This is a genomic window from Antrihabitans stalactiti, from assembly GCF_012932915.1.
GTDB lineage: Bacteria > Actinomycetota > Actinomycetes > Mycobacteriales > Mycobacteriaceae > Antrihabitans > Antrihabitans stalactiti.
In genome coordinates, this window is the sequence record NZ_VCQU01000015.1 from 1 (window position 1) to 56,594 (window position 56,594).

Below are 56,594 nucleotides of genomic sequence, written 5' to 3' on the forward strand. Positions count from 1 at the left end.
GCCGATCTGAGCATGGACTAATCCAAGCCCGGTCTCAGGTGCCATCACCTACCCATCCAACAACCTGTCCCACATGTGGGTAGACATCAGATGTCCCACATGTGTCGAGACTGGACAGAGTCCATAGACTCCGAAAAGACTCACAGGGGTCAGGGTCGCGCTGCGGTTTCGAGATCGGTGCGGTCTACCAGTTTTACGCGGCGCCGGCCGGCCATTCGGCCAGCGGCCTTCTCATGAGCGTCGATGCGGTCCCAGCCATCGCCGTCGATCGGGGTGCCGCCGCGTGCGACGACCAGTTCGACAATGTCGTCGCGGGAACGGATCGGGGATTCGAGTAGACCCGCCGCGTGGTCGGCGAGTATGCGACCCGCGGTCTCCTGCCCGCATAAGCGATTCATGCCGATGCCGCCGCTGGGTCCTCGTTTGATCCAACCGGCGACGTAGACCCCGGGCTCATCGGTGACCGCGCCGCGATCGTTGGGAACGACGGCGCATTCGGCATCGAACGGGAGCGGTGGGATGGGTCTGCCGCGATAACCAATCGCACGAATGACGATTCCGGTCGTGACGGTGCTGCGCACTGGCGTGGCGACGACACCGCCGGTGTGGGTGAATTCATTGCGTACACAGGTGATAGACGTGACCGCCGAACCTCCGGTGATCTCCGCAGGCGAGACCAAGTAGCGGAACGCAATTCGCCGGCTGCCTGCCGTCGGTGTGCGGTCGGCGAAGTCTCGTGCGATGCGGATCTTAGCGGCGATCGTGCTGTCCAAGGTTCCTGCGGCGAGGGCGGCGGCGGTGCTTGGGTCGAGCACCAACCCGTCCGGATCGATGATCACGTCCACACACGGGATCTGTCCCATGGCAACGAATTCGGCATTCGTGTAGGCGGCTTGGGCGACGCCACGACGGCCCAGCACAACGACCTCGGTGACGTTCGAGCGCTTCAGCGCATCGAGCGCATGGTCGGCAATGTCGGTGCGGGCGAGCCGGTCCGGACCGCTAACGAGGATGCGGGCCACATCGAGTGCCACGTTGCCGTTTCCGACGATGACCGCAGTCGGCGTGGACAGGTCGAATTCGAGGCCGGCGTAGTCGGGATGCCCGTTGTACCAGGCGACGAAATCGGTGGCTGCGATCGAACCGGGCACGTCTTCGCCCGGCACGTCGAGACGTCTGTCTGTGGATGCGCCCGACGCATAGAGCACGGCGTGATAGCGCTCGCGCAGTTCGTCGTGCGTGACGTGCACGCCGACCTCGGTGTTGAGGAAGTACCGAAAGCCTGACCTGGCTGCCGTTGCGGCGAAGGCATTTTCGACTCGCTTGGTCGATTGGTGGTCGGGTGCGACACCGGCGCGGACCAGTCCGTATGGCGTTGGAAGGCGTTCGAACATGTCGACACGTACGCCGGGATTTCGTAGCAAATCGTCGGCTGCGTAGAACGCAGCAGGCCCGCCCCCGACAATCGCGACGTGAAGTTCGGTGGCCAGCGCCGGGTGCATCGCTCTAACAGGCTTGCTCCGAACCGGGGTGTGGTCTGTGTAGTAGGCGGCGTTGAGCTGCAGGAAGATTCGGTTGTTTGCATCCAGTCGGTCGTCGGGCTGGATCGCTGAGACCGGGCACTCATCGACGCACGCCCCGCAGTCGATGCAGGTTGCCGGGTCGATATAGAGCATCTCCGCCGTCGCGAAGTCCGGTTCGTCCGGCGTTGGGTGAATGCAATTGACCGGGCAGACGCTGAGACAGCTGGCGTCGTTGCAGCACGACTGGGTGATGACATGTGCCATCGTGACTCCTTCGTCAGGTGAAGCGAGCTGTGAACGACGCGAAGCCCTGAAGGCAGTTGTTGGTCAACGGCTTTGGATCTGACACCGTGATGGTGTCGACGCGGGGGATCATTGCGTGTAGCAGGGTCTGCATTTCGAGCTTCGCCAGTTGCATTCCGACGCAGGTGTGGATGCCGTGGCCCCAGCCGAGATTACTGCCACGCCGGTACAGAGCGAAGCGTTCCGGCTGGTCGAAGTGGCGCTCGTCCATGTTGGCCGCCGCGTACAGCAATACGACCCGATCGCCTTTGCGCAGCGGGACACCGTGCAGAGTGGTGTCGTCCGCGACAGTCCGCGTGAATCCGCGGATAGGCGAGGCGATTCGGACCGCTTCGACGACGGCGGTGGGCACCAGCGACGGATCGTCCTTGAGCTGCTGCCAGACGTCGGGGTTGGTGCCCAAGCTCCAAAGCATTTGCGCGGTCGCGAGAATGGTGGTGTCGAGGCTCGGGGCGACGAAATCGACAACCATGTTCTTGGCTTCGAGCCAGCCGACGTCGCCGCGGTCGGCAGCATCGAATACTGACGCTGCCCAGCCTCCGGGGGTGACGCTGTTTCTGTTGAGCCGGAGCGTGTAGGCGAGCAAACCCAGCGAGCTGCGTGCGGTCGTAATCGTTCGCTGGTTCGCGGGTCCGAGTCCGTCGAACGTGGCGGCGGCCCAAGTCAGCATCTGAGTCGGCGGCACAGTCAGGCCGACCAGTTCGGCGACCGCCTGGACCGGAAGCCGCGACGAAAAGTCTGCGACGGCTTCGAACGACTCTAATTCCAGCAGCCGCTCGACAGTCGCTACGGCTTCGTGCTCGAAGGTCTCGACTGAAGGAGCGAGCGCGCGAGAGGTCAACGAATGCATAAGGATCCGGCGGCGAGTCAGATGTGTCTGGTCGTCGCTCGACAACGTTGTGTAGCGGCCGAGCATATTGGCGATCGGGTTGGCGGCGACGCCGCGGCCGCTGCGGAAGGTGGTGTCGTCGCGCAATGCCTCACGTACATCGTCGAACCGACCCATCGCCCACAGCCGCTGTTTCGGCAACCACACCAGCGGTCCGGCGTCGCGAATGGTCCGGTAGATCGGCTGCGGATCGCGAATGACGTTGCCGCTGTACAGGTCGAGGTCGACGACCGGCGCGCCGCGCGACTTCATCGCCGCGATCCCTTTGCGGTGTAGATGGATTCGATGAGGTCGGCGTGATTGCGGGCGACGACTGCGCGTTTGATTTTGAGACTGGGCGTGAGCTCACCGGATTCGATGCTCAGTTCGCGCGGCAGGATGCGGAACTGCTTGATCGTTTCCCAGCGGTTGAGGCGAGTGTTGACCTGATCGATCGCGCGCTGGACCACATCGGTGACGGGATGGCCCGCTGCCGCGTCCGGGTCGAGGGTGAGCAGCACGCTCGCGAAGTTACGGCCGTCGGCGATGACGATCGCATGAGAGACGAGTGGGCATGCCGCTTTGATGGCCGACTCGATCGCCGTGGGGGCAATGTATTTGCCGCCACTGGTTTTGACGAGGTCCTTCTTGCGATCGGTGATGTTCAGGAAGCCATCGCTGTCCAGGGTGCCGATGTCGCCCGTCGCGAACCAGCCGCCGGCGTCGATCACCTCGGCGGTCTGCGTGGGGAGACCGTGGTACCCGCGCATGATCCCCGGCCCACGGAGCAGGATCTCGCCGTCGTCGGCGATCTTGACCTCCGTGCCGGGGAAGGCGCGGCCGACGGTGCCGATTCTGATGTCGTCGGGTCGGTTGACGAAGGATGCGCCTGTGGTTTCGGTCAGGCCGTAGCCCTCCAGGATCGGCAGTCCAGCGGCGGCAAACCATTCCGCGATCTGCGGGGACAGTGCGGCGCTCCCGGAGACGAGGTATTCGATATTGCCGCCGAGGCGGGCGCGGATTCGTGCGAAGACGAGGCGATCGGCAACTGCGAGTTGTGCTGTGCGCCAACGTGATATCGGCTGTCCCGCGGAGCGGCTGCGGACCGCGTCGACGCCGATGTCGAACGCCCACCCGAACAGCGCTCTCTGCGCGCCGCCACCCGATTCAGCCGTGGTGACGACACGGCTGTAGATCTTTTCGAAGATGCGTGGAGCGGCGGCCATGAAGCTGGGTTGGGTGATCGCGAGGTTGTCGACGATGCGGTCGATGCGTCCGTCGATGGCGGTGACAAAACCGATTTCGTACTGCGCGGCGAGGAGCAGTTTGCCGAACACGTGCGAGAGCGGCAGCCAGAGAAACTGCAGGTGGTCGGGGCGGATCACGCCTTCGGAGGCGATCGCGGCACCGAGGTAGAGCCAGTTGCCATGGGTGAGTTCCACGCCTTTGGGTCGCCCCGTCGTTCCAGAGGTGTAGACGATGGTGGCCAGGTGGTCCGTCGTCAGCGCGGCGAGCGCAACCTCGACGGCGGCGGGATTCGCACTCGTATGCGATCGGCCGATGTCGGTGAGTTGCTCGAGCGTCAGCACACCGTCGTCACCGCGTTCGCCGTCGAACATCACGACATATCGCACGCTGCCGACGAAACCGTCCGCGGTGCGCAGTTTGTCGAGTTGGTCCTCGTTTTCGGCGAAGACGACGGTGGCGCCGCAATCGGTGAGGATGTAGGCGACATAGTCGGCGTTGGTGCTGGGGTAGACAGTGGTGGTGGCGCCACCGGCCAGGGCGATCGCGAGATCGGCAAGCACCCATTCCAGGCGCGTGGAGCTGGCGATTGCGACGCGACTTTCTGCGGTGATCCCGAGCGCAATCAAGCCTGCGGCGAGTTCGCGGGAGCGCGACGCGGTATCGGACCAGGTCAGCGATTGCCAGCCACCGTCGACCGTCGGGGCGCGAAAGGCTTCGGCTGAAGCGGACTGCTCGCACTGGGCAAGGAAGCGGGCTCCGACAGAAGAGTAGGCGGTCATCGGGTCGTCTTTCGCTGCGGGTGAGTAAGTGTCAGGTGGGGGAGCAGTGCGACCGCGGTGAGGTCGCGTCCGGCGTGCATGACTGTGCGGTCCGGTCGCACGATCGCGACCGTGGCGCGCCGACCGTGCAGCCAACGACCGAGTTCGGAATCGGCGGGGGTGGTGATGACCACCGCTCCGCGCGCTTCGATGGTGCGGACCTGGGAAGCGCTCGGCGTATTCGTCGTGACGACTGTGAACCCGCCGCCGACGATGTCGTCGAACCGCTCACCGTCGAGCACGGGGTTCGGGCACAGTGTCCCGGTCAACTGGCGTGGTCGCAGCGATTTCAGGACGAGTTCGCTGCGGGACAACGGGGGAGTTGCACCATGCGAGATGGTGGCGCGAAGACCCGGAATATGGTGCAGGCGTGGGGCGATGGTACGACGCAACACATCGCCGAACCTGCCGCCTTCGGTCATGGCTTTCCCCATGCCGAGAGCCAGCAGAATCATGGTGCGGGCGTGGGGTCTGCGCTCCTGTTCGTAGGTGTCGAGGATCGACTCCGGCAGCGCGCCGTCGATGACGCCTGCGAGTTTCCAGGCGAGGTTCATCGCGTCGCGCAGCCCGGCGCCCATGCCCTGCCCGATGAACGGCGGCGTGAGGTGCGCTGCGTCGCCGAGTAGAAAGACATTGCCGACCCGCCATCGGTCTGCGAGCTTGGCGCGGAAGGTGTATTCGGCGACGCGGACCAGCTCGAGCTGTGCGGCGTCGGTATTGCCGATCCACGGTTCGAGGAGTGGCTGCACTGCGCTCAGGTCGTTGAAATCGGCAGCTGATTCGCCTGGTAGCAACCGGAATTCCCAGCGGTAGCGGGTCGGACCGATGCGCATGTAGGTGGCGGCGCGCACCGGATCGCATACCTGGTGCACCCCGTCCCACTGGGCCAGGTCGGCCGCGGTGGCGACATCGATGACGAGCCAACGCTGCTCGAGCTTCAGGTCCTTCATGGTGGAGCCGATCGCGGCGCGGACCATGCTGTTGGCCCCGTCGCAGCCGAGCAAGTAGCGCGCTGTGACGGTGTGCTGCTCGCCGGTTGGCCGGTCGGTGTAGGAGATCAGCACCGTGTCGTCGTCCTGGTGAATCTCGGTGACCTCGGAGTTGGGGCGCAACGTGACCGTCGGATAGTGGGAAAGGTTCTCCCGCAGTACAGCTTCCAGGTCAGGTTGGTCGAACATGTTGGCTTTCGGATAGCCGTGTATGCCGTCGGTCGTCTCCCGGCGAAATTCGGCGAGGACCCGCATGGTGTTGTCGCGCAGCTGAAGTCCCAGTGACGGGCGCGATATTGCAGCGAACTCGTCCGCTACTCCGAGGTGCCCGAGGATGCGATAGATCTCGTCGTCGAGATGGACGGCGCGCGGTTGCGGGTAGACGCCGGACCAGCGGTCCAGGACCAGGCACTCGATTGCGTACTGACCGAGCAGGGTCGCGGCGGTCACTCCGGCCGGTCCAGCGCCGACGATGACGACGGGAAAAGTGTTGGTGGTCATACTCTCTCACTGACCATCTGGTCGAGCCTCGACTGCATCGCACCGGCAACGCGGTCGGCGAAAGACGCTGCGCTTTCGCCGGACTCGGGCGTCATGGCCGGAAGGATCGCGGTGTCGAGTTTGGTGGGCAATGGGACGTAGGGGAGCATGCCAGCGACGCCGATGGACAGACCCCAGGGAATCGAGATGCTGATCGGAAGTGTCTTGACTCGCAGTAACTTCGGCAGTCGCAGCGCAGTAGCAAGCCCGCGGCCGTCGTGCAGGGCGAACAACGATTCTCCGGCGCCGGCCGTCACGATGGGAACGATCGGCACACCGTGTTCGATGGCGATCCGGGCGAAACCGGTTCGCCCGTCGAAACATATCGTGTTTCGTTCGCGCCAAGACTTTCCGGCGTCCACATCGCCACCCGGGAAGACGAGGATGTTGCGGTCGGCGGCGAATGCGTCGCCTACCGCGTGAGCGCTGGCCTTGGTGCCGCCGAATGCTTCGACGATTCTGCCGACCCCCATCGTCCAGGCGAGTTGGTGGACGAGCGCTGTTGTCGGGCGCGTCACCCCGGCGACGTCGAGCGAAACGAATGCGGCGGCGACGTTGAGGTCCACAAGTCCGCCGAACCCGTGGTTCGACACGAACAAAACCTTTGTGTCCGAAACGGTTTCGTCGACGACGACGCTGTGGCGGTGATAGCGCCGCAAGTAGCTGCCAACCGCCGCGCGGGTGAGCGCAACGACGTCGGTCATCGGGCGTACCGAACGACCGTGCGCTGGGTGCCGAGATCGATAGCGCCGTCGTCGGTAGCAACGGACAGTTCGACAACATCGCCGTCGTGCAGGTACTTCGGATTGTTGGCCTGGCGCTTGAAGAAGAGCTTCCACTTGGTCGCAGGCGGGAGCAGTGAGCCGATGATTTCCACGGGCTTCGCCGGTGCGCTGAGCGCGGTTCCGACCGGAGTTCCCGTCAGCAGTAGGTCGCCGGCGTCCAACCGCTGGAATCCGGTGAGAGCGGAAAGTGCCTCGGTGGGACGGTAGATCATGTCGGTGCCGACCAGCATGTCCTGGCGCAGCTCACCGTTGACGCGCAACTGTAGGCGGAGATCGGTGAATCGCTTCAGCTCGTCGCCATCGAGCAGCACGAGTGCCGGGCCGACCGGGGTGAAGGTCGGGTACGACTTCGCCTCGTAGAATTGGGTTTTCGGAAGCTGCAGATCGCGTGCAGAGACGTCGTTGGTGACGACGAGCCCGGCGACGTAGTCGGCGATGTTGGCGTCGGTAATCTTCGTGCCGACGGGAACCGCGCGCCCGAAGACGAGCCCGATCTCGACCTCGTAGTCGAGGAACTGAACGTGGCCGGGCTTGACGATGTCGTCGAACGGGCCGCTGATCGAGCCCGATGTCTTGCGAAAGAACGTCAACGGGATGGACTCGGGGTCCATTCCCGAATCCTTCACGTGGGAGCGAAAATTCGTCATCTGCGCGACGACACGGCATGGAGCGGAGACAGGGGAGACGAGGTCCAAGCTTTCGATCGGGACGGTCCCTGCACCGGCGCGGTCGATTGCGGGGCGGTCGGCGAGTAGTTGAGCGGTAGTTGTTGCAGCCGTGTCGATTTTGGCAGCGCCGGTCGGGGTGGCGACCCACCAGGCGTCGGTGGTACGGAGGATGGAGATGGACATGCAAGTGACCTTTCGAGAGGAGAGTTAGGAAGTAGCGACTTTCAGCAGACCGCGCAGCCTCGCGAGGTCGAATTCGTTGTCGTCACGGAGAGCGGAGACCACTGAAACGGCCTCGTGTCGAGCGGATCTCGGGTTCGTGCCGAGGAAGTCCTTGGTGACCGGCGGTCCCCATTGGGCAAGCCCAGAGGCGGTCATCTGGGCCCACCCTGGTTCGAGCGTGTTGTCGAACATGTCGCCGTCGCTGAAGTGTTCGACCAGGAAGCCGTCCGGATCACGCCAGTAATCGAAAATCTGGCTGCCCTGAATATGGCGACCGATTCCCCAAGAACGTTGGTAGCCCCGCTCGCGTAGATACTCGCCGCCAGCGGCCATGGCGTCGAGGTCGGCGACCTGAAAAGCGGAGTGCACATACCGATTCGACGGACCGAGCGTGAGGGCAAGGGTGTGGTGGTCGGTGGGCGTGGTGCCCCGATCGCAACGGATGAAGCTCATCACCGGGCCGCGTTCGCGCTGGCCGGCGTAGTAGAGGAAGTCGCTGACGATCAGACCGAGGTGCTCGAGGTACCAGTCCAGCGTTTCGCGGTATTTCGTCGATTGCAGCACGACGTGCCCGAGCCGCTGCACCAATGCCGGCTCGCGTGATGGTCGCTGGGTGGCGTTCACCCGGTTCAGGTCGTGTCCGAAGTTGAAGGTGTGCGGGCGCTGTGAGGGCAACGTTGCGAGTTGATGTTGGTCGGCGACGACGCGCACGGTAGCGCCGCTGGGATCGGTGAGGTCGACCGAGACGCCGCCGAGTGGGTCCGGGAGCGCGCGTACGGTCCGGCCGGTCGCCTCGGCGAGCCGCAGCACGTCCGCTGTCTCGGCAGCCTGAAACGCTGCGCCCACGTACCGCGTTCGTTCACCTTTCCGGACCACCACGCATGGCGCGCCGACATCGGTGCCACGCAGGTGCAGTTCGTCGGGAGTGCGCAGTGTTGGCGTGAATCCGAAAGCACGACCGAAGATTTCGGCACGATTGAGGTTGGGCTTCTCGAACTCCAGCCACGCGATGTCATGCACCTTCACGATCGGGTTGCGCGCCCGTCCGAGGTGTTCGCCGGCCAATGCACCCAGTTCGCTGTGCAGGTTGTGATGGTCTGACATGAACCGCTCCTTGTGTTTGTTGACGATATCGTCACATGCGACGGATGCGTCAGTCAAGAGTTTCTGACGATATCGTCAAAAATGAGGATTCCTGCTAAAGTGCGATCTGTGACAGTCGACGCCAGCCCGCCGGAAAACCGCCTCGATCGACGCAAGACGCGCACTCGTGCGGCACTTGTCAAAGCAGCCCAAACGCTCATCGCCGCAGGTCAGACCAATGTGCCGGTGCTCGAGATAACCCAAGCGGCCGACGTGGGGATGGGGTCGTTCTACAACCATTTCCAGAGCAAAGAGGACCTGTTCCAGGCCGCCGTGGACGAGGCGCTCGACGCGCACGGTGCCATGCTCGACGCGCTGACTGCACCGCTGACCGATCCGGCGGAAGTGTTCGCCGAGGCCTTCAGATTGACGGGGCGACTTCATCGGCTGGTGCCCGAGCTGAGCTTGGTCTTGATCAAGTCCGGGACCGCACTCGTCTCGTCCGACCGCGGTCTCGCTCCGCGCGCGTTACGTGACATCGAAGCGGGGATCGAGGCTGGCAGATTCACCATCCGTGACCCACAACTGGCGCTCGTTGCCGCAGCCGGCGCGATCCTGTGTCTTGGCCAGTTTCTGCACGACAATCCGGACCGCGACGACGCCGCCGCTAGCGATCAGCTCGCCGAAGACTTGTTGCGTATGTTCGGAATTCCCGCCGACGAAGCACATGAAATCTGCTCTCGGCCACTGCCGGACGCGAACCCGAAATAGGGAGTTCGCCCGATGATCGCCTGGCTCGCGTCGGACTAATTTCGACATGCACGCCAGGACATCATCGAAGGAGCACTTCCAATGGATACAGCACTTGATTCCGACACCCGCGTCGTGATCGAAGATTTCTGCCAGGCATGGAATCGCGGCGATGCAGCGGCTGTCGCACAGACCTACGCTGCTGACGGCCGTCTCATCAACCCACTCGGCGACAGCTACGACGGGCGAGAAGCAGTGCGCGATGGGTACGCCGAATACTTCAGTGGCATGCTCGCCGGATCGACCACCGAAATCTCGATCGACGAAATTCGTCGTCTCGCCGACGGACTGTTCGTCGTCGACGGTACGCAATTGGTCAGCGGTGCACCCTTACCGCCACTGCACATCACCGTGGTCGTTCGTGAGTCGAACGGCAAGGCCGAAATTGTCGAGTTCCGCCCGTATGCATTCCTCGTCGTGCCTTGAAATCTCGTGCGATTTCACATTCCCGATCCTGCTCGCATGGGAGGCTGATAGGCACCGACGCTATTCCCTGTCGCCCGTGCGTGGAGGAGTGCGATATGAAGCAAGTCATCCGTGGTGCGGCCGTGCAGGCTGCGTCGATCACCCTTGATACGGCGGCGACCACCGACAAAGCGTGTGAGCTGATTCGGGAAGCGGGGCGCAATTCCGCGGACGTTGTCGTTTTTCCCGAGTGCTTCATTTCCGCTTATCCAGCTTGGTTCGAATTCTTGCCTGCGATGTCTCCGGCGTTGAGCGACCTCAATGTGCGGTTGTTGAAGAGCGCCGTCGACGTGCCCGGGCCGGAGACGGCAAAACTCGGCGAGGCGTGTCGAGAGGCAGGCTGCTACGCGGTGGTCGGCGTGGTCGAGCGTTGGCAGGCGAATTCCGGTTCGATGTTCAATACCCAGTTGTTCTTCGGGCCCGACGGCCAGCTTCTTGGTAAGCACCAAAAGCTGACGCCCACCGGTTACGAACGGATGGTCCACTGGGGTGGTTCAGGTGAAACGTTGACCGTGGTCGATACGCCATGGGGCCCCCTCAGTGCACTGGCTTGCTCGGAAAACTCCAACCCACTCGCGGGTTTCGACGTGGTGTCTCGTGGTCCACGTGTGCATGCGATGAGTTGGCCCCCGCAATTCATCATGTCTGGCAGCGGACCCGACTTGCCTGACGTTTCGTCACTCACCGCACGCCATTTCTCGATCTTGTCGAAAGCGTTCGTCATAAGCGCCCCTGGTGTGATCGATCGGGCGTTCTACAAGGAGATGGCGGAAATGGCCGGCACTCCGGACGTCGACCTGGCAGCCGGCATCAGGGACGGCGGAGCGGTGATTGTTTCGCCGGGATCGGAAATAATCGCGGGCCCGGTCGCGCCGGGCGTCGAGCAAATCATCTACGCGGATATGGACCTCGACATCTGGGTCAAAATGAAGCTGTTGCAAGATTTCGCCGGCCACTACAACCGTCCCGATGTGTTCACACTCGAAGTCAATCGCACCCCGAGTCACTACGAGACGGCCAAATAAGCGCTCCTAATTTTCGTAGGTATAGGACCGACCGGTCGGGTAGGGCGCTGAGATGTCTTCCTTTGTGTAGGCATCGAGCACCGCGCGCTGCAATTCTCGCTGCACCGCCCATTGCCGACCTGGTTTGACCTTCACCGTCAATCGGATATCGACGGCGTCGGGTCGCACCGCTTGCACGCCCCACAACTCCGGGGGCTCCAGTACGTCTTGGGCCAGGTCGTCGGCACCCGCACGCTCGACGACGACGCGGTTGGCGACCTCGCAGGCGTGGTCGACATCGGCGGTGCGTGCGATCGGTAGGTCCAGCACGGCGACCGCGTGTCCCTGCGACATGTTGCCGACTCGGACGATTTCACCGTTGCGGCAGTACCACAAAGTGCCACTGACATCGCGCAGGGTGGTTACGCGCAACCCGACCGATTCGATGGTGCCCGTCGCTTCGCCGAGGTCGACGACGTCACCGACGCCGTATTGGTCTTCGAGCAACATGAAGATGCCGGAGAGGAAGTCGCGCACCAGATTTTGCGCGCCGAATCCGATCGCGAGTCCGATGATTCCGGCACTCGCGAGGAAGGGTCTCACGTCGAGGCCGACGGTCGCCAGGATCGCGAGCACGCACCACACCAGAACGATGAAGGAAACGGCCGATTTCAGGACCGAACCGATCGTGTTGGCGCGCTGCGCCCGGCGCTGGTTCTGCAAGACGCTGCGCCCTCGCGTTGGAGCGTGCGCTCGCAGCGGCCGCAACAGCGCGGCACCCGGGCCACCGGCGCGCGGCGTCGTGAGGCGGTCGATCGCGCGATGGCCGACAAAGCGGAAGGCGACCGCCAAAGCCACGTACACCCCGATTTCGATCGGCCGGTTGATCAGCCACTCGCTATGGTTCGCGGTCAGGTCGAAGGCGAGTTGGTCAAACATGACCTCGACTGTAGGGACGATCCGCGGAATGTCGAGCCCCTGTCGACCTGCGGTTTTCTGCTGTTTGTGCAGGTGAGGGTCTCCCGTTTGCGCTGACGAACTGTGCGTCGATTCACCATCTCAGGGTGATGTCGCTCTCGGCCGACGTGAGCTGATCGAGCAGGAGCCTGAGCGGTGACCAAGTCGACCGTCCGCGCCTGGTCACCGCGTACGCGCGGAGGACGAGGGTCCGTCCGGCGAGCGGGACCACCTTGACGCCCTCGCGCGTCGGGCGCTGTGCGGGTAGCAGTCCGACGCCGTAGCCCGCTGTGATCAGGTCCTCGACGAGGTCCAGGCTGTCGATCGCGTGTGCGATTCGCGGCGTGAAGCCAGCGAGCGAGGCCAGGGTGCGCACCGCGATCTCGTCGGCGGTGTTGCGGGAGTTCACGATCCACGGCGTCTCGGCATACATCGCGATGTCTATCGGACCGTCCGGTGCGTCGTCCGGTACGCCGAGTGCCCACGGTGTCGACCACAGCGGGACAGTTTCGAGGAGTGCGCCCGGGGCTGCCGGCACGAGGTCGTAATCGTAGGTGAGCGCGAGGTCGAGTTCGTCGTCGTTCAGCAGCGCGAAGGCCTCGGACGGCTCGTACTCGCTGAGCACGACATCGATCCCTGGATGGGTGCGATTCAGATCGGCCAATAATGGCAATAGTGAGGTCCGGATTCCTGTGGCGAAACCGCCGACGCGCAGCGTGCCGCTCGGCTCGGCATCCGGGTCGAGATCGAGCCGGGCGCCGTCGACGGCAGCAAGGATCGTGACGGCATGGTCGGCGAGTCGGCGACCCGCAGGTGTCAGTCGCACGCGGCGGCCATCGGGTTCGATCAGTTGTGCGCCTGTTTCTTTCGACAGCGCGGCGATTTGCTGCGACACGGTCGACGTCGTCAAACCATGGGTGTCGGCGACCGCGCCCATCGAGCCCAGACGGGACAGTTCCAGCAGCAAATGCAGGCGTCGGGTCTCCACTCGTCAATTGTTCGCAGAACATGAACGGTTTGTCCAGGAAAGTCACGTGGACGCGAACGGTTACGGCCACGTTCAATGGTCTTCATGACCAGGAACACCGCCAACACCGGCGCAATGATGGCGTTGACCGCCATGCTCTGCGTCCAATTGGGGCTCGGCATCTCCGTCGGCCTGATCGACCGGCTAGGGCCCGACGGCGTTGCCTGCCTTCGACTCGTGTGGGCCGGCGTGCTCCTGCTGATAATCGTCCGTCCTCGTCCGAGCGCTTTCACCCGCTCGACGTTCATCGCCTGCATCGGTCTCGGCGTCGTCACCGCGGCCGTGACGTTGCTGTTCATGGCCGCCGTCGATCGGATCCCGCTGGGCACAGCCAGCGCAATCGAGTTTCTCGGTCCGCTCGGTGTCGCGGTCGTACACGGCAGGGGCCGGGGGCGACTTGCCTGGCCGGGTCTGGCCGCGGTCGGTGTAGTGCTGCTGACCCAGCCGTGGGCCGGAGCTGTCGATCCGCTCGGGGTTGCGTTCGCGCTCGCCGCCGCCGGTTGCTGGGCGGCCTACATTCTGCTGACGCAACGCGTCGGCGACGCCGTCACAGGGATTACCGGACTCGCTGTATCGATGCCGGTGGCCGGTCTGACCGCGGCCCTCGTCGCCGGTCCGTCGATATTCGGGCGATTGACGCCTGAGGTGCTGATCATCGGAGTGGGTCTGGCACTGCTACTACCGGTCGTGCCGTTCGCGCTGGAAATGCTCGCGCTACGCCGCCTCACGACAGCCGCGTTCGGCACCTTGATGAGCCTCGAGCCCGCTTTCGCCCTTCTCATCGGACTAGTGATCCTGCATCAGGTGCCGGGTCCGGCCGCGGTTGTCGGCATCGGTCTCGTCGTGGCCGCCGGAATCGGAGCCGCCCGGACGGGCGCTCGAGCAATCACGCCGATCGCAACTCGGGTGGAACAACCGGACTACGCATAGTCTCTGGTGATGCTCCGCTCATTTTCCGTTAGAGTGCGCACGCTGTTCCTCGTTGCACTGACTGCCCTGCTAGCGATGACGCTCGCAGCGTGCGGGGGCGGTGGCGACTCCGGTTCATCGACGACGGACCTGTGCGCGCCGCCCGGCGTCGGCGCATCGTCCGCAGTACCGACGAACCTCGATTCTGCTGCAGCGCAAGCGGGGGAGGATCGCTACACGACGCCGACTACCAAACCCCTCGATCAGATCGACGTGACGAAGCTCGGCTTGATCACTCCCGGAAAGATCAGTGTCGGAACCCTTTCCGATGCGCCGCCGAGCATTTGCGTCAACTCGTCGGGGACGTTCACCGGGTATGACAACGAGCTGTTGAAGGCCATGGCCGCAAAGCTGGGACTCCAAATCGAGTTCTCCGGAACAGAATTCGCCGGTTTGCTGTCCCAGGTTGCGACGCGTCGATTCGACGTCGGCTCGTCGTCGATCACCACCACCGACGAGCGGCGCAAGACCGTCGGCTTCACCAACGGATACGATTTCGGCTACTTCTCACTGGTGGCGCCCACCGGTAGCCCGATCAAGGGGTTCGCAGATCTGAAGGCGGGCACCAGAATCGGCGTCGTTCAGGGGACGGTGCAGGACGATTACGTCGTCAACACGCTCAAGCTGGATCCAGTGAAATTCCCGGACTACAACACGGCTTACGCGAACTTGAAGACCGGCCAGATCGACGCGTGGGTTGCGCCCTCACAGCAAGCCGAAGGGGCTATCCAGGCCGGCGATCCCGCGTCGATCGTGCAGAACACGTTCAGCCTGAACAACTTTGTCGGATGGGCGGTCGCGAAAGACAATCCGGCGCTCGTCGATGCGTTGAACTCCGCGCTCGACGCCGTCATCGCGGACGGTACTTGGGCGAAGTTGTACGCAGATTGGGTCCCGCGCGAGCTGCCCGAAGGCTGGAAGCCCGGCAGCAAGGCAACCAAGCTTCCCGAGCTGCCCGATTTCGCGGCGCTTGCTGCCGAGAAGCAAAACGGTGCCGAGTCCGCAGCGCCCGCCGCGCGGAAGGGCACGTTCGAGCAGTTGGGCGACACGTTCTTCGATTGGGAGCTCTATCGCAAGGCGATTCCCGACCTGTTCAAGACTGGACTTCCGAACACGCTGATTCTGGCCTTGGTGTCTGGCGTCTTGGGAACAGTGCTCGGGTTGGCCCTTGCGGTGGCGGGGATTTCGCGGACGCGCTGGCTGCGCTGGCCGGCGCGGATCTACACCGACATCTTCCGAGGACTGCCTGCTGTGGTGATCATCTTGATCATCGGGCTCGGCTTCGGCCCTGTCGTCGGTGGGCTCACGAACAACAATCCCTACTGGCTCGGGGCGGTAGCCCTGGCGCTACTTGCCGCCGCGTACATCGGCGAGATCTTCCGGTCGGGCATTCAAAGCGTCGAGCCCGGCCAACAGGAAGCGGCGCGCGCACTCGGCTTCAGTTACCGGCAGTCGATGAGTCTGGTCGTCATCCCGCAAGGTATCCGGCGCGTATTGCCAGCGTTGATGAACCAGTTCATCTCGCTGATCAAGGATTCCTCGCTCATCTACTTCCTCGGACTTCTTGCGTCGCAACGCGAACTGTTCGCGGTCGGCCGTGACCTCAACGCCCAGACAGGCAACCTCTCGCCACTCGTTGCGGCGGGGCTGTTCTATCTAGCGCTGACGATCCCGTTGACGCACCTGGTGAACTACATCGACAAGCGGTTGCGAACCGGGAAGAAGGACACCTCGGGAACGCTCGATCCGCTCGACCAGGCCATCGTCGTGGAGAGGGGATAAGCCATGACCACTCAAAATACTCCGGTGTCGTTGACCGGTGAGAACATTCACCTCTCGTTCGGCACGAACAAGGTGTTGCGAGGCGTCGACATTCACGTCGACGCGGGCAAAACGACGACGGTGATCGGTCCGTCGGGGTCGGGCAAGTCGACACTGCTGCGAGCGCTCAATCGGCTACACGAGCCAGAGCAAGGCGACATCCTGATCGATGGAAAGTCCGTGCTGAAGGACAACCCCGACAAGCTTCGGCAACGGATCGGAATGGTGTTCCAGCACTTCAATCTTTTCCCGCACAAGACAGTCGCCGACAACGTCGCACTCGGTCCGCGCAAGTTGCAGGGCCTCAGCAAAGACGCCGCGCGCGCACTTGCCGTCGAGCAGCTCGAAGCCGTCGGGCTCGGGGCGAAAGCAGATTCGCGGCCCGGAAATCTGTCCGGCGGCCAGCAGCAGCGCGTTGCCATTGCGCGCGCCCTCGCGATGAAGCCCGAGATCATGTTCTTCGACGAGGCAACCTCTGCGCTCGACCCCGAACTTGTGAAGGGCGTGCTGTCGTTGATGGCGGACCTCGCATCAGGCGGTATGTCGATGATCGTCGTGACCCATGAGATGGGCTTCGCACGCTCGGTATCGGACACTGTGGTTTTCATGGACCACGGCCAGGTCGTCGAAACCGGTCCGCCGTCAGCGCTTTTCGAGAACGCCGAGACGGACCGCTTACGCCAGTTCCTTGCACAGGTGCTCTGATACGGCGAGCGACGTACACACGAACCCGTCGACGTACGGATGCGACGAGCACCCCGATATTGCGAAGGTTGAAGGCACAACCAACCACGCGATCGGAAGGCTCGGCCCGCCATGAACGTCTTGATCGAAATGACCGCCCTGTCGCTCAGCCGTTCCGCCAGCTGCGCCGACTCCGCCCACCTTGCCGCATGGTTCGAGGCGAAGGCGCGGCTGCACGGACACTTGGCTGTCGAAAACGGCGCCGACCGCGCCCGCGAGCGCGCACTGGCCGTCCAAGCACGCGAACACTCGTTGCGCCTGCTTCGCGCTGTCGCCTGAGGTCCCGCATCCCGTCTCGGAGTCAGCGCCCGAACCTGAGAAGAGCCTTGGAATGTTGTGTTCTCCCAGCGCCGTGCGGACCGCAGCGCTATCGTTCCGGGTGGACTTGGATCGCAAGGAAAGAAGCCCCGCACCTACTGGTGTGGGGTTTCTTGTTTTGTGGCGCACCCACTTGCATTGTCGACAGTTGTAGTTTAACAATAGTTGTATGAATACAACCATTGATGATCTGACGCCTAGGCGCAAGGCGATCATCCTGGTGTCCTGTTGCCTGAGCCTGCTGATCGTGTCGATGGACGCGACGATCGTCAATGTGGCAATTCCGAGCATTCGCTCCGACCTGCATGCGACTCCGTCACAGCTGCAGTGGGTCGTGGACGTCTACACGTTGGTGTTGGCGTCGCTGCTGATGCTCTCGGGTGCGACGGGGGACCGGTTCGGCCGTCGCCGGGTCTTCCAGATCGGGCTCGTCGTGTTCGCGTTCGGCTCGTTGTTGTGCAGTCTCGCGCCCAATATCGAGACGCTGATCGCCGCGCGCCTGCTGCAGGCCATCGGCGGGTCGATGCTGAATCCTGTTGCACTGTCGATTATCTCGCAAGTGTTCACCGGTCGGGTGGAACGCGCACGGGCGTTGGGCTTCTGGGGCGCCGTCGTCGGCATCTCGATGGCGCTCGGTCCGGTCGTGGGTGGCTTTCTGATCGAACTCGTCAGCTGGCGGGCCGTGTTCTGGATCAACCTGCCGATCTGCGCGGCTGCCATTGCGTTGACGGCGATCTTCGTCCCGGAGACCAAGTCGAAGACGATGCGCAACATCGATCCGATCGGCCAGGGGCTGGCGGTGGTCTTCCTGTTCGGTGTCGTCTTCACACTCATCGAGGGCCCGGGCTACGGCTGGAGCAACCCCCAAGTGGTTGCCGTAGCGATCGTCGCGGCGGTCGCGTTCGTGGCCTTCGTGCGCTACGAGCTCCGACGCCACGACCCGTTCATCGATCTGCGCTTCTTCCGCAGCATTCCGTTCGCCGGCGCGACCTTGACCGCAATCACCGCGTTCTCGGCATGGGGTGCGTTCTTGTTCATGATGTCGCTCTACCTGCAATCCGAACGCGGGTACTCCGCCATGCACACCGGCCTGATCTACGCACCGATTGCCATTGGCGCACTGGTGTTCTCGCCGATCTCGGGACGCCTGGTCGGGCGCTTCGGTGCTCGCCCGTCGCTGCTGGCAGCAGGTGTGCTGATCACCGCCGCCTCCGGCCTGCTGACCTTCCTGACCACGTCCACTCCGGTCTGGGGACTGCTGGTGATCTTCGCCGTGTTCGGGATCGGCTTCTCGATGGTCAACGCCCCGATCACCAACGCGGCTGTCTCTGGAATGCCGCTCGATCGGGCGGGCGCCGCGTCCGCGGTCACGTCGACCAGCCGTCAGATCGGGGTGAGCATCGGTGTCGCGCTGTGTGGTTCGGTCGCCGGATCGGCGCTCGCACACAGCGGCGCGGACTTCGCCGCGTCAGCGCGACCGCTGTGGTTCGTGTGCGTCGGAGCCGGAGTCGTCATCACGGTCCTGGGATACTTCACGACGACGCCGCGCGCCTTCCAGTCGGCGGAGCGCCTCGCTCCGTTGATCGCCGGCACTCCCACACCCAAGGAGGCTGTCCATGTCGGCTGACTCGAGCGCCGACGAGGTATGGCGTGCGATGGCGGCGGTGGTCTTCGACAACCGGGACGCCTGGCGGCGTGGCGTCGTCGAGCACACCGGGCTGCCGTTCAGCAGGATTCGGGTGCTCCGCAGACTGGCGAAGCGGGACATGACGGCCAAGGAGATCGCCGATGCTGCGACGATGGACGCGCCCGCCACGAGCGTCGCCATCAACGATCTCGAGGAGCGCGGACTCGTCGTGCGGGAAGCGCATCCGACCAATCGCAGGTTCAAAGTGGTCTCACTGACCGACGAAGGGCGGCGAATTGTCGCGAGTATCGACGGCCTCGACGATCCCGCCCCTGCGGTGTTCGCCGCGTTGAATCACAGCGAACTGAACACGCTGCAGTCGATTCTCGCCAAGCTCGCCTCTGATTGAGGCAATCGAGCCATCGGCCGGTTACCTGCGCTGACGTTCACGTTTGCGCTCGTACATCGCGGCGTCGGCGCACGTCCATGCACCGGGTAAGCCTCCCGCCATCATCGAGTACTGCGCATGGCCGATCGATGCGGCGACTCCGGCTTCGTCGAGTGCAGTCGACAGGCGATCGACCAGCTGCTCAGCGCCTCCTGGATCCGTATGTGGCGCAATGACTCCGAACTCGTCACCACCTACCCGCGCGAGAATGTCGGTGTCTCGCAATTGCTCACCGAGCACCTTGGCTGCCAGACGCAGATAGTCGTCCCCGGCGGGGTGCCCATGGGTGTCGTTCACCGACTTGAGGCCGTCCAGATCGATGCAGATCACGGCACAGGAATCGCCGAACCGGTGGTAGCGCGCCTCTTCCTTCTCGAGGAGTAGATCCCACGCGGTGCGGTTCATCAGCCCGGTCAAGCCGTCCGTTGCTGCCCGGCGCTCGGCCTGTTCGAGTTCGCGCTGCAAAGCGGTGCGCTCGAGGTCGGCGTCGAGAATCGTCGACAACAACCGGGCCAACAGTTCGACGAGCGGTCCATGCCTGTGGAACTCCTCAGGCATCACAGTGGGTGCGAAGGCGCACAGGGTGCCGAACAGTCGTCCGTCCGAGGTGACCACTGGATACCCGATGTAGCCCGCGACCCGGCCACCATCGGCCTCGGTGATGGCGAAATAGTCTGGAACCTGGCGAACGTCCAGAGCAATATGTGGCTGACCTTCGATCATGTATTTGCACAACGCCCCCGACCAGGGCACCGACACACCCGCGGGGATTCCGCCGAATGCGTTATCCACCACGGACAGATAGATCTGCTGATCATCGACAACGCGAGTGACCGTCCACAGTCCCATCGGGACGGCCTCACGCAGGAATGCCAGGATCGCCTCGCTCGCGAGGTCGAACCGAGCCGGGAGCGGCGGCGGATGGCCCACCAGTGCGGCGTCCACTGCAGATCCTCTCGAATTAGGCGACTTGAACGTCCACGCTAGCTGGGATCGGCCGAATTGACGATTGAGCATTCAACAGTTGTACCTCCGCTGTGCATTGTTTATGCATCGATTGGGTGGGTATCTCTCATGTGTTGTGGGCGCGCCAACGCGACCCACGCGTTCTCGAATGGAGCCCAAATGTCCAGTCAGCATCGCAGGATGTCAGCGTTGATCTTCTCCGGCGTCGTTGCGGGTATCGGTGGTGCGATCGTGGTCGCGGCGCCGATTGCCACCGCGACGCCAGTCGAGTGCCGCGCGCCCGGTGCGAGTACGGCCGGGAACGTCACCGACACCAGTGAATGTTCGGCGACCAGCACGAACGGCAGCGCGGCAGCCGCGTTCGGCGTCGATGGATCGGCAACCTCGGCTGCCGGGCCGCAAGCGTTGGCGCTCGCGATCGCCATGTCGGGCGGCACTGCGATGTCACAGGCTCAAAATCTCTCCGGACCGGCTGCAATCGCGATAGGCCCCGGCGCCACAGTCGACCTCACCGGGGTTCGCCCCGGACTCACTTTGGGCATCGCCACGAATGGCGCCACGGTGACGGTCGACGGAGTCGGCACGCCGACCTGCACAGGCGGACCGGCCTTCGCCGGTGACTTCCAAACTTTGCAGGGTTGCTTGTCGCTTCGGTGATCGCGGATTAGTTGCGCGCAGTGTCCCCGTCGCGAGCCCGCGTCAACAGCAGTTCGACGGCCTTTTCGACGGTCGCGTCGACGATCTCGCCCGGATCGCCGTCGAACTGATGTCGTTCGGTCGTGACGACGCCGCGGTCGCAGATGGCGAACCATACCGTCCCGACCGGCGCGTCTTCTTGCGGATCGGGTCCGGCCTCGCCGGTCACCGCGACCGTGAGGGTGGCACCCATCATCGTCGCCACGGCGTTGACCATCGACCTGGCGGCCTCTTCGCACACGACTGGCCCTGGCGGCACCTGCAGGACCGATTGCTTGACGGACTTGCTGTATGCGACGACACCGCCGCAAAACCATTGGCCAGAATTGGAGGCACTCCCGAGCCGCGACGCGATGCTTCCCGCTGTCAGCGATTCCGCTGTCGCGATCGTCAGACCTTTTTTCCGCGCAGTGTGTGACAGCTCCTCGCACGGGTCGACGCCGGCGGGATCAGCCAGCGCTGCCTCCGCGCCGACGATGAGGCCCAGGCTGGTAGTCATCGAGCACCCACCGCAGTAGCGAGGACGAATTCGACTGCCCCGTCGGACTTCTCTTGAAACTTCTTGCACGCCTTCGGTGCGGACACCATTGTGTCACCGAGCACGTCGATCACCTCCGTGTGTGACGAGTGCCCGTCCGTCGCACGTTCGAAACACCCCACGTCGGCACGGCTGGTTCACCTGTGTTCGATCGACGCTTGCGCCGAACTCGTCGTCGGGTCCTACTGCGCCTCCTCGTTTCGTCGCGCGAGCACTGGAATCCGCCCGCCCGCGAGCACTGCTTCGACCTGCCGTTCGGAAAGTCGATGCGAGACGGCGTATCTCTCGTCCTTCGTGGTGTTGCCGATTTCGAGGCGGGGGCCGCCGGGGAGCAGGTCCCGGATGCCATCGAGCAGGAGTGTGTCGTTCTCGTCGATCCGGTCGTAGTCTTCGGGGTCGTCGAACTCCAACGCTAGGACCCCGAAGTTGGCGAGATTCTGCCAATGAATGCGAGCGAACGACTTCGCGATCACCGCATGCAGCCCGAGGTAGCGCGGAGTGATCGCAGCGTGCTCACGAGACGACCCTTGCCCATAATTGTCGCCGGCAACGATCATGTGCCCGGTCGAATCCGCGATCTTGCGAGCATCGTCGGGGTAGGAATCGCGGACCTGAGTGAACGTGAAATCTGCGAGCTTCTGAATGTTCGAGCGGAACGGCAGCGCACGCGCACCCGCCGGTGAGATTTCGTCCGTGGAGATGTCGTCGCCCACCTTCAGTAGCACCGGCGCCTCGATCTTCTCGGGCAGCGGCGGAAAGTCTGGCAGCGCCGAGATATTCGAGCCCCTGATCAGCTCGACAGTGCTTGCTTCGTCAGGCTCCAGTGGCGGGACGAGCATGTCGGTGTTGATCGTGGATTTCTCAGGTAGGTCGACAACGGGGTAGTCCACACCGAGTCTGTTGGGAAGGTCGCGGGGGTCGGTGATCTCGCCTGTAAGTGCTGCTGCGGCGGCAGTTTCCGGCGAGCATAGCCACACCGAATCCTCTTTTGTGCCAGACCGGCCTGGGAAGTTGCGTGGAAATGTGCGCAACGAATTGGTGCCGGAGGCTGGCGCCTGTCCCATTCCGATGCAACCCATGCATCCGGCCTGGTGGATGCGCGCACCGGCTTGGATGAGATCGAGTGTCGCGCCCATCTTCGTGAGGTCGGCGAGTATTTCACGGGAGGTCGGGTTGACGTCAAAGCTGACGGCGTCGTCGGTTTGTCTGCCTGCGACGATTGCCGCGGCGATCGCAAAATCACGTAATCCAGGATTGGCCGACGAACCGATGACGACTTGGTTGACCTCTGTGCCCGCGACCTCCCGCACCGGCACGACGTTGCCTGGCGACGATGGCTTCGCGATGAGCGGCTCCAATTCCGACAGATCTATGTCGTCTTCGACGTCGTAGTCCGCGTCCTCGACCACGTTTTCGCAGAAGTCGTCATCGCGCCCTTCTGCGCGGAGGAAGTCGCGGACCGCGTCGTCGGCCGGAAAGACCGTCGCCGTTGCTCCGAGTTCGGCTCCCATATTGGCGATCACATGTCGGTCCATCGCAGTCAGCCCAGCTAACCCCGGGCCGTGATATTCGATGATCCGGTTCAGGCCACCTTTGACGCCGTGCCTGCGCAACATCTCGAGGATGACATCCTTGGCTGAAAGCCATTGTGGCAGTTCGCCATGCAACCGTATGCCCCAGATCTCGGGCATTCGAAGGTAGAGCGGCTCGCCGGCGATCCCAGAGGCGACTTCCAGCCCGCCCACGCCGATTGCGAGCATCCCTAGCGACCCTGCTGCGCACGTGTGCGAATCGGATCCGATCAGGGTCTTACCCGGCTTCCCGAACCGCTTCATGTGCGTCGGGTGGGAGACGCCATTGCCGGGCTTGGAGAACCAGAGCCCATAGCGACGGCATGCCGATCGCAGGAAGGCATGGTCTTCCGCGTTCTTTTCGTCGGCTTGCAACAGATTGTGATCGATGTATTGGACGCTGACCTCGGTCCGCGCCCGATCGAGGTTCATCGCCTCCAATTCCTGCATGACCAGCGTCCCTGTCGCGTCCTGCGTCAGGGTCTGATCGACCTTGATGGCGATCTCTTCGCCGGCGACCATTTCACCCGAAACCAGATGTTCGGATATGAGCTTCTTGGCCACTGCGTCTTTCATACATCGGGCATGCCCGCCAGCGTGTGGTCCTAATCGTGCAGTCCCACCGGGGCCGTGTTTAGGGTCGCGGGAGACGCGGTAACCGACGCAAGAGAGCGTGTCTGGACGGAAGGATCGCAGCGATGGCACCGCCTACTCGAACAACCACGACAGACCACGAAGCCATCAGGCGATGGGTGGAGGCACGTGGTGGAACACCGACCGCTCGTCGCGGAGTGGGCACCGCCGACGCGTCCACCGAATTGGGGATCGACTTTTCCCAGCATGGTCGCGACGACGACATCAAGCACATCAGCTGGACGGACTGGTTTGCCCAGTTCGAGCATGCCGACCTCGCGTTCAGCACCAACGGAAGCGAGACCGACGATACGTTTTTCGAATTCGTATCGCGGAATTGAACTGGTCGATCAATTCTTCGTCGACCACCGTGCGATTCGTCGGCGCGCTTCGGCGGCTGCCGCTCGTTCGTGGGCGTACAGCACTCCGTATGTAAAACCCTGCTCCGCGGCGTGCGCGGTTCCGGCGCCGGCGCCGAGCTCTCGAAGCGACTGGGCCGCAACCACACTGTCCTGATGGTCGCCGAGAATCTTCTGCACCTTCTTGTGTTGCTTGATCTGTTTCTTCGCAGACTTGCGCCCGAGAACCGGCGCCGCGAGTTCGGCGGCATACCGTGCGCGCTTGGCAGCCTTGCGTGCTCGGTGAAACGCTTGTTCGTCGACGCCGTTGTCGACGGCTTTGCGTAGTCGCTTGCGAGCCTTGCGGTCGGCCCGCCGGACGTCTGGTTTCAGCTTCGGATGCTGGCGCGTGTCGGGCGAGAACGCTGGCCGCCGTTGCCATTTCGCCAGTGCTTCCATCAGTTCCGCGTACCGATCGCCGGCCAGAGCGGCGTCGACGAGCACTCGAGCCTCCGAATAGCGCCTGCCCATGTGATGCTCCAGCCATGCGGTCACATCGCCCACGACCAGCGTGGGATCGAGCCCGTCGACTGCTTTCGTCAGCCGTTTCCGCTGCACGGTTGCGTCGCGCATGTCCCCGAGAAGTCCCGCGTACCAAGACAATTCTTCGCGCAGCGCGTGTGCCTGGTCGGCGTCGAACACGTTCGCGAAGGTCCGCAACGAGCTACGCAATCGGCGAATTGCGACGCGTGTGTCGTGTACGGGGTCGAGACCACGCCGAAGCGCGACGTCACCGGCAACAATCGCGCGGATCTGCTGGGCGAGATAGTCGCTCACGGCGTCGAGTGTGTCGGGGTCGTCGACCGACACGGATTCCGCGGCGGTGACGGGCGCAAGTGCGCGTTCGATCTTCGATGCGGACGTCGACGGTCGGGCACCGGCGTCGCGCAGCCATCCACCGATTTCAGCCAGCATGTCCTCATCACAATTGCCGGCCTCGACTTCGACTTCACGCCAGCTCGTGAGTGTCGCCTCGTCTCCACCGGGCACGCTCGCCCGAACGGTGTCGTCGTCGACCTCGGCGATCAGCGCATCGACGTTGTCCAAGATGCGGTGCGATTGCCGGTTCGTCTTTATGTACGCAACCGGATGCATGGGCGTGCGGTGGGTAACGCCGGAGACGATGTCAGCCAGCTCGGTGGGGATCGAATCGGAATCCTCGCCGAGTGGCGCGCGAATCTCGGTCCGTGCGTTGGCGTCGGGGACCTTCAGCTGCCACCCGTTGTCTGCGTCGCCCACCCTGCGCCGCAACAGCATTCGATTGTGCAGCAGGTCGAGATCAGGGGTGTCGAAATATGTGCTGTTCAGCCGGATCGTGGCGACGTCGAGTCGCCCACCTTCCGGCACTGCCGCTGCCAATCGGGGAAGCTCGAAGTCGGCTGCCACGTCGAACTTGTCTTCACGTTCGCGGTGCGTGTGAGCCATACCATCGAGTACCCAAGTGGACCCCGACCAATCTTCGGTCTCCGGGGCGTGTGATACGCGAAGCTGCCGTGCTGGTTTCACGCCGGGGTCGCCGGGGAATCCAGGGCTTAGGAGGATGGTGATGACCCGATTCGGATTCACCCGCATGGCAGCAGCACAACGCGGACCCACGCATTCAGAGACGCTGCTCGCAGCGGCGGCTTGATCGAGACTCGGGCGGGTCATCGGGCGTATGCGACTTCGACACAGCAATCCTGACGGTCCGGGGATCCATCGCACTCGCCGCGGCCGCGGCTTCTCGTATGCCGATGAGCATGGCAAACGGACTACCGATGAGGCCGCCCTCGAACGAATCCGGGCCCTGGTCATCCCACCTGCCTGGCAGGACGTGTGGATCTGTCCGTACCCGAACGGGCACATCCAGGCTGTCGGTGTCGACGTTGCAGGTCGGCGCCAATACATCTACCACGAGCAGTGGCGCAGCGAGCGTGACGAGGAGAAGCATGATCGGGTCCTGCTGATGGCTCGTCGACTTGGTGCGCTGCGAGAACAAGTGGAGGCAGACCTTCGGACGCGCGGCATCACCAAGCGGCGGGTAGAGGCTGTTGCGCTGCGAATACTCGATCGGGGCGTCTTCCGCGTCGGCGGCGAGGAGTATGTCGACGAGAACGGTACGCACGGAGTGGCGACGTTGCTGCGAAGTCAGGTCAGGCTCAGCGGTGACCGCGTGAGCTTCGACTACCCGGCGAAAGGTGGCATTCGGCGTCAGGTGGTGATCACCGATCACCTTATGGCGGTTGCGATTCGCGCGCTCCGTCGAGCAAGTAAGCCGGGCTCGGATCGATTACTGATCTACCGTGCTGGCAGCGAGTATCGCGAATTGCATGCCGACGACGTCAACGTCAGATTCAAAGAACTCGCAGGCGACGACTGCTCTGCGAAGGATCTTCGAACCTGGCACGCGACGGTACTCGCTGCGGCGGGCCTCGGCACCGCAGATGTCCCGGATTCCGAACGGCAGCGGCGCAAGGTCGTTACGCAAGTGATGAAAGACGTCGCCGTAGCGCTGGGAAACACACCGGCAGTGGCTCGGAGCTCGTACGTTGACCCGAGAGTGATCTCGGCGTACGAAGACGGCTCCACGATTCGCCCGGCTTTGCGACGAGCTAAAAAGAGTGCGCCGGATGAGCAACAAGATGTGATCGAGCGGGCGGTACTGCGCCTGGTCCGGTCGACGTGACGGGTCAGTGATTGCGGAGGGCGTCGATCAGTTCACTCTTGCGCATGCCCGAATAGCCCTTCAGGCCAATATCCTTTGCGCGCTTCTTCAGTTCGTCCACCGTACGGTCCTCGTACCGACCTGACTTACCCCCTTTGCGTCCTACGCTCGAGCGCCCCTCGTTCGCCGCAGCGTTGGAAATGCGAGCGGACTTCTCCTTCGAGTTCCCCTCCTTGCGCAAGTCCTCGTAGAGCTTCTGGTCCTTGAGTTGTGGTTGCGAATTTCTAGGTGCCATGGTTGTAGATTTCCCGAGCGTTCGAGATGGAAACATCGATCGGTTTCGGTGGCACAGGTGACGGGTACGTGGTGCACATGCCGAGTGACACACCGTTACGCGTACTCGCACTCGTATGCAGCCTCAAGCCTTCTCCGGCTCCGTCGAGCAGCAGCCTGCTCGCCGAACAAGTCCTGCGGGAGCTGAAGCGCCACGACATAGAAGGCGCCGTTGTCCGGGTGGTCGACCACAACCTCGCCCCCGGCGTCGAGAAGGATATGGGCGGAGAGGACCAATGGCCGGATATCCGGGCGCAACTTCTCGAGGCGGACATCTTGCTGATCGCGACACCGATCTGGCTCGGCCACATGAGCAGCGTTGCCCAGCGAGTGTTGGAAAGAATCGACGCCGAACTGGCAGAAACAGACCATCATGGCCGACCGAGCATGTGGGACAAAGTAGCGATTGCGGCCATCGTCGGCAACGAAGACGGTGCGCACAAAGTCACTGCCGACTTGTTCCAGGCTCTCAGTGATACCGGCTTCACCATTCCAGCTCAGGGTGCCACCTACTGGGTTGGCGAAGCGATGTCGCCGACCGACTACAACGACCTCCCCGAAACCCCCGACGCGGTCTCATCAGCGATCAAAGACCTTGCATCATGCGCGGCACATCTCGCAAAAACGCTGCGCCACAATCCCTATCCCGCCGATCGAAGTTGACGCTCTTGTCGAGGTCGTTGCACCGGAATCCAGTCGACGTCTCAATTGGCAACCCGTTCGATGAGACCGAGCGCGCGCGTATAGGTTCCGGGCGCGAGTCGCTTCAGCTGCCAAGCAACTTTGGCGTCCAGTTGTGGCATGACATGGAGTTGTCCGCGATCGTGTGCATCGAGTGTGGTCCGCACGATGGATTCCGGCGACGATCCGATCAATTTCATAAGCGTGGTGGCGAGGTGGGCGGCAGATTCCGTGATCGCTGCGTTGTCGTTGATGTTGGTTTTGACGAGTGTGGGGCATAGGACGGTGACGGCGACGCCGGCGCCGCTGAGTTCCGCTGCGAGCGTCTCCGAAAGCGCCAGAACGCCGGCTTTGCTGACGTTGTACGCGGCCATACGCGGGGCTGCGCCGAAGCTGGCAGCCGATGCCACGTTGATGATGCCTCCGCTGCCGTATGCGCGAAGGCGAGGCGTGAATACATGACAGCCGTGGATGACACCCAACAGATTTATGTCGATGGTGCGCTGCCAGTCGATGAGCGGGGTTTCGCCGATTACGTTGCCCCCGGTGCCGATTCCGGCGTTGTTGATCACGAGACTGACCGGGCTCTCCAGCCACTGTTCGGACGCGTCTGCGAGGTTGAGTACCTGACTCGCATCGGCGACATCGCACTCGATGTCGAGTGCCTCACCACCTTCGCTTCTGATCAGCGTGCTGGTCTCTCGCGCGCTCGTCGCGTCGATGTCGGCGCAGACGACGCGACCTCCGCGTCGGCTTAGTTCGACGGCGAAGGCGCGACCGATTCCGCTTCCCGCGCCGGTGACGACTGCGTCGGCGCCGTAAGTACGTCGATCGGGCCGGGGGAATGGCCACACATGCATGAGAGCCCCTCTAGGAGTGTTGGTTTCGAGTCAGATGATGATTGATGTGGGCGAACTGTCAGCGCCGCTACTTCCCGGGGAGCGCGCCGTCCATGCCGCCGACGTCGGAGATCTTCCAGTCGTTGTTCGTATCGACCGTGACGTTGTAGGTCACGGTGGTTTGGGCACCGTTGGGGGTTTGGGCACTTGTCGACGTGACGTTGAGGAACACCTTCACCGAGTAGATTCCGCCGGTTTCGGAGGCGATGGTCGCATCGATCGGTGCCGCGCTCGAAGTCCATTGCAGCGGTACGAGCAGTTCCTGCAGTTTCGGTGCAGTGGCATCGAACTTGTTCGCCAGTTCCGGAGTGGTATGCGCTTTGAGCCGTGCGAACCAAGCGTTGGCGTCTTTGAAATCGATGTTCGACGCACCGAGGGCATAGTCGGTGGCCACCTGTCGGGCGTGCTCGTCGTCCGCAGCTTTGGCATCGCGGTCGCGGAGCTCGCCCTTGGCCGACAACAACATTCCACCCGTCACAGCGACGGCCGCGACGAGGGCAGCGATGACGACGCTGAAGACCGCGGTCGACCTGCGGATCGATACTGTCTTGGGTGCCTTGGGTTCGGTGGTGCCGGGACGTTTTTCGTCGCCATCGCTGTTCGACTTGTCTTTGATCGTGTCGGCGGGTGTGGTTGTCATGGTCACTCCAACTATCGGTGGTATCGAAACGTTTGTGCGCTATTTGACGTTGATCTGGAGGTGGATCGCGCCGTCGTCCGCGGTCGCGTTGAGTGCCTGCGAGATCAGGCTGCTGATATCGATTGCGGGTATCGCGGCGGTGGCGGTCGCGGCGAGGGGAGCAAGGATCGGTACCAAAGGCTGCAGATCCGGTCCGATAGTCTCCAAGTAGGCAGTCAGTTTCGGCAGGAACGGGATGATGCCGTTGCCGGTGATATAGGTGTCGGGCACGCCGGGAATCCGAACGAATTTGGCGAGAGATTCGACCACCATCTCCACCTTGGTCCCGAAGTCGGCCCACAGTGGTCCAGCGGACGCCATCGCAGGTCCTGTCCATTCCATGTCGGACCCGATGGTCTGCAGGTCGGTCAGCAGGCTCCGTATTTCGGGGGTGCGACTGAGGATGGTGGCTGCAAGCAAACTTGTCGACCTCGACAGGTTGGGAATGACTTTCTCGAGCCCGGAGAATCCTTGGCTGACGGTGTTGACGATTGCGCTGATGGCCTCCGGGTCGAGTTGGATCATCAGGTTTGTGACCGTGCGGGCGACGTCGGGTATCGAAAGCGGCATTTCGATCGAGCGGGTGTCGATCTGCTGCCCGCTCTGCAGGTACGGTCCGTCCGCGGTGCTCGGCGTGAATTGCACGTACGGTTCGCCGAGGGCCGAGAGGTTCTCGATCCTGACCGTGCTCGAAGTGGGGATGTGAAATTTGTCCTCGACACGGAATTTCACTTCGACACCACCGGAGACGTGGTTGACCGACGTCACGTCGCCGACCTTGACACCGCGCAGCAGAATCGGCGATTCGGGGCCCAGACTGCCCGAGTTCGTCAACACCATCGTCGCCGTTGTGTATTGCGTGAACCACTTCACTCGGACGATCCCGAACGTGAGGTAGCCGACGCCGATCACCAATACCAGTGCGATCGCGGTCAGCGAGAGGATCGAACTGAGTTTGGTCTTCATCTGACCGCTCCGATCATTCGCAATGTCGCGAGGATGCGATCGACTTGATCGTCGGAGGAGACTGCGGGCATCGATGTTGCGGGTGCGGTGTTCACGTCGACGATGTTGACCTTGGGGCCGTATTCGACGAACGGAATGAGCTTGTCGCGAATGAGGGCCACGAGTTTGTTGAGGTTCGATGGCGCGGTCAGGTTCAACGGCCGACTGGTAAAGGCCAGCGGTACAAACGCTTTTGCTGCCGCATCGGCTGAGGTGAACAGCGGCGTCAACCATTCCAGCGAGTGCGCGACGCCTCCCAGTGCACCGAACAAACCGAGTGTCGCGACGAGGGAGTTCATCGAATCGACCGCCTGAGTTGCTCCGGCGTCAGTGAGTAGCGCGCTGAGCGCGGGGCCGTTGTCTTGCACGACTGCGACGTCTGCGGTCAGTCCGTCCAGCAGCGCGTCGATTTGATGCAGGTTTTCCGACACATCGATGAAGTTCGTCCCGAGGACGCCGGAGATTCGGGCGGTCTCCTTCGGGTCTTGCGGGAGAACCGAATTCATTCGGTTGATGATGTCTTGAGCCTGTTCGATGGCGCCACCGCCGACGAAGGTTGCGATCCCGGACATGGCGTCCTCGATCTGCAGGGCGGGTTGGGACTGTGCCAGCCCGATCGTGCCGTTGGGTGGGATCGTGGTGTCGTGGTTGGCCGGAGGGGTGACCAGGGCGATGTAGATGTCGCCGAGCACGGTGGCCTGTCGCAGTTGCGCCGATGTGCTGGTCGGAAGTTTCACCGATTCGGTGATGTCGACATCGGCAACGACATATCCCTCCCGACTCGCGGACGGGTCGACGAGCCGCACCGAGCGTAGGGATCCGATCTGGATTCCGTTGGAGGCTACTTTCGCGCGTGCCGGAAGGTTGAGCGCATTCGCAAATTCGATGTGAATCCGATAAGTCTGCCCCGACACGGTGGTGCCGGGCAGTGGGACCGAAGACGGATCGAACGAGCAACCCGCGGCTGCGAGGGCGATCGCAACCACGACGACCGGCACGGCGTGTCTCCACCTCATGGCGTGCCAACCGATCCGAGTACCACGGGAAGCAGATCGAGGGTCATCAATCCGTCGGTCGCCGTCGCGCACCTGCCGGGCGAAAGCGCGTTCACGGCTGTGCAGACCTGATCTGCATTCGACTGGGGGATGGCAACTTTGGGTGGGGAGTAGGTCAATGCCGGTGCGCCGGTTCGTGGATCGATCGACCGGGTGAACGCGCCCACAAGCGGCGGGATCATGGTGATGATCTCCTGGAGGGTTCCGACGTTGGCGCCGATGAAATGGACGATCGGGACTGTGGCATCGAGAACCTGGAGGATGGGTTCACCGAACATGGTGGTGATGTCGTTCACCATTGGGATGAGTACGCGCAAGGAGTCGATGATGCCGGCGATGGGCAACCACACCTGCTCGTTGACGTAGTCGAGAACGCCCGCGAACGGGACCAGCATGTCCTTGATGTCGCCCCAGCCGGTCGACACACTCGCCGACAGCTCGTTGAGCACATCGATCAGCTCACCGATGTGTCCAATCGCTGCATCCGGCGAATTCAGCGCAACACCAATCTTTTTTATCAGTTCGTTGATTCGTGGGCCGGTGCCCGCGACAGCGTTGTCGATGGCTTTGATACCGGTGTTGATGCGTCCGGTGGCGGTCGGGTCGTCGCCGCCGTTGAGTTCGTTGGCGAGGTTGCCGAGCGCGTTGAGTGTTTGAGTCATGCTTTTCGGTGTGAGCGTGCGGGTGATGCACGTACTCGGATCCCACTCGGTGGATTCGCCGTCACCGAGAACGGCCAGATTGCGGTCCGCGACAAGAGTGTCGGACAGAGTGGTCGCGGATACGGCGCCACGGAGCCTGTGGTCGGCGTCGACGTCGAAATCGACGCGCACGGTCTCACCTTGCGGCCAGATGTCGGTAACGGTGCCGACTGGGACGCCGAGCATGGTGACGTTGTTGCCGGTGTAGAGGCCGACGGCGTCGGGCATCAGCGCGCAGTAGCTCTGGGTCTTCTTCGCGGGATCGTAGGCGATGACGTAGGCCACGAAGACCAACGTGCACGCGACGAGCACGCCGGCGACCGACATGAATCCGCGAGAGGCAAGTATCCGGTTCATCAGCACGCCTTGCCAGGGACTGGAATGCACAGGGCGGGTGCGGTAATGGTCGCCGAGGACTGGTCGAGGACGACGCCGTTGGGAGTGGCAAGCGGTTGCAGCCGGCCGAGCAGGTTCCGCACGGATTCCACTGCACCGCCGAGCTTGCCGCCCAAGCGCTGCAGTTCCGGGACGGCGTCAGCGAGCTTTTGTGCCATCGGCTTCAAGGTGGTCTCCCAGTGCGGCCCCAGTACCGCCAGTCGCGACAAGGCCTGGTCGGTGACGCGCAGGGCTTCCTGGATTTCGGCCTGTTTGTCGATCACGATCGTTTCCAAGAGGCTGATTCGATGGATCAGCTCGCCGAGGAGTGATTTGGAACCGTTGATCGCGGTGAGGTATTCGTCGGCGATCGCGAGGCTGCGTGAGACGTCGTCGTTTTGTTTTACGAGGATGTCGACGAGCGATTCGATCGCGGTGCCCGCGCGGCGCAGGCCGTCGGGAGTGCCGTCGAGCGATGTCTGCAGGGCCGCGAAGTTCTGGCGCAAGGTCTTGCCGTCGATCTCGCGGATCGGTTGGGCTGCGTCCTGGAACGCTTTGGCCAGGTTGTAGGGGAGTCGTACCCGATCGGGCGGAATCACGGTGTCACCGAGCGGCGTGGTGCCCGCGGGAAAGACGGCCACGTAGTGGCCGCCGACGATGGTGAGCATTCGGATGTCGAGCGTCGTTTGGTCACCGATGAATACATCGTCTTTCACGGTGAACGTCATCGTGACACTGTTCGTGTGGAGGTCGATGGATTTCACCGTGCCGACAGGGATACCGGCGATCCGCACGTCGTCGCCAATTTTGACGGAGCCTGCCTCAGCCAGTTCGGCGGTGTACGTCGCTCTGCCAAGCGGCAGGACGTAGAGCACTCCGGTCGCGATCAACGCGAGCACCACAACGACAGTACCCACTATCCCCAGTCGCAGCTGCGAGGTTGCTGCCTCTCTGTCGGTCGGTATCGGCCGACTGGCGGAGAACTGAAAGAGTCTGCGCGCCTTGAGTTTCAACGATTGCATATCGAGATCCTCTGCCCGGCGATGAGAACCTGCAGCGGCCCGGGTGCGGTCGCGTTTCCGTTCGAGCAGGTGAGGTTCACTCCGGGACCGGTGTCGGGGATCAGCGCGTTCAGTGACTGCAGCAGGGCGGGTAACCGGCCGAGAACCTCGACCGCCTGGCCTGGATCGGGGAACAGCAGCCCGACGATGTTGTCGAGATCGGGATTGGAGTCTGGGGTGAGCCCTATGGTGGCGAGCAGGCTGTTCAGCGGGGTCAGCACCGGTGGTGCGGTCATCGCGAAATCGACAACGCCGTCGAAATTCTCCTGCAGTGTGACGAACACCTGGGTGATTCCGTTTATCAGGGTGATGAGTTGGGGTGAGCGCCCGCCGATTTGGTCGGAGATCTGCTTCAGGTTGGCCACCAACGCCGAGATGACGGTTTGGCGATCACTCACGTAGCTGCTCAGCGTTTCGATCGCGTCCAGGGCGGGCCCTATCCCAGTGCCGTTGCCTTCGATCACCGCCAGCAGGCTCTCCGCAAACTGATTCAGTGCGCTGGGTGAGAAGTCTGCGAGCACTGGTTCGAGGCCGTTGAACAACCCGGTGATGTCGAAGGACGGAATGGTCGCATCGGTGCCGATGGTGGTACCGGGGACGAGTTCGGTCCCGGGGTGTGGTGGTTGCTGGATGTCGACGTAGCGCTGCCCGGTCAGATTCTGGTAGCGGATCGCGAGTCTGCTCGTGTCGAACATCGACCTACCGTCTTGCACGGTCAACCCGACCCGTGCGTGATTGTCGTCGAGGCTGATGGACTGCACCTTTCCGACCTGGACCCCGTACATGCGCACGTCGTCCCCGGTCTTGAGCCCGTTCGCATCCGTGAAAACCGCTGTGTAACTCCGGGTGTCGCCGGGCACTGGCCGCTTGATCGCCTGGATGATGAAAGTGAGCAGCACCGCGATCAATGCGACGAACAGAGTCAGCTTCCAGGACACGGAGACGAGTGACTTCATCGGTCCGCTCCCTGCAACGACGGGGGAGAGGTTCCGAGCAGCGGTACCGACAGTGCCGGCACGCCCCGCAACGTCACGGCGAACTTCAGCATCGGACCGTCGGGGGTGTCGGTGAACGAGGAATCTAGCCGGTCGAGGAGTTCGCGGAGTTGTGCACTCGACAGTTGTGGTGTCGGCACCATCCGCGCTGCCGCGTCCAGGGCTGGCGGAAGCATGTCGGCGTAACCGGTGAAGTGCCGCTCGGCGGTGAAGAGCAGGTCGGAAATTCCTGGAAAGAGTTGGTGGATGGAAATTTGCAGTACTTGATCGAACTTTGCCCGGTCGGTTTTCAGGATCTCGAGATTGGTGAGCGTATCTAGCAACTGGACGGTTCCGCCGACCATCGGCGCCGCGCCCGACAGGGTGGACCCGAACTGCCCCAACAGGAACGAGGCCGCGTAGCGCTGAGTGTCGGCGATGTTGCGTCCGGTGGTGACGATGGCCTCGAGCAGCGGGGTGAACGCCTCCAGATCTCCGGCCAGTGTGGTCAACGTTGCGCTGAGTTGCGGGGTCAACACATCGGTGGCGGTACGCGTGACCGCCCGGAGCAAATTCCCCATCGTGACGTCCTGTACCCGGTCGGCATGTCTGCCGGTCAAATCGATGACGTCGTCGTTTGCCAGAGCGTTCCCGCCCTGGCCTCGTCGCAGTGCGATTTCGCTGATGCCGAAAAGGTTCGAGGGTGCGTAGTCGACGTCGAGGGTGTCTGTCACTCCGAACAACTGGGATCGGTCGAGTCGCAACGTGATCAGTTGTTGGCCGTCGTGCGCGTTTTCGATCTTCTCGATCTGGCCGACGGCGACTCCGTCGAGACGGACCTGCGTTCCGTCGACGATGCCGTCACCGATCTGTTCGGTCCGCAAAACGACCAGTAGGCGGTCATCGCCGCGGACTCGGTCGACGATGATCCACGCGACCGCCAGGACCGCGACGACTCCGACAGCGACAAGGCCGACGAGGACAGACCCGCGCCTGTCGATCGTCACTCCAGGCAATCCGTATTTCGGCATCGTCTATCCCGTGAAACTGATCGACGAATTGAAACCCCACAGCGCGATGCTCAACACCATGTCGAGAGCGATGATGGCGACAAAGCTGGCGCGGACCGCGCGGCCCGACGCGATTCCCACGCCCTCCGGTCCACCAGTGGCGACAAAGCCTTGGTAGCAGTGAATCAAGATGACCGCAATGCCGAAGATGAGGATCTTTATTACTGCAGCGGTCACGTCCCAGCCGCTCACGAACTGGAAGAAGTAGTGGTCGTAGACACCGCTGGCTTGACCGTGCAAAACGACGATGACAGCGCTGCAAGACATGTAGCTCAAGATCAACGCGATCAGGAATGTCGGCACGATTGCGACCGCGCCGGCGATCACCTTGGTGGTGACAACGTAGGGGATCGACCGCAAACCCAATGCTTCCAGGGCATCGATCTCCTCTGATATGCGCATAGACCCGATTTGCGCGGTCATGCGGCAGCCCGCTTGGGCGGCGAAACCGATTCCAGCGGCGATCGGGGCGAGTTCGCGCGTGTTGGCAAACGCGGAGACGACGCCGGTGACCGGCCCAAGGCCGATCATGTCGAGCGTGGCGAAGGATTCGATGCCGACGGAGGCGCCCATCACCATGCCGAGGACGATCAGCATCGGCACCGTCCCGCCGCCGACTATGAGTGAGCCGCGACCCCAGGTCATATCGGTGATCGTGCGCATCGTTTCTGCGCGGTACTTCTTGAGCGTCAACGGGATTGCGGACAGCGCCTGCCACGCGAAGCTCAGGGCGAAACCGATGGTTTCGAACGGGCGGGTGATTCGAGACGGTGACGCGGCGATGCGGTAAGCCCAGCCAAGACCCTTCGAGGCGTAGGTCGACGGCGCCATCACGCGAGCCTCGTCGGCAGGAACATGGTCGAGACCTGGGTGATCACGAGGTTCACGACGACGATCGATACCACCGACAGGACAACCGCGGCGTTGACGCTGTCGGCCACTCCGCGGGGCCCTCCTTTGGCCTCGAGTCCCCGCTGGCAGGCGACTACGACGACCAAGAAGCCGAAGATGATCGATTTGATCAATGACAGCCATACGTCAGTGGCCGTGGTGAACGAACCGAAGGTCTGCCAGTAGCTACCCGCGGTCACGCCTTGCGCACCGATGGCTACCGCATACCCGGCCACGACCCCGACGAAGATGATCAGAACGTTCAGCAATGGTGCGACGATCACCATCGCGACCATCCGCGGAATGACGAGCCGGTGCACGGGGCTGATGCCCATCGTCTTCATCGCGTCGATTTCCTCGCGAATCGTCCGCGCACCCAGGTCAGCCGCGATTGCTGCCGCGCCGGCCCCACCCAGCAACAACCCGGTCGCCATCGGCGCACCTTGCTTGATGACCCCGAGTCCGCCGGCTGCGCCGAGCAGCGAGTCGGCGCCCAGCTGGTGGATCAGATTCCCGACCTGCAAGGACACGATCACCCCAAAGGGAATCGCCATCAGGATCGCGGGGATGGCAGTGACGGTGATCAGGTACCAGCATTGGTACACCATTTCCCGCCACTGAAACCGTAGCCGGACGATGTCGGAGGCCGCCCCGGTCACCGATTCGAGACCGACACCCACCGCCCGACCGAATGTCCGCAGGCTCGAGATAAAGGTTTCGGAGAAGTTGTTTCGAACGATCCCGAGCGCGGACGACGATTTCTCATCTGCGACCGGCGGTGCGGTGAACACCATGGTTGACCTTCTTCTTCGAATGCTCTCGGACAGTGCGGGTTACGGAGTTGCCGAGTGCGGCGGAGTTTCGTCGGCTTGTGCCGCCTCCAGGCACGCGTCGCACAATTTAGATGTCGTGACACGGGCGGCAAGGGCGAGAAGCGGTTCGATGGTTCGGGCGAATGCCTTCACAGCGGCCCCGCCTGACGTGGCGTAGAGAAGCACGAAGTCGAGCGCGGTTCTATCGGGTGTTACTGGTTCGAGTTGCATCGTCGCGGTGAACTCGAATCCGGATAGCGAATCCAAGCCGATGCGGCGGTCCTGTTCCCAATCGCTGATGCGGGCTGTGGAGCTGAGAGTCTTTGGACCTAGGTCGACCGAGCCTTCGAAGACGGCATCGGGGCCGTAGTCGGAGTCGCCGACTGGTTCGACGGTGGTTATGCCGAACACCCACTCGTGCATGCGGCGATAGTCGGCAATGTAAGCGAAAACGTCTGCCGCCGATCGCTCGATGATCCCGGTTGTCCGAATCTCTACCATCTGTCGTTCTCTCTGCTCGACCCCGTGAGAATTCTGGGTTGTCATGTGTGCCGACGGACTTGGCCACGATCATTGAATTGACGAAGAAACTGATTGGCCTTCAATGACTGGCCTGCGGTATTCAGTCAACCTAAGCTCCGAGCGCCGACATGTCAACACCGAGACATATTTGTCCAAACGTCTCGGACTGACAGCGGCGAATTTCACCGGATGAATCGAAGGGGATCGCAAGGGGTCGCCGGAACTTCGGTGGCTGGCGAGTAAAACCTAGTTCGCGCACGTTGAAGAGGCAGATTACCGTCGACGGAAAGATTCGCCCGAATCTGTTGCTATGCAAAGAATGTCACGCGCATATTAGCCGCGCGATCATGACTTCAGCCGGCCGGGCGAGCTCCTCCAACGACGATGGGTACGAAGTATCGCCGCGCGAACTCGGCGACAGCCGCGTCGTCGCGGAAAGGGATCAGTCCGTCCGGGATGAGCAGTTGGGTCGCCGCAAGTCGGATCATGATCTCGGCTGCCACGGATAGGTCGGCTTCTGGCAGGAGAAGATTGCGATCGTGGAGAGATTGCAGGTATTGCACGAGGAACATCCGGCCAACGGCCAGTGAGGCGCCGCCGCCGGTCGCGGCGTAGTTGTAGAGCTCCTCAGGCTCTGTCTCCATCAGCTTGCCGAGGAGCGGGTTCGCGCGCAGCTCGCGGGCGCTGGCGACGGCGAGCTGCACCACCGTGCCTGCGGCATCGGGCGCGGCAGCAACTGCGGCCGCGACTCTTGCCAGCACCGCCAACATCTCGCGCCCCGCGACCGCCTGGACCAGGGAGTCTTTGCCCGGGTATCGGCGATATACCGCTGCTCGAGAGATGCCTGCCCGCCTAGCGACGTCGCTCATGCTGCTGCGGCGAATCCCGACGAGCTCGAACTCTTGTTGCGCGGCGGCGAGAATTCGCGCGGTGACTTCTTCCGAGCTGTCCTGAGTCGAGGTTGCCGCGGACTTGTCGACGGAGCGTGACTCGGCCACGGCTGCACCCCCCGTTCGCAATTGGACGTATTCGAAACTACGCAGGACTGATCTGTGACCGACCCGTCCCGATGCTGGGACAATACCGTATCTTTGTCACGCACTGCGAGTTTGCGTGCCTTTCGCGAAGCCGGATCGCGACTACCGTCAAAGCGCGACTCGCTCGGCCTCCACTGTCGGTGCTGAGCGATCGATGGGCGCCGCGTCGTAGAGTCCGGTCCGTGCGGCGACCCGGGCTCGCCGCACGAGAGTGCGAACCGGCGGGCTCACGGACAGTGGAATGGCGTCACGCACCCCCGGTGTGGCTGCGAGTGCGGCGAAGAGCGGACGATGTGTCATCCTGATCGCGGCTTTGACTGCTGTTGGGTAGGGCACCATTCCATACAGTCTCACTAGGTAGTTCGGCGTGATTGCGAGGCCGGTCGAGAGCGCGATCCGCATCGGCAATGCCATCAGCGCGGGCAGTAGGCCAGTTGTCGGTCGCGGTGCGAATACGTTGTTGACATAGAGGCCGGCTTCGGTCAATGCCAGATTTGCGCGCTCGGCCTCCAGGTACTCGTCAACTTCGGCTTGGCTCTTCGGCATCATTTCACGCGGGATCCTGTTGAGGTCGCCGACGATTGTCGACTCCTCGCGCCAGTAACGGTCCCGTTCTTCGGGGGTTAGGCGCCGCGGCCCGTATGCGTCGTAGGCGTCCAGTGCGGCTTGGCCATAGGGAATGAGCAGCCACATCAAATTGCGAGGCTCGGACGCGCAGTGGACGCGATCGCCGGTTGGGCCCCATGTCCCGGTTACGTGGTCGTGCATCGTGTTGACGAGATCGGCCGCGTGTTGGGCGGTCGCACGGTCGCCGAAGTAGATGGCGAACATGTACTCCGCAGTCAACACGATGCGCTTCCACGGGTCGGTTGCGCCCGTTGAATTCGAGACTCCGATGTTCGCAAGCCAGGGATTCAAGAAGAAGTATGCGCCAGTGCCCACGACGCCCGGAAAGATCGTCGGGCCGCTGATGCGCCAGGAGATGGAATCGGGGCCGAAGAATCCTTCGTCCTCGCAACGGATTGGTTCTCTGATCATTGGCATGCCGTGAACTTAGGCCTGAAGACGGTGCATGTCAACGAGACGAATATGTCGATTAGTCTCGATGTCATGAGAGAGGGTGGTTTAGCGTGAATGCGCCAAGTTTGCAATCGCAAGTGGTCTACGGAATCTTCCGCGGTGTGATTCGGCCTGTGCTGCAACGAATCCCAGTGACCGGATGGCCTGTCGTTCTCGCGACCGTCGTCGAGGCAACGGCTAAGGTGCTGCCGCCCCCTTCCGGAGTAACCGTCGAAAACGTGCGCCTTCCTGGTTTCGACGCCGAAGTAGTTCGGGCCGCGACCGCGAAATCGGACCTGACGTCTGGGGCAGTGCTGTACTTCCATGGCGGCGCGTTCCTCACCGGAGGACTCAACTCGCACCGCCGGGTCGTCGCGGCGCTCGCTCGTCGGACCGGGTTGCCAGTCATGCACATCGCCTACCGTCAGCTGCCGAAGACAAATATCAAGGGTTCGATCGACGACTGCGTCACGGCGTATCGCTGGCTGCTCGACCGAGGAACTGATCCGGCGTCCGTGGTGTTTGCCGGTGATTCGGCCGGGGGATTCCTCGTGTTCGCCGCGGCACTCGCGGCCCGCGAAGTCGGGTTGGCCGGGCCGGCGGGGTTGATCGGATTCTCTCCATGGCTCGACCTCGATTGTGCGACGAAACTCGCACATCCGAACCGGGCCACAGACGCCTACCTGCCGGCGAAATTGCTTGCCGCCGTGAGCGGGATCGGTGGGTACGAACCTCGCGTGCATGATCGAGTGCTGGCTCCGACGACTGGCGATCTGTCCGCATTGCCGCCGGTCCTGCTGGTTGCCGTCGACTCGGAGGTCCTCTTCGTCGATGCCGAAGTCATGGCCGCGAATCTCGCAGCCGCGGGAGTATCGTGCACGCTTCGCGTCTGGACACGGCAGATCCATGCTTTCACGGCGCTGTTTCCCGAAATGCCAGAAAGTCGCGCGGCGTTGGATGACGCCGCCGGGTTCATCGCCTCGAGAAGCGACACGCAGAACTCGCCCTTGTGCCGATAGCTGGCGTCCGGTCGACGGCCCTACCCCGCGGAGGGCCTAGGAGACCGCGTCTCGCGTAATTGCTCGGGTATGGCGGTCACTGTCAGGGGAATTCTGGCGGGGCCCGAGAGCACTGCACCGTCGGTCGCGAACCTAGCTCCGTGGCGGGGGCAGGCCCAGGCTTGCGATCCCGGATCGAATTCGAGCTCCCAGTCCAAGTGTGTGCATATTGCAGTAACAGCGTGCAATCTGCCGCCGGCATCGCAGAACACTCCGACGGGCTTCTTGTTCTTGCCAATCACGATTGTTGCTTCGCCTGGCTGCAGTCCTCGTTCGGACTGGTGCCGGCCTGTCAGCCCGCGAAGGAGCCGCGCGGAGTCGAGGACACGGGTGGCCAGCCTCCAGATTGTCATTGGAACGTGCCGGATCTGGCGAGCTTCATGGTGCGAATCTAAGGAATCCAGGGTGTGGTGTCAACGAGACTGATTTGTCGATCTGTATCGACAAACTTGATTCGTCGGCCTACTGTCGTCCCGAACGACCCCAGGACGGAGAGCGCGTGACTGCGACAAGCACAACCGATCAACCCGAGCAGCCCGACTACGAAGTGGCGATCATCGGTGCCGGAATCAGCGGCATCGGCGCCGCAATCGCACTGCGGCGCGCCGGAATTCGCGACATCGCTCTGTTCGAGCGCGCATCCGACATCGGCGGAACTTGGCGCGACAACACCTATCCCGGTGTCGGAGTCGACGTCCCCGCGCAGGGGTATCAGTTCTCCTACGCGTTGAAGCCGGACTGGTCACGTGTGTTCGCCAAGGGCGCCGAGGTGAAGTCCTATGTGGACGATTGTGCCGACCGCTACGACATCCGGCGGCTTGTGAAATTGAACAGCGAGGTCACCGCTCGTGTTTGGGACGACGATCAGAGCCTGTGGCGCCTGACAATCGCGGACCGACCCGTGACGGCCCGGTTCGTGATCAGCGCCATCGGACCGTTCATCGAGCCGAAACCACCTGCCATCGACGGGCTCGGCGACTTCGAGGGCACGATTCTGTATTCGACATCTTGGGACCATCGTGTCGGACTCGCAGGCAAGAAGGTCGCGATCATCGGCACGGGTGCCAGCGCTGTGCAGATCATCCCTGAGATTGCCCACGAGGTCGCGCGCCTGGATGTCTATCAGCGCACGCCGATTTGGGTGACGCCCAAGCCTGACATCGGCACACCGGAATTAGCGTCGGTTTTGTTCAAAGCTGTTCCGCCCGTACAAAAGCTGGTCCGCAATGCTGCTGCGCGAATGATGGAGGTTCTCCTGATCGGCGTCGCCGTGAATCACGAAACGCTGGCGGCGGTCAATCACGGTACGACCCGCGCGCTTCGCGACATCTGGTACCGCCTGCAGGTTCGTGACGCGGTGACCCGCCGAAAGCTCACGCCTGACTACGACTTTGGCTGCAAGAGGCCCGCGACGTCGAACACCTATCTACAGACATTCAACCGGCCGAACGTGGAACTGGTCACGGATCCGATCGGTCGCATTACACGCGGCGGTGTCGAGACAGTCGTCGGCATCGAGCGAGACGTCGATGTGCTCATCCTCGCAACAGGTTTCCGGACAGCGACCGACCCCGAGGCATATCGACGAACTCCTGTGCGCGGCCGCGCCGGTTTCGACCTCGCCACCTTCTACTCCGAGCATCGTGCGCGGTCCTACGAAAGCGTCTCGATGCCCGGATTGCCCAACTATTTCACGATATTCGGGCCCTACGGCTGGGTCGGCGGAACCTGGCACGACTTGGTCGAGACGGCGTCAAATCACATAGTTCGGGTGATCAAGGAGGGCCACCGCCGGAACGCAACGGTCGTAGAGGTACGCGAGGACGCCGCTGATCGGTGGACCGAGTTCGCAAGAGAACGCATGTCGCACTCAGTTTGGGCGATCGGCAATTGCGCAACCGCGAACAGCTATTACTACGATCACCACGGCGATACCACCTACATTCGGCCCACCTCCGCCCGTGAAGCCTGGCACGCGTCACGCACATTCGCGTTGGAAGACTACGAGTTTCGATTCGGTCCGCCGATCGACATCGCTTTCGACGGCATCGAGGTTGCTCAGCCGATTGCTTCGCTGTCCCCAGCCGACCGCTGAGCGGCTCAGCGTAAATCCGCATACGCCACATCAATTCGTTTCGAGTACTCGAGGGAGCTCCGAATGTCCAGAAATTACGACTACATCGTGATCGGCGCAGGCTCAGGTGGGTGTGCGGTCGCTGCGCGTCTGAGTGAAGACCGATCGGCCCGCGTGTTGCTGATTGAGGCTGGCGGGTCCAACCGCAAGCTTGAAGTGAAAGCCCCCTTGGCTTTTGCGAAACAGTTTCACAGCAAGCTTGATTGGGACTACTGGTCCGAGCCCGAACCTCATCTCAACGGACGCCGCATCTTCTCCCCACGCGGCAAAATGCTCGGCGGCTGCAGCTCGATGAACGCGATGATCTACATCCGCGGTAACCGCCTCGACTACGACACGTGGGCTGCGAACGGTGCCGACGGCTGGTCTTACAACGACGTCCTGCCCTATTTCGTGCGGGCCGAACGCAACGAGCACATTCACGACCAATTCCACGGCAAAACAGGTCCTTTGAACGTGACCCGCGTCCGCGATGTCGATCCGGTCAGCGTTGCCCTCGTCGATGCCGCGGCCGACGCCTTGAATATTCCCGAAAACAACGACTTCAACGGCGCCAGCCAAGACGGTGTCGGGCAGTTTCAGGTCACTCAACGTAGGGGTATTCGGTTCAGTGCGCGCGAGGCCTACCTGCGGGCGCGGCGTCGGAACCTGACGATCCGCACAAACACGCTCGTACACAAGATTCTCCTCGACAATGGCCGAGCGACCGGTGTCGAAGTCGCCGACGACAAAGGCAACGTCGAACGAATCACCGCGAGTCGGGAGGTCATTCTTGCAGCTGGTGCTTTCAATACCCCTGCGTTGCTGCAGCATTCGGGCATCGGTCCGGCCGAGCACCTTCGTTCGGTCGGGGTGGAACCTATCGTGGATCTGCCTGCCGTCGGCGAGCACCTTATGGAACACCCGTTGGTCTATTTGACCTACGAACTCAGCAACGGACATGTCGGACTCTTCGACGCCGAAGACCCCCGGCACCTGAAGAACTGGCTGCTGCATCGTCGCGGCAAACTCGCGAGCAATGTCGCAGAAACTGGGGGACACATCCGCTCAGACTCCGCACTGGCCGCACCCAACTTTCAAATCCTGTTCGCCCCAGCGTTCTTCTACAACCACGGGGCCATGGCCTGGGATACCCCGGCCGCGACCATCGCCATGTCCTACATCGCCCCGAGTAGTCGCGGACGAGTACGCATCCGCACCAGCGACCCGACCCGCAAACCCGCCGTCACCTACAACATGCTCGGCCGAGACTCGGAAATGGAGGAAATGATCGACGCCGTCGAACTCGCCCGCCGCATCGCCGCAAGCGCCCCCGCCCGCGGAGTCCTGGGTGCCGAGATCACCCCCGGAGCGGCGGTGCAGTCCCGTGCCGACATCGCCGCCTGGATTCGCAGTACCGTCCAGCACACCTACCATCCGTCGTGCACGGCCCGAATCGGCAGTCCCACAGACGGTGTCGTCGATCCGCAGTTGCGCGTGCACGGCGTCCCGAACCTTCGAATCGCCGACGCCTCGGTTATGCCGACGATCATCCGAGGCAATACCAACGCGACCGCAATCATGATCGGTGAGCGATGCGCCGACTTCGTCCGCGCGGACCTCGCCACGGCACCCGTCAAGGCTGGACGCGTGTCGGAGGTCGGCGCACGATGACCGCCGCCTCCGACACAAGCGTCGCTCGCATCCAGACGATCCAAGTAGACAACCCGGCAACCGGCGCGATCATTGGGACCGTCGCCAACATGACCGCCGAACAAGTTGCGCACCTTGTCGATCGTGCGCGCGCCGCTCAACCCCTTTGGGAAGCAATCGGGTTCGCCGAACGCGCCAAACTCGTTCGCGCGCTCCGCAAGTGGTTCGTAGCCGAACGTGAGCGCATAGTCGACATTGTCGTCGCGGAGAACGGCAAAACCCGCGAGGACGCACTCCTTGCCGAGTTGTTCTATCTCGCCGACTCGATGGGCTTCTGGGCGAAGAACGCCAGCAATTACCTCCGCGACGTATCTCCGCGCACCCACTCGCCGCTCGTGCTCGGCAAGAAGGTCGTCGTACGACACCGCCCCCTCGGTGTCGTCGGTGTCATCGCACCGTGGAACTATCCGCTGACCTTGAGCATCGGCGACGCGCTGCCAGCTCTGATGGCCGGTAACTCAGTCGTGATCAAGCCAAGCGAAATCGCTCCGCTAGCAGTAGAATTCGTGATCCATGGCGCGCTGAAGGTGGGGTTTCCCGAAGATGTTCTGCTCGTGGCGACCGGGGCAGGGGAGACCGGAGCGGCGCTCGTCGACAACGCGGACATGATCCAGTTCACCGGGTCCACACGGACCGGGCGCCGAATAGCAGCGAAATGCGGCGAACGGCTGATCCCGTGTTCGGTCGAGCTAGGCGGTAAGGACCCGATGATCGTTCTTGCCGATGCCAACGTCGAACGCGCTGCCAATGTGGCCGTCGAATGGTCGATGCGCAATGCAGGTCAAATCTGCATGGCAATCGAGCGTGTATACGTCGAAGAACCGGTCTACGACGAGTTCGTCGCTAAGGTCATCGACAAAGTCACCGCTCTACGCCAAGGCGTGCCAGCTGACTACGGGTCGGTAGACGTCGGCGCGATCACCTTCCCACCCCAGCTCGACATCATCGAGGCTCACGTCAGCGACGCCGTGTCCAAAGGCGCGCAGATAGTTGTCGGAGGTCGTCGCTTGCCAGGTCCAGGCCGCTTTTTCGAACCAACCGTTCTGGTCGATGTGGATCACACCATGGACTGCATGACCGAGGAGACGTTCGGACCGTTGCTGCCGATCATGAAGGTGCACAACGACGAAGAGGCCATCCGGCTCGCGAACGATAGCCCCTACGGCCTCGGCTCGAGCATCTTCACCCGCGACATCGGCAAAGGGAAACGCCTCGCTCGCCGGCTCGCAGCGGGCAACACCTGGATCAACGACGCGATCATGAGCTACCTCGCCCAGGAGGCTCCTTTCGCCGGCGCACGTGAATCCGGGCTTGGCGGACGGCACGGCAAGCAGGGCATCCGAAAATATTGCGACACACACACGATCCTCACGACTCGGTTCGCATTGACTCGTGAACCGACCATGTTCCCCAATTCCGCGAAACGGTCCCAATTCTTCGAAAGACTCATGGTGCTCATGTTCGGCCGAAACTGACGGTGGAGGGAGTATCGGCCCAGCCCATGTGCGGTCGTCCCATCCCCCACAATCCAAGGCGGGGGCAATCCCATCTCTGGGTGCTGGATGTGCGAGTCGGCGTCCACCAGTTGTCACGTCGTGCTCGCAACGCGAATAGGCGGGCCGACTTCACTCACTTGCCCCGAACACCCTGACGGGTACGCAAGCAACCTGACGTCCGACCGCGCATGCGGGAAGGTCGTGGAGCGAACTAACAATGAAATATCCACTCGCATATAAAAATTCGTAAGTCTCGAAGAGATGTCGTCTTGCGACTATCAGCCGCGGCATTAACAAGTATTGCGAGATTGGTGAGCCAGTGTTGTGACTGCTGCGAGACAACTATACGCGTGCGTCTACGCGTCTTCTACTGTGGCCTGTCGACCCGGCGCGGTTCAAAATGAGACGGCTGTGCCTACGCGCAGGTGAACCGGCGACTGCGCCGAGATGGAGTGCAAAGCGATGCAACTCGCGTCAGTCAAGCGAAGACAACGATCTTCTGGTCTCATGAGGATCGAGCGGAAGCGTTCGTTCGTCACCCGCGCAAGGCGTGCTCGCCGGTCGCTTGTGCTCGCCACCGTCGTTGCCTTGGCTGTTGCGCCGGGTCCGGTATCCGCGTTACCGGGCTACACGGTGTCCGACTCGGTTGTTCCCGCCGACGTAATGGCGGCTAGTGCTGCACCCGGTCATTCTTGGGAACCCGAGACCGCCTCCTATGGTGTCGGAGCGAATGCAGACGCTTCGATCACCATGAGCGATGGGACGGTGCTTCGCGCAGACGTGTACTACCCGACCGACGTGACCGGTCAGCAGGCACCAGGCCAGTTCCCGGTCGTCTTGATGCAAACTCCCTACGGAAAGTCCAATCTCGATCTCGTCAACAGGATCTCCGGCGCGCTGGGACTGTCCTCGGACGACGGCACTCCGGAACCGTTAGGTAACGCCAACACCTTGTCGCTCGGGGCAATCGGGCCGAACGACTACATGGTCCAGCGTGGCTACATCAGTGTCGTCGCAGACGTTCGCGGGACAGGTCATTCGCAAGGCGTCTACGGCATGTTCGACCCCGTTCAAGCGACAGACGGGATGGCACTCGTCGACTGGGCATCGACGCTCCCCGGCTCGAATGGGAAGGTCGGGCTCTACGGAGCGTCGGCGATGGGCATCATCCAGCTGATCACCGCGGGCGCGGCACCAAAAGACAGCCCGCTCAAAGCCATCTTCCCAGTCCTACCCGCCCACGATCTGTACAAAGACACGGTCACCATGGGTGGGCTCATCGACCTCGAGTTCGACCTGATATTCGCCGGGGCGACCGGCGCACTGAATATCGCGGGCCCGGTTCTCGGTGCGCTACTCAACCCGACAAATTTGCCGGCCGATTTCGACCTCTGGACGAAACGCCTCGGGAATGTCGCTGACTTTCAGGTCGACTCTATTCGACGAGGATTGCAAGGCGATCCGAATGTCGTGTACAACGACGACTTCTGGCAGGCCCGCAACCCGCGCAACGTACTGGCCAACATCGTCTCTAGCGATATCCCTGCCTACATCGTCGGCAGCCAGTACGACCTCTTTCAGCGTGGCCAGCCGCTGCTGTATACCGGACTGCAGAACGCCTACTCCGGGCGACCAGTCGACGCACCCATGACACCGGCTCAGCGCGTAACTGGGCGTTACCAACTACTGATGGGCCCGTACGCCCATGCGGCAACGGCCACCCTGCAGGACTTCGATCCTCTTATGCTCCGATGGTTCGACACCTGGCTCAAAGGCAAGGACACCGGAATGGCGGACACGCCAACACCATTGCACTACTCCGATATTGGTACATCGTCCTACGGCCAACACGCCATCTACCCGTTCCCGGACGCCAAGCCGACTCGGTACTACTTCAACAACGCTCGCGCCGAACGCGGAACCCAGTTCGGGAACAGCGGATCTCTGACGACCACTCCCGCCGAGGTCGGCGACGACACGCTGGCATGGACGCCCGTGAGCAATCCCTGCACACCGAGCACCGATCAGTGGAGCGGTGGCATCCCGAGTTGGTTGACGGGATTCTTCGCCTCCAGCGTGCCGTGCGTGAACACGGACATCGTCGGCCAAGCAGGTCTCGACCGGCTGACGTACACGACTGCCCCGCTGACACAGGCGCAAACCATTGCCGGCCCGATCGCGGCCACAGTCTTCGCCAAGGCCACCACTACCGAAACAGCGTGGATCGGCCGAGTCGACGACGTCGCGCCAGACGGAACTATCACCCCGTTGACCCAAGGCGCGCTGTTGGGGTCGCTGCGCGCGATCGATCCCGCGACAACGTGGACCGACAGTGACGGGCAGATATTCAAATCAGGCCACACGTACAGCCGCAGCGTTGCCACGCCCGTCATTCCTGGTGAAAGCACTCGCTACGACATCGACATCTTTCCGACCTATGCGACGATCGCGCCCGGACACAGCATCCGCGTCACGCTTTCGACCGCCGACACCCCGCACCTCCTGCCCACCTTCCCTGACCAGGCCAAGCTCGCTACGGGCGTCTACACCATCGAGCTAGGCGGTCCCACCGGCTCTGCAATTGAATTGCCGCTGATCCCCGCGTCCTGACGGTGATAGGAGCGGCGGGCATATGTAGCCCGCCAAGGCTTTAACGGTCGATGCGGTTCGGCCACCAGATGCGCGGGCCGACGAGGGTGAAGAGGGCGGGGATCACCAGTGTGCGGACGACGAAGGTGTCGAGCAAAATACCGAGGCCCACAACAATTCCCAGCTGGGTGAGGGTGATCAGTGGCAGGATGCCGAGGACGCAGAACACGGCGGCCAGGACGATGCCGGCACTGGTGATCACGCCGCCCGTTGCCGCGACGGCGCGGACAATGCCGGAGCGAGTTCCGTGCTCGGGCGTCTCCTCGCGGGCACGGGTCACGAGGAAGATCGTGTAGTCGACCCCGAGCGCGACGAGGAAGAGGAACGCGAAGAGCGGGACGTTGGTGTCGAGCGCGGGAAATCCGAAGACGTGCAGACTCACCCAGCTGCCGATGCCGAGCGCGGCGAGCGCGCTGAGGACCGTCGTCCCGATCAGTACGAGCGGCGCGGCGACCGCACGAAGCAGGAGCACGAGGACAGCGAGGACAACCATGAGTATCAACGGAATCAACAGAATTCGATCCCGCCCGGCGGCGTCCTGTGTGTCGAGAGCTTTTGCGTCACTGCCACCGACGAGGGTGTCCGGAATCGGCGACAAGCCAGACCGGATCGTGTCGATGACGCCGAATGCGTCTGCTGATCCTGGTGCGGAGTCGGTGACGACGGACCAACGGGTGAGGCCGGTGTCGGATTTGCCACTCGGAGAAGCGGTTACGACTCCGTCGGTGTTGTTCAGCACCTGCTGTACGGCGTCGGTCGCAGACGTCGGGGCGATGACGATCGTCGGATCCGACTGACCCGCTGGGAAATGCGCTGCGAGCGCGTCGAAGCCATCAACCGATTCGGCGGCGACGCGGAATTGTTCGGTCTGGGAGAGGCCGACGTCGGTGCCGATCAGCCCGGCCGCACATACCGCCAGGCCGACCAGGGCGGTCACGGCGACACGCGCTGGATGTCGCGACACGGCAGAAGCGACTCGAAACCACGCACCGTCGGTCGCTGCGTCGCGATCACCGACGCGAGGAATGAACGGCCAGAACAACTTTTTGCCGCATAGGGAGAGTGCGGGAGGAAGTCCGACGAGGACGAAGACGACGGCGACGATCAAGCCCGCGGCCGCAAACGCACCGAGGCTCCGAGTGCTCGGAAGTGTGCCGAGCAACAGGATGAGCAGGGCGAGAACGACGGTCGCGTTACTCGCCAGGATCGCGGGGCCGGCCTGCCTGACGGCGCGTCGCAGCGCGACTCGGTGGTCCTCTTCGCGCCCGAGTTCTTCGCGGTACCTCGACACAAGCAGGAGCGCATAGTTCGTGCCCGCGCCGAAGACGAGAACGCTGGTTATTCCGGAGGTCGAACCGTCGAAGCTGAGTCCGGTGAGTTCGGACAGTCCTGTCCCTACGGAGGTCGCGACCCGATCCGCGATGCCGACAACGGCAAGCGGTACCAGCCAGAGGACGGGGGAGCGGTAGGTGGCGATCAGCAGCAGCGCGACAACCAGTCCGGTGACGGCGAGCAACGTCGTGTTCGCACCCGAGAACGAGTTTGCAATGTCGGCGCCGAACGCAGGTCCGCCGGTCACCTGCACGAGCAGGTCCGCTGGCGCGTCGCGGGTGGCCGCCTGCCTCAGCTCCGTCACCAGATCGTTGAGGGTGAATCCGGACAAGGTCGAATCGACGGCCACGATACCGATGGCCGCCTTCTTGTCCGGTGCGATGGTCAACGGAATCGGCGGGTCTGCGGCGGGGGACACCGAGCGGTTGACGGCACGCATGTTGTCGCGTGCAGCTGTTGCTGCCGCCGTATCGGTATCGGTGAGCTCGCCGCCGTCGTGCCTGGTCACGACAAGAATTGCCTGTGTGACATCGGAATTGGGAAACTCGGCCGCAAGGTCTTCGACTCGGGACGCGTCGGCGGACGTGGGCAAGGATTTGGGGGATTGGCTTGCAGAGTCGTTCTCTCCGACAAAACCCATCAGTGCGCCGGACAGCAGGAGTAGGCCGACGAGCGCGAGCCAGGACCGACGGCCCGTCAGAGCGTTTGCGTAGACATCCCACGGCGAGGTGCGGCTGACCATCCATAAACAATCTCATTAACTTAATTATTAAGCAACTGAAATATAATTCTAGAGTCGGCGATACGCTCTAAGCCGGATCAGAAGGAGGCCCGGCTGTGCGCGAGAGGCTCGAATCAGAGATTTCGGCGGACGTTCGTGCGATGGCGGCTGTCTCCGATCAGATCGGACTGTTCTTTGCCGGGCAACATGAGTTACGTGCCAACGACTTTCGAGCCCTCATGCACATCATGGTCGCTGACGTGGAAGGCCGACCACTCACAGCGGGCGACCTGGCTCGGTTACTCGGCACGTCGTCGGCAGCCATCACGTACCTGGTGGAGCGGATGATCGTGTCCGGCCACATCCGCCGCGAGTCGGACCCCGCGGATCGTCGCAAGGTGATCCTCCGCTATGCCGAGCACGGCATGGAAGTGGCGCGAGGCTTCTTCGCTCCGCTCGGTGTGCGCACCCGTCAGGCGCTTGCGGATTTCTCCGACGACGATCTGGAGACAGCGCACAGCGTCTTCCTCGCCCTGATCGACGCGATGCGAGGCCACTTCGGCGAACTCGACAACGATGAGGTCAGTGGCACCTGAAGACGCTGTGCAAGCGGTCGTCAGGCTGCTGCCGACGGCTCATCGACGGTGGGTGAGCCGAAGATCAGCTGCGTGTACGTGCCCGGGTTGACGGCTGTCGTCGCCTTGCGCAGGAAACCATTGGGCAAGGAGAGTCGGAACACCTTCTTCCAGGCCGAACCGACCTGCTGGACAAGGGAACCGCTGGTGTAGGTGAGGTCGTTGCGCTCGAAGAGCTCACGCACCTTCGGCGCGATTTCCTGGTACCGATTGCTCGGCAGGTCCGGGAACAGGTGATGCTCGATCTGGAAGGACAGGTTGCCGGTCATGAAGTGCATCAGCCTACTGCCGTCGATGTTCGCCGAACCGAGCATCTGTCGTAAGTACCACTCGCCACGCGTTTCGCCGTCGATGGACTTCTTTTCGAACGTCTCGACGCCTTCGGGGAAGTGCCCGCACATGATGACGGAGTGCGTCCACAGGTTGCGGACCAGGTTGGCGGTCATATTCGCGAGCAGGGTGGTGGGAGCCGAAGGGCCCGACAGCAACGGGTGCAGCAGGTAGTCCTTCTTCATCTGCTTGCCGATCTTGCGGAGCACGTTCTTACCTGCACTTCGGAACTCGGCCTTGTCCTTTCGGCCCGCAAGGTACTTGCCGATCTCGAGATCGTAGGCAGCGATGCCGTATTCGAAGAAGCATGCGTTGATGAAGTTCCACAACGGCTGGGCGAGGTAGAACGGCATCCAGCGCTGGTCTTCGTCGACTCGCATGATGCCGTAGCCGAGGTCGTTGTCCTTGCCGATCACGTTTGTGTACGTGTGGTGCAGTTCGTTGTGCGAGTGCTTCCACATGTCGGACGGTGACGCGTTGTCCCACTCCCAGGTGGTCGAGTGGATGGCCGGATCGCGCATCCAGTCCCACTGGCCGTGCATCACGTTGTGACCGATTTCCATGTTCTCGATGATCTTCGCGATCGACAGCCCCGCCGTGCCGAGCAGCCATGCGGGTGGGAACAGTGAGAACAGCAGGACGCCACGACTGCCGAGTTCGAGCTTGCGCTGGAACTCGATGACCGTGCGGATGTATTCGGCGTCGCGTTCACCGCGGCTCGAAATGATGTGCTGGCGAATCACATCCAGCTCGTTGCCGAGGTTCTCGATGTCTTCGTCGCTCAGGTGAGCGATGGGGCTGTTTTCTTTCTTCTGCAAAGTTGTCATGTTCGAGTTCCTTACAAGTCGATGTCGCATGAGCCCGCTGCTGCGGAGACACACGTTTGGATCAGCACGCCGTCACCTGGTGCGGCAGTGGTGATGTCGCCGTTGCGGAGATCGCGAACGGCGCCTTCTCGTAGTGGGGCAACGCATCCGAAACAGATGCCCATCCGGCAACCGGATGGCATCAAGACGCCGGCGGCTTCGCCTGCGTCGAGCAAGGTTTGAGAGCCCTCGGTGTCGAGGACGGTGTTGGATTTGGCGAAGGTGACCGTGCCGCCTTCGCCTGCTGTCACGATGGTCGGCCGGAACCGTTCGGTGTGCAGCTTGTCGGCGATACCCGCGTCGGACCAATGCCGTTCGACAGCGTCGAGCAGGCCGGTCGGCCCGCACGCCCAGGTTTCGCGGTCGGCGAAGTCGCCGACGATACTTTCGAGGTCGGCGACTTCGAGTATGCCGTCGGTGTCGGTGTGTTTCTCTACCAACCGAATTCGGCCGTTGCGTGCGAGTAACCGCAGCTCGCCGGAAAAGATGACGTCCTTCGACGTCGGAGCCGAGTGCACGACGACGACGTCTGCAGGCTGGCCGACCATGTTGCGCAGCATGCCCATGACCGGGGTGATGCCGCTGCCCGCGGTGAGGAACAGGATCTTGCGCGGGGCGTCGGCGCCGAAGGTGAATTCACCTGCGGCGTGGTCGAGTTGGACGATGGTCCCGGGCGTTGCTCGCCGGACCAGATAGTTGCTGACCTTGCCGTCCGGTATCGCTTTGACGGTGATCGCGATGCAACGGTCGGCGCGGTCGGTCCTCGAGGTCAGGGAGTATGCCCGCCATTGGCGAACACCGTCGACATCGACGCCTACGCGAATGTATTGCCCGGGTACGTGGGTGCGCCAGTCGCGGCCCGGCTTTATCACGATGGTCACCGCGTCTGGGGTCTCCGGATGGATCGACACGATGCGGCCGCGCAAACCGGCGCCCGACCGCAGTGGGTCGATGATGTCGAGGTAGTCCGCAGGGACCAGCGGTGTGGTGACCGACTCGGCGAACTTGACGACGCGGTTACGCAGTGCGCCTAGTGCTGACGGCCTGTGCAGCGTTGTTGTCATAGAGCAACTCTCTCCCGCCCTGAGGGATAAACTCTTGTCCATCAGGCGTGAAACACGTCGGTAATATTGTTCGTTAGGAACAAACTAATGCCAGAACAAGGGCCTGACCTGGGCTTCCGCCGAGTCGCCGAAATCGACCTCGACAGTGTGATCGTCGACGCATTGCGCGCGAGATTGCCCCATGTTGCCGAGCAAACGGTGGCCGCGGTCACAATCGAGGTGCCGAGCTATGCGGGCGCGTTCGCGGGGCGGATGGGTGAGACCATCCAGAATGCCGTCCGATTGGCGCTGGGCACGTTCCTGCATTGGGTCGCGCGCCCCGAGCATTCCGATTCCAATGCGACGCTTGCCCCTGCCGTCGAGGGCGCCTATCAACTAGGTCGCGGCGAAGCGCGCGATGGTCGGTCGATGGATGCACTGTTGTCGGCCTATCGCGTGGGCGCGCGAGTGTCGTGGCGAGAAATGTCTGCGACGGCTGTCGACGCTGACCTACCTGCCGCGACCATCGCCAAATTTGCGGAGTTGGTGTTCGCGTTCATCGACGAACTCTCTGCGGCGAGCTTGTCTGGCCACGCAGACGAACTTGCGACGTCGGGTCGCGTCCGCCAGCGCTATCTCGACAAGTTGAGTCAGAACATTCTCGCGGGCGAGACGTCCGAGGTCCTACAGGCGAGCGCCGAGCGCGCGGGCTGGCCACCGCCCACAACGCTGACGGCCATCCTGCTGCCTGCGGCTCAGGCTCGAAATGTGGCGTCACGGTTCGGTCCGGAGACGTTGCAGGTGGTCGAGGACCTGCCGGGCATCGACGCATCCGAAGCCGTCGCACTGCTACTCGTCCCGGATGTCGGCGCACACGATCGACCGGAGCTGATGCGGGTTGTTGCTGGGATGCGTGCAGTGGTCGGTCCAGCGCGGGACTGGATGCAGGCGGCGTCGTCCTACCGTCGGGTGCTGCGGGGCCGCGAGTTGCAACCAGACAACAACCAGGCCGTCGATACCGATTCTCACCTGGCCGAACTGGTTGTCCGCGCAGACTCAGAGGCACTCGCTGACCTTCGCAGCCAGGTCCTCGCGCCGCTCGCGGAGTTGCGTCCTGCCACCGCTGAGCGCCTCGTCGAAACGCTGCGGTCGTGGCTGCTGCATCAGGGGCAACGCGACAAAGTTGCTGCAGACCTGTTCGTGCACGCTCAGACCGTGCGGTACCGCATGACCCAAATACGCGAGCTGTACGGTGACCGACTCGAATCGCCACAAACGATCTTGGAATTGACTGTGGCTCTGGCTGTTCCCTCGACCGAGTGAGTAGGACAGCGGGAGAGCCCCAGCACGGCAGCGTCGATTGTGTGCCATTTTCAGCCAACGACGACTGCCCCGGGTCAGGATGGAGTTATGGAGGACGTGCGGCCTACGATGCGTGCGAAGATTGCCTGCTTGACATGCGCGTGTGCGCTGCTTCTCGGACCCGTTGCGGCCAAAGCTGAACCACAGGCTTCTCCCGTCGGTCCGGCGCAAAGCAACTGGTGGTCGGCGTACGCCTATTCGCTGTCGAATCCAACGGCAATTCCTATCGGACTCAATGATTTCGGATGCGTGCCGAGTGCCGCCCATCCGCGGCCAGTGGTGCTGGTCAATGGGTTTCTCGAGAGCGTCTACGTCAACTGGTCGCTGTTCGGGCCACAGTTGAAGGCGGCGGGATACTGCGTGTTCGGATTGAACTACGGCGAGGTCGAGGGACTCCCGATTCATCAGATCGGACCGATGCGAGATTCCGCGGCAGAGATCGGTGCATTCGTGGATCACGTACTCGCAGCTACCGGAGCACAAGAGGTCGATATCGTCGGTCACTCGGAAGGCGGTCTTGTGTCGCTCTATTACCTGAACCGGTTGGATGGTTCCGATCGCGTGGGAACGTGGGTCGGAATCGCGCCGACCACGAACGGTGCGAGCGCCTACGGACTTCTGACGTGGATCGCTGCGAACCCGCCGATTGCGCAGGGTATCGGCACGTTCGCCCCCTCGATGGGCGACGGCACGGCGGGCTCGAAGTTTGTCGAAGAAGCAAGTCTCGGGGGTTGGACGCGAACCGGCGTCGGATACACCACGATAGCGTCGCGGTACGACTTGGCCGTTCAGGTCGCCGAGTCGCAGTTGCCCGCTGGGCCGAACGTGTCGAACATCGTCCTCCAAGATGTATGTCCAACCGACCTGGCAGATCACACCACGATCGTCTACGACGAAAACGTTCTGCAATTAGTGCGCAACGCACTGGACCCGGCCAATTCGCTTCCAGTGAAATGCAATTCAGTTGTGCCCCTCATCCATCAAAGTCCCCTGGCAGCGGCGACTCCACGCTGAATCTCCGCCAGTGTGGGATCGACTTGTTGGTCTTCGCCGGACTTTTGTCGCGTTTGCGAGGTGGCGGCGCGGGGCACTCTATCCATCGTGAAGCGAGAAACCGCGCAACGTTCCAAGGAGCCGCCGCGAGTGCTAGCGCTAGCGCGCTCGACATCGTGGGAACGTCGCCGAAACTCACTGATTGCGAACTGCTGCAACGAATCACGTGCCATAATCCCGCTATGGAAAGAGCAGTGATCATATGAATGTCGATGCGCACGACTGGAGTGAATTGCTCGGGTCTCTCATGTCGATCCGTCGGCAGGAGACGGACGTCGACGTGCTGTTGACGACTCCACACCTGCCCGCCGACGAATCCGCCCTGTCGGGTGCCGAGGTGCGGCTCGGGAGGCTCTTGGATCCGCAGCATCGTCAACTGCTCGCCA

53 protein-coding genes (1 of these 53 running past the window's edge) are annotated in these 56,594 nt (G+C 62.7%); 22 read left to right on the top strand and 31 right to left on the bottom strand.

Annotated elements, in window-relative coordinates; translation table 11 throughout:
• Positions 1 to 149: 149 nt before the first annotated feature.
• The 7 genes from FGL95_RS29585 to FGL95_RS29615 are packed head-to-tail and all read right to left on the bottom strand — an operon-like array spanning position 150 to position 9,068.
• Positions 150 to 1,787, bottom strand: coding sequence for an FAD-dependent oxidoreductase (locus FGL95_RS29585; protein ID WP_169594171.1), 1,638 nt, complete (start codon positions 1,785 to 1,787; stop codon positions 150 to 152).
• A 13-nt stretch (positions 1,788 to 1,800) separates the two neighbouring features.
• On the bottom strand, positions 1,801 to 2,967 hold the full coding sequence (locus tag FGL95_RS29590) for a cytochrome P450 (RefSeq protein ID WP_169594173.1): 1,167 nt from the start codon (positions 2,965 to 2,967) through the stop codon (positions 1,801 to 1,803).
• Entirely contained in the window at positions 2,964 to 4,721 is a 1,758-nt protein-coding gene (locus FGL95_RS29595) for an AMP-dependent synthetase/ligase (protein ID WP_169594175.1), read from the bottom strand. The genes FGL95_RS29590 and FGL95_RS29595 overlap by 4 nt, the downstream gene beginning before the upstream one ends.
• Complete coding sequence (gene mhpA, locus FGL95_RS29600) at positions 4,718 to 6,250, bottom strand: bifunctional 3-(3-hydroxy-phenyl)propionate/3-hydroxycinnamic acid hydroxylase MhpA (protein ID WP_169594177.1); 1,533 nt, start codon at positions 6,248 to 6,250, stop codon at positions 4,718 to 4,720. The genes FGL95_RS29595 and mhpA overlap by 4 nt, the downstream gene beginning before the upstream one ends.
• Complete coding sequence (locus FGL95_RS29605) at positions 6,247 to 6,993, bottom strand: 1-acyl-sn-glycerol-3-phosphate acyltransferase (RefSeq protein WP_169594178.1); 747 nt, start codon at positions 6,991 to 6,993, stop codon at positions 6,247 to 6,249. The genes mhpA and FGL95_RS29605 overlap by 4 nt, the downstream gene beginning before the upstream one ends.
• Entirely contained in the window at positions 6,990 to 7,925 is a 936-nt protein-coding gene (locus FGL95_RS29610; protein WP_169594180.1) for a fumarylacetoacetate hydrolase family protein, read from the bottom strand. The genes FGL95_RS29605 and FGL95_RS29610 overlap by 4 nt, the downstream gene beginning before the upstream one ends.
• 24 nt (positions 7,926 to 7,949) lie before the next feature.
• Positions 7,950 to 9,068 (bottom strand): VOC family protein, encoded by a 1,119-nt coding sequence (locus tag FGL95_RS29615; protein WP_169594182.1) that lies wholly within the window; start codon positions 9,066 to 9,068, stop codon positions 7,950 to 7,952.
• An 81-nt stretch (positions 9,069 to 9,149) separates the two neighbouring features.
• Here FGL95_RS29615 and FGL95_RS29620 point away from each other — a divergent pair, with 81 nt between their 5' ends.
• The 3 genes from FGL95_RS29620 to FGL95_RS29630 all read left to right on the top strand — a co-directional run bounded on the left by FGL95_RS29620 (position 9,150) and on the right by FGL95_RS29630 (position 11,347).
• Positions 9,150 to 9,818, top strand: a complete 669-nt coding sequence (locus FGL95_RS29620; protein ID WP_169594184.1) for a TetR/AcrR family transcriptional regulator — start codon at positions 9,150 to 9,152, stop codon at positions 9,816 to 9,818.
• Positions 9,819 to 9,899: 81 nt separating this feature from the next.
• Positions 9,900 to 10,283: an SgcJ/EcaC family oxidoreductase gene (locus FGL95_RS29625; RefSeq protein WP_169594186.1), complete on the top strand. Its 384-nt coding sequence runs from the start codon at positions 9,900 to 9,902 to the stop codon at positions 10,281 to 10,283.
• Between the two features lie 95 nt (positions 10,284 to 10,378).
• Positions 10,379 to 11,347, top strand: coding sequence for a carbon-nitrogen hydrolase family protein (locus FGL95_RS29630; protein WP_169594188.1), 969 nt, complete (start codon positions 10,379 to 10,381; stop codon positions 11,345 to 11,347).
• Positions 11,348 to 11,353: 6 nt separating this feature from the next.
• On the opposite strand, the gene FGL95_RS29635 is transcribed toward FGL95_RS29630, so the two are convergent.
• Both FGL95_RS29635 and FGL95_RS29640 read right to left on the bottom strand, forming a co-directional pair.
• Entirely contained in the window at positions 11,354 to 12,265 is a 912-nt protein-coding gene (locus FGL95_RS29635) for a mechanosensitive ion channel family protein (RefSeq protein WP_169594189.1), read from the bottom strand.
• A 112-nt stretch (positions 12,266 to 12,377) separates the two neighbouring features.
• On the bottom strand, positions 12,378 to 13,271 hold the full coding sequence (locus tag FGL95_RS29640; RefSeq protein WP_169594191.1) for a LysR substrate-binding domain-containing protein: 894 nt from the start codon (positions 13,269 to 13,271) through the stop codon (positions 12,378 to 12,380).
• An 84-nt stretch (positions 13,272 to 13,355) separates the two neighbouring features.
• Between FGL95_RS29640 and FGL95_RS29645 the strand changes: the two genes are divergently transcribed.
• From FGL95_RS29645 to FGL95_RS29670, 6 genes are all read left to right on the top strand, one after another.
• Complete coding sequence (locus tag FGL95_RS29645; RefSeq protein WP_169594193.1) at positions 13,356 to 14,240, top strand: EamA family transporter; 885 nt, start codon at positions 13,356 to 13,358, stop codon at positions 14,238 to 14,240.
• A 75-nt stretch (positions 14,241 to 14,315) separates the two neighbouring features.
• On the top strand, positions 14,316 to 16,061 hold the full coding sequence (locus FGL95_RS29650) for an ABC transporter substrate-binding protein/permease (protein WP_420838100.1): 1,746 nt from the start codon (positions 14,316 to 14,318) through the stop codon (positions 16,059 to 16,061).
• Positions 16,062 to 16,064: 3 nt separating this feature from the next.
• Positions 16,065 to 16,805 (top strand): amino acid ABC transporter ATP-binding protein, encoded by a 741-nt coding sequence (locus FGL95_RS29655; RefSeq protein WP_169594197.1) that lies wholly within the window; start codon positions 16,065 to 16,067, stop codon positions 16,803 to 16,805.
• Between the two features lie 111 nt (positions 16,806 to 16,916).
• Positions 16,917 to 17,123 carry a hypothetical protein gene (locus tag FGL95_RS29660; RefSeq protein WP_169594199.1) on the top strand — a complete coding sequence of 69 codons (207 nt, stop codon included), beginning with the start codon at positions 16,917 to 16,919 and terminating at the stop codon, positions 17,121 to 17,123.
• Between the two features lie 208 nt (positions 17,124 to 17,331).
• The gene (locus FGL95_RS29665) at positions 17,332 to 18,789 is read left to right on the top strand and encodes an MFS transporter (RefSeq protein ID WP_169594201.1); all 1,458 of its coding nucleotides are present in this window, start codon (positions 17,332 to 17,334) and stop codon (positions 18,787 to 18,789) included.
• Entirely contained in the window at positions 18,779 to 19,198 is a 420-nt protein-coding gene (locus tag FGL95_RS29670; RefSeq protein ID WP_169594203.1) for a MarR family winged helix-turn-helix transcriptional regulator, read from the top strand. The genes FGL95_RS29665 and FGL95_RS29670 overlap by 11 nt, the downstream gene beginning before the upstream one ends.
• Before the next feature lie 21 nt (positions 19,199 to 19,219).
• On the opposite strand, the gene FGL95_RS33070 is transcribed toward FGL95_RS29670, so the two are convergent.
• Complete coding sequence (locus FGL95_RS33070) at positions 19,220 to 20,182, bottom strand: diguanylate cyclase (protein WP_169594205.1); 963 nt, start codon at positions 20,180 to 20,182, stop codon at positions 19,220 to 19,222.
• A 201-nt stretch (positions 20,183 to 20,383) separates the two neighbouring features.
• Here FGL95_RS33070 and FGL95_RS29680 point away from each other — a divergent pair, with 201 nt between their 5' ends.
• Complete coding sequence (locus FGL95_RS29680) at positions 20,384 to 20,860, top strand: DUF6764 family protein (RefSeq protein WP_240963408.1); 477 nt, start codon at positions 20,384 to 20,386, stop codon at positions 20,858 to 20,860.
• Positions 20,861 to 20,867: 7 nt separating this feature from the next.
• On the opposite strand, the gene FGL95_RS29685 is transcribed toward FGL95_RS29680, so the two are convergent.
• Both FGL95_RS29685 and FGL95_RS29690 read right to left on the bottom strand, forming a co-directional pair.
• A complete protein-coding gene (locus tag FGL95_RS29685; RefSeq protein ID WP_169594209.1) occupies positions 20,868 to 21,398 on the bottom strand; it encodes a CinA family protein in 531 nt (176 codons plus the stop codon).
• Between the two features lie 221 nt (positions 21,399 to 21,619).
• A complete protein-coding gene (locus FGL95_RS29690) occupies positions 21,620 to 23,584 on the bottom strand; it encodes an aconitate hydratase (RefSeq protein ID WP_169594211.1) in 1,965 nt (654 codons plus the stop codon).
• 122 nt (positions 23,585 to 23,706) lie between these two features.
• Here FGL95_RS29690 and FGL95_RS29695 point away from each other — a divergent pair, with 122 nt between their 5' ends.
• Positions 23,707 to 23,982: a hypothetical protein gene (locus FGL95_RS29695; protein WP_169594213.1), complete on the top strand. Its 276-nt coding sequence runs from the start codon at positions 23,707 to 23,709 to the stop codon at positions 23,980 to 23,982.
• Between the two features lie 9 nt (positions 23,983 to 23,991).
• Here FGL95_RS29695 and FGL95_RS29700 read toward each other — a convergent pair whose 3' ends face one another.
• On the bottom strand, positions 23,992 to 25,464 hold the full coding sequence (locus FGL95_RS29700; protein ID WP_169594215.1) for a CYTH and CHAD domain-containing protein: 1,473 nt from the start codon (positions 25,462 to 25,464) through the stop codon (positions 23,992 to 23,994).
• Positions 25,465 to 25,696: 232 nt separating this feature from the next.
• Between FGL95_RS29700 and FGL95_RS29705 the strand changes: the two genes are divergently transcribed.
• Positions 25,697 to 26,704: a DNA topoisomerase IB gene (locus tag FGL95_RS29705; protein ID WP_169594217.1), complete on the top strand. Its 1,008-nt coding sequence runs from the start codon at positions 25,697 to 25,699 to the stop codon at positions 26,702 to 26,704.
• Between the two features lie 4 nt (positions 26,705 to 26,708).
• Here the strand turns inward: FGL95_RS29705 and FGL95_RS29710 are convergent, their stop codons facing one another.
• Positions 26,709 to 26,978 carry a DUF7218 family protein gene (locus tag FGL95_RS29710; RefSeq protein WP_169594218.1) on the bottom strand — a complete coding sequence of 90 codons (270 nt, stop codon included), beginning with the start codon at positions 26,976 to 26,978 and terminating at the stop codon, positions 26,709 to 26,711.
• 77 nt (positions 26,979 to 27,055) lie between these two features.
• Here FGL95_RS29710 and FGL95_RS29715 point away from each other — a divergent pair, with 77 nt between their 5' ends.
• Positions 27,056 to 27,679, top strand: a complete 624-nt coding sequence (locus FGL95_RS29715) for a flavodoxin family protein (protein ID WP_169594345.1) — start codon at positions 27,056 to 27,058, stop codon at positions 27,677 to 27,679.
• 41 nt (positions 27,680 to 27,720) lie between these two features.
• Here the strand turns inward: FGL95_RS29715 and FGL95_RS29720 are convergent, their stop codons facing one another.
• From FGL95_RS29720 to FGL95_RS29780, 13 genes are all read right to left on the bottom strand, one after another.
• Positions 27,721 to 28,557, bottom strand: a complete 837-nt coding sequence (locus tag FGL95_RS29720) for an SDR family NAD(P)-dependent oxidoreductase (protein ID WP_169594220.1) — start codon at positions 28,555 to 28,557, stop codon at positions 27,721 to 27,723.
• A gap of 67 nt (positions 28,558 to 28,624) precedes the next feature.
• The gene (locus FGL95_RS29725; RefSeq protein WP_240963409.1) at positions 28,625 to 29,236 is read right to left on the bottom strand and encodes a hypothetical protein; all 612 of its coding nucleotides are present in this window, start codon (positions 29,234 to 29,236) and stop codon (positions 28,625 to 28,627) included.
• Positions 29,237 to 29,275: 39 nt separating this feature from the next.
• On the bottom strand, positions 29,276 to 30,241 hold the full coding sequence (locus FGL95_RS29730; RefSeq protein ID WP_169594221.1) for an MlaD family protein: 966 nt from the start codon (positions 30,239 to 30,241) through the stop codon (positions 29,276 to 29,278).
• Positions 30,238 to 31,278, bottom strand: a complete 1,041-nt coding sequence (locus FGL95_RS29735; protein ID WP_338080091.1) for an MlaD family protein — start codon at positions 31,276 to 31,278, stop codon at positions 30,238 to 30,240. Before FGL95_RS29735 ends, FGL95_RS29730 begins: the two co-directional genes overlap by 4 nt.
• A 14-nt stretch (positions 31,279 to 31,292) precedes the next feature.
• Positions 31,293 to 32,393, bottom strand: a complete 1,101-nt coding sequence (locus FGL95_RS29740; RefSeq protein ID WP_240963410.1) for an MlaD family protein — start codon at positions 32,391 to 32,393, stop codon at positions 31,293 to 31,295.
• Positions 32,393 to 33,433: an MlaD family protein gene (locus FGL95_RS29745; protein WP_169594224.1), complete on the bottom strand. Its 1,041-nt coding sequence runs from the start codon at positions 33,431 to 33,433 to the stop codon at positions 32,393 to 32,395. The genes FGL95_RS29740 and FGL95_RS29745 overlap by 1 nt, the downstream gene beginning before the upstream one ends.
• Complete coding sequence (locus tag FGL95_RS29750; protein ID WP_169594227.1) at positions 33,421 to 34,428, bottom strand: MlaD family protein; 1,008 nt, start codon at positions 34,426 to 34,428, stop codon at positions 33,421 to 33,423. The genes FGL95_RS29745 and FGL95_RS29750 overlap by 13 nt, the downstream gene beginning before the upstream one ends.
• Positions 34,425 to 35,453 carry an MlaD family protein gene (locus FGL95_RS29755; protein WP_169594228.1) on the bottom strand — a complete coding sequence of 343 codons (1,029 nt, stop codon included), beginning with the start codon at positions 35,451 to 35,453 and terminating at the stop codon, positions 34,425 to 34,427. Before FGL95_RS29755 ends, FGL95_RS29750 begins: the two co-directional genes overlap by 4 nt.
• Positions 35,454 to 35,480: 27 nt before the next feature.
• Positions 35,481 to 36,347, bottom strand: a complete 867-nt coding sequence (locus FGL95_RS29760; protein ID WP_169594230.1) for an MlaE family ABC transporter permease — start codon at positions 36,345 to 36,347, stop codon at positions 35,481 to 35,483.
• Positions 36,347 to 37,201: an MlaE family ABC transporter permease gene (locus FGL95_RS29765; RefSeq protein ID WP_169594232.1), complete on the bottom strand. Its 855-nt coding sequence runs from the start codon at positions 37,199 to 37,201 to the stop codon at positions 36,347 to 36,349. Before FGL95_RS29765 ends, FGL95_RS29760 begins: the two co-directional genes overlap by 1 nt.
• Positions 37,202 to 37,240: 39 nt before the next feature.
• On the bottom strand, positions 37,241 to 37,720 hold the full coding sequence (locus FGL95_RS29770; RefSeq protein WP_169594234.1) for an SRPBCC family protein: 480 nt from the start codon (positions 37,718 to 37,720) through the stop codon (positions 37,241 to 37,243).
• Positions 37,721 to 38,094: 374 nt separating this feature from the next.
• Positions 38,095 to 38,739, bottom strand: a complete 645-nt coding sequence (locus FGL95_RS29775) for a TetR family transcriptional regulator (RefSeq protein ID WP_169594235.1) — start codon at positions 38,737 to 38,739, stop codon at positions 38,095 to 38,097.
• 147 nt (positions 38,740 to 38,886) lie between these two features.
• On the bottom strand, positions 38,887 to 39,822 hold the full coding sequence (locus FGL95_RS29780; protein WP_169594237.1) for an oxygenase MpaB family protein: 936 nt from the start codon (positions 39,820 to 39,822) through the stop codon (positions 38,887 to 38,889).
• Positions 39,823 to 39,908: 86 nt separating this feature from the next.
• Here FGL95_RS29780 and FGL95_RS29785 point away from each other — a divergent pair, with 86 nt between their 5' ends.
• The gene (locus tag FGL95_RS29785) at positions 39,909 to 40,856 is read left to right on the top strand and encodes an alpha/beta hydrolase fold domain-containing protein (RefSeq protein ID WP_169594239.1); all 948 of its coding nucleotides are present in this window, start codon (positions 39,909 to 39,911) and stop codon (positions 40,854 to 40,856) included.
• A gap of 20 nt (positions 40,857 to 40,876) precedes the next feature.
• On the opposite strand, the gene FGL95_RS33215 is transcribed toward FGL95_RS29785, so the two are convergent.
• The gene (locus tag FGL95_RS33215) at positions 40,877 to 41,248 is read right to left on the bottom strand and encodes a Rieske 2Fe-2S domain-containing protein (RefSeq protein WP_169594241.1); all 372 of its coding nucleotides are present in this window, start codon (positions 41,246 to 41,248) and stop codon (positions 40,877 to 40,879) included.
• A 146-nt stretch (positions 41,249 to 41,394) separates the two neighbouring features.
• Here FGL95_RS33215 and FGL95_RS29795 point away from each other — a divergent pair, with 146 nt between their 5' ends.
• The 4 genes from FGL95_RS29795 to FGL95_RS29810 all read left to right on the top strand — a co-directional run bounded on the left by FGL95_RS29795 (position 41,395) and on the right by FGL95_RS29810 (position 48,827).
• Positions 41,395 to 42,990, top strand: a complete 1,596-nt coding sequence (locus FGL95_RS29795; RefSeq protein ID WP_338080092.1) for a flavin-containing monooxygenase — start codon at positions 41,395 to 41,397, stop codon at positions 42,988 to 42,990.
• Positions 42,991 to 43,053: 63 nt separating this feature from the next.
• Positions 43,054 to 44,682, top strand: coding sequence for a GMC family oxidoreductase (locus FGL95_RS29800; protein WP_169594243.1), 1,629 nt, complete (start codon positions 43,054 to 43,056; stop codon positions 44,680 to 44,682).
• Positions 44,679 to 46,196, top strand: coding sequence for an aldehyde dehydrogenase family protein (locus FGL95_RS29805; RefSeq protein WP_169594245.1), 1,518 nt, complete (start codon positions 44,679 to 44,681; stop codon positions 46,194 to 46,196). The genes FGL95_RS29800 and FGL95_RS29805 overlap by 4 nt, the downstream gene beginning before the upstream one ends.
• Positions 46,197 to 46,724: 528 nt before the next feature.
• On the top strand, positions 46,725 to 48,827 hold the full coding sequence (locus tag FGL95_RS29810) for a CocE/NonD family hydrolase (RefSeq protein WP_169594247.1): 2,103 nt from the start codon (positions 46,725 to 46,727) through the stop codon (positions 48,825 to 48,827).
• Positions 48,828 to 48,867: 40 nt separating this feature from the next.
• On the opposite strand, the gene FGL95_RS29815 is transcribed toward FGL95_RS29810, so the two are convergent.
• Positions 48,868 to 50,940 carry an MMPL family transporter gene (locus FGL95_RS29815; protein ID WP_169594249.1) on the bottom strand — a complete coding sequence of 691 codons (2,073 nt, stop codon included), beginning with the start codon at positions 50,938 to 50,940 and terminating at the stop codon, positions 48,868 to 48,870.
• 140 nt (positions 50,941 to 51,080) lie between these two features.
• Here FGL95_RS29815 and FGL95_RS29820 point away from each other — a divergent pair, with 140 nt between their 5' ends.
• Entirely contained in the window at positions 51,081 to 51,515 is a 435-nt protein-coding gene (locus FGL95_RS29820; protein WP_169594352.1) for a MarR family winged helix-turn-helix transcriptional regulator, read from the top strand.
• Between the two features lie 20 nt (positions 51,516 to 51,535).
• On the opposite strand, the gene FGL95_RS29825 is transcribed toward FGL95_RS29820, so the two are convergent.
• Both FGL95_RS29825 and FGL95_RS29830 read right to left on the bottom strand, forming a co-directional pair.
• Positions 51,536 to 52,711 (bottom strand): fatty acid desaturase family protein, encoded by a 1,176-nt coding sequence (locus FGL95_RS29825; RefSeq protein WP_169594250.1) that lies wholly within the window; start codon positions 52,709 to 52,711, stop codon positions 51,536 to 51,538.
• A gap of 11 nt (positions 52,712 to 52,722) precedes the next feature.
• Positions 52,723 to 53,814, bottom strand: coding sequence for a ferredoxin reductase (locus FGL95_RS29830; protein WP_169594252.1), 1,092 nt, complete (start codon positions 53,812 to 53,814; stop codon positions 52,723 to 52,725).
• Between the two features lie 87 nt (positions 53,815 to 53,901).
• Here FGL95_RS29830 and FGL95_RS29835 point away from each other — a divergent pair, with 87 nt between their 5' ends.
• The 3 genes from FGL95_RS29835 to FGL95_RS29845 all read left to right on the top strand — a co-directional run.
• A complete protein-coding gene (locus tag FGL95_RS29835; protein WP_169594254.1) occupies positions 53,902 to 55,116 on the top strand; it encodes a PucR family transcriptional regulator in 1,215 nt (404 codons plus the stop codon).
• Between the two features lie 87 nt (positions 55,117 to 55,203).
• Entirely contained in the window at positions 55,204 to 56,169 is a 966-nt protein-coding gene (locus FGL95_RS29840) for a lipase family alpha/beta hydrolase (RefSeq protein ID WP_169594256.1), read from the top strand.
• Positions 56,170 to 56,410: 241 nt separating this feature from the next.
• A protein-coding gene (locus FGL95_RS29845; RefSeq protein WP_169594258.1) for a hypothetical protein crosses the window boundary here: on the top strand, positions 56,411 to 56,594 show its 5' portion. 368 nt of this gene lie beyond the right edge of the window; 184 of the gene's 552 nt are visible here — the first part of the coding sequence; it begins with the start codon at positions 56,411 to 56,413; its stop codon lies beyond the right edge, outside the window.

Bases quoted from the DNA above. Each gene is read 5' to 3' on its own strand.
- FGL95_RS29780 (WP_169594237.1), bottom strand. From the start codon at position 39,822: ATGCCAATGATCAGAGAACCAATCCGTTGCGAGGACGAAGGATTCTTC.
- FGL95_RS29715 (WP_169594345.1), top strand. From the start codon at position 27,056: ATGCCGAGTGACACACCGTTACGCGTACTCGCACTCGTATGCAGCCTC.
- FGL95_RS29610 (WP_169594180.1), bottom strand. From the start codon at position 7,925: ATGTCCATCTCCATCCTCCGTACCACCGACGCCTGGTGGGTCGCCACC.
- FGL95_RS29825 (WP_169594250.1), bottom strand. From the start codon at position 52,711: ATGACAACTTTGCAGAAGAAAGAAAACAGCCCCATCGCTCACCTGAGC.
- FGL95_RS29615 (WP_169594182.1), bottom strand. From the start codon at position 9,068: ATGTCAGACCATCACAACCTGCACAGCGAACTGGGTGCATTGGCCGGC.
- FGL95_RS29670 (WP_169594203.1), top strand. From the start codon at position 18,779: ATGTCGGCTGACTCGAGCGCCGACGAGGTATGGCGTGCGATGGCGGCG.
- FGL95_RS29720 (WP_169594220.1), bottom strand. From the start codon at position 28,557: ATGCATGTGTGGCCATTCCCCCGGCCCGATCGACGTACTTACGGCGCC.
- FGL95_RS29765 (WP_169594232.1), bottom strand. From the start codon at position 37,201: ATGGTGTTCACCGCACCGCCGGTCGCAGATGAGAAATCGTCGTCCGCG.
- FGL95_RS29810 (WP_169594247.1), top strand. From the start codon at position 46,725: ATGAGGATCGAGCGGAAGCGTTCGTTCGTCACCCGCGCAAGGCGTGCT.
- FGL95_RS29585 (WP_169594171.1), bottom strand. From the start codon at position 1,787: ATGGCACATGTCATCACCCAGTCGTGCTGCAACGACGCCAGCTGTCTC.
- FGL95_RS29655 (WP_169594197.1), top strand. From the start codon at position 16,065: ATGACCACTCAAAATACTCCGGTGTCGTTGACCGGTGAGAACATTCAC.
- FGL95_RS29590 (WP_169594173.1), bottom strand. From the start codon at position 2,967: ATGAAGTCGCGCGGCGCGCCGGTCGTCGACCTCGACCTGTACAGCGGC.
- FGL95_RS29800 (WP_169594243.1), top strand. From the start codon at position 43,054: ATGTCCAGAAATTACGACTACATCGTGATCGGCGCAGGCTCAGGTGGG.
- FGL95_RS29745 (WP_169594224.1), bottom strand. From the start codon at position 33,433: ATGCAATCGTTGAAACTCAAGGCGCGCAGACTCTTTCAGTTCTCCGCC.
- FGL95_RS29630 (WP_169594188.1), top strand. From the start codon at position 10,379: ATGAAGCAAGTCATCCGTGGTGCGGCCGTGCAGGCTGCGTCGATCACC.
- FGL95_RS29820 (WP_169594352.1), top strand. From the start codon at position 51,081: ATGGCGGCTGTCTCCGATCAGATCGGACTGTTCTTTGCCGGGCAACAT.
- FGL95_RS29680 (WP_240963408.1), top strand. From the start codon at position 20,384: ATGTCAGCGTTGATCTTCTCCGGCGTCGTTGCGGGTATCGGTGGTGCG.
- FGL95_RS29695 (WP_169594213.1), top strand. From the start codon at position 23,707: ATGGCACCGCCTACTCGAACAACCACGACAGACCACGAAGCCATCAGG.
- FGL95_RS29700 (WP_169594215.1), bottom strand. From the start codon at position 25,464: ATGGCTCACACGCACCGCGAACGTGAAGACAAGTTCGACGTGGCAGCC.
- FGL95_RS29625 (WP_169594186.1), top strand. From the start codon at position 9,900: ATGGATACAGCACTTGATTCCGACACCCGCGTCGTGATCGAAGATTTC.
- FGL95_RS29665 (WP_169594201.1), top strand. From the start codon at position 17,332: ATGAATACAACCATTGATGATCTGACGCCTAGGCGCAAGGCGATCATC.
- mhpA (WP_169594177.1), bottom strand. From the start codon at position 6,250: ATGACCACCAACACTTTTCCCGTCGTCATCGTCGGCGCTGGACCGGCC.
- FGL95_RS29595 (WP_169594175.1), bottom strand. From the start codon at position 4,721: ATGACCGCCTACTCTTCTGTCGGAGCCCGCTTCCTTGCCCAGTGCGAG.
- FGL95_RS29750 (WP_169594227.1), bottom strand. From the start codon at position 34,428: ATGAAGTCACTCGTCTCCGTGTCCTGGAAGCTGACTCTGTTCGTCGCA.
- FGL95_RS29725 (WP_240963409.1), bottom strand. From the start codon at position 29,236: ATGACAACCACACCCGCCGACACGATCAAAGACAAGTCGAACAGCGAT.
- FGL95_RS29835 (WP_169594254.1), top strand. From the start codon at position 53,902: ATGCCAGAACAAGGGCCTGACCTGGGCTTCCGCCGAGTCGCCGAAATC.
- FGL95_RS29740 (WP_240963410.1), bottom strand. From the start codon at position 32,393: ATGAACCGGATACTTGCCTCTCGCGGATTCATGTCGGTCGCCGGCGTG.
- FGL95_RS29685 (WP_169594209.1), bottom strand. From the start codon at position 21,398: ATGACTACCAGCCTGGGCCTCATCGTCGGCGCGGAGGCAGCGCTGGCT.
- FGL95_RS29645 (WP_169594193.1), top strand. From the start codon at position 13,356: ATGACCAGGAACACCGCCAACACCGGCGCAATGATGGCGTTGACCGCC.
- FGL95_RS29650 (WP_420838100.1), top strand. From the start codon at position 14,316: ATGACGCTCGCAGCGTGCGGGGGCGGTGGCGACTCCGGTTCATCGACG.
- FGL95_RS29660 (WP_169594199.1), top strand. From the start codon at position 16,917: ATGAACGTCTTGATCGAAATGACCGCCCTGTCGCTCAGCCGTTCCGCC.
- FGL95_RS29705 (WP_169594217.1), top strand. From the start codon at position 25,697: ATGCGACTTCGACACAGCAATCCTGACGGTCCGGGGATCCATCGCACT.
- FGL95_RS29770 (WP_169594234.1), bottom strand. From the start codon at position 37,720: ATGGTAGAGATTCGGACAACCGGGATCATCGAGCGATCGGCGGCAGAC.
- FGL95_RS29730 (WP_169594221.1), bottom strand. From the start codon at position 30,241: ATGAAGACCAAACTCAGTTCGATCCTCTCGCTGACCGCGATCGCACTG.
- FGL95_RS33215 (WP_169594241.1), bottom strand. From the start codon at position 41,248: ATGACAATCTGGAGGCTGGCCACCCGTGTCCTCGACTCCGCGCGGCTC.
- FGL95_RS29840 (WP_169594256.1), top strand. From the start codon at position 55,204: ATGGAGGACGTGCGGCCTACGATGCGTGCGAAGATTGCCTGCTTGACA.
- FGL95_RS29690 (WP_169594211.1), bottom strand. From the start codon at position 23,584: ATGAAAGACGCAGTGGCCAAGAAGCTCATATCCGAACATCTGGTTTCG.
- FGL95_RS29805 (WP_169594245.1), top strand. From the start codon at position 44,679: ATGACCGCCGCCTCCGACACAAGCGTCGCTCGCATCCAGACGATCCAA.
- FGL95_RS29605 (WP_169594178.1), bottom strand. From the start codon at position 6,993: ATGACCGACGTCGTTGCGCTCACCCGCGCGGCGGTTGGCAGCTACTTG.
- FGL95_RS29830 (WP_169594252.1), bottom strand. From the start codon at position 53,814: ATGACAACAACGCTGCACAGGCCGTCAGCACTAGGCGCACTGCGTAAC.
- FGL95_RS29815 (WP_169594249.1), bottom strand. From the start codon at position 50,940: ATGGTCAGCCGCACCTCGCCGTGGGATGTCTACGCAAACGCTCTGACG.
- FGL95_RS29710 (WP_169594218.1), bottom strand. From the start codon at position 26,978: ATGGCACCTAGAAATTCGCAACCACAACTCAAGGACCAGAAGCTCTAC.
- FGL95_RS29760 (WP_169594230.1), bottom strand. From the start codon at position 36,347: ATGGCGCCGTCGACCTACGCCTCGAAGGGTCTTGGCTGGGCTTACCGC.
- FGL95_RS29635 (WP_169594189.1), bottom strand. From the start codon at position 12,265: ATGTTTGACCAACTCGCCTTCGACCTGACCGCGAACCATAGCGAGTGG.
- FGL95_RS29620 (WP_169594184.1), top strand. From the start codon at position 9,150: ATGAGGATTCCTGCTAAAGTGCGATCTGTGACAGTCGACGCCAGCCCG.